Annotated in this window: 41 protein-coding genes and 1 riboswitch (2 of these 42 cut by a window edge); of the genes, 24 read left to right on the top strand and 17 right to left on the bottom strand. The window is 63.7% G+C overall.

The window, feature by feature from the left end:
* The 6 genes from ESZ00_RS17760 to ESZ00_RS20165 all read left to right on the top strand — a co-directional run.
* Positions 1-2060, top strand: the 3' portion of a protein-coding gene (locus ESZ00_RS17760; RefSeq protein WP_129209732.1) for a TonB-dependent receptor. Its footprint begins 1216 nt before the window's first position; only the last 2060 of its 3276 coding nucleotides appear in the window; its start codon lies beyond the left edge, outside the window; it ends in the stop codon at positions 2058-2060.
* Positions 2061-2478: 418 nt separating this feature from the next.
* A complete protein-coding gene (locus ESZ00_RS17755; RefSeq protein WP_129209731.1) occupies positions 2479-3435 on the top strand; it encodes a formylglycine-generating enzyme family protein in 957 nt (318 codons plus the stop codon).
* Between the two features lie 349 nt (positions 3436-3784).
* Positions 3785-4705, top strand: coding sequence for a formate dehydrogenase accessory sulfurtransferase FdhD (gene fdhD, locus ESZ00_RS17750; RefSeq protein WP_129209730.1), 921 nt, complete (start codon positions 3785-3787; stop codon positions 4703-4705).
* Between the two features lie 24 nt (positions 4706-4729).
* Positions 4730-5113, top strand: a complete 384-nt coding sequence (locus tag ESZ00_RS17745; RefSeq protein WP_129209729.1) for a DUF7009 family protein — start codon at positions 4730-4732, stop codon at positions 5111-5113.
* Positions 5114-5430: 317 nt separating this feature from the next.
* Positions 5431-5536, top strand: a riboswitch (SAM-I-IV-variant riboswitch).
* A gap of 56 nt (positions 5537-5592) precedes the next feature.
* Entirely contained in the window at positions 5593-6657 is a 1065-nt protein-coding gene (locus tag ESZ00_RS17740) for a threonine aldolase family protein (RefSeq protein ID WP_129209728.1), read from the top strand.
* A gap of 243 nt (positions 6658-6900) precedes the next feature.
* Positions 6901-7077 (top strand): hypothetical protein, encoded by a 177-nt coding sequence (locus tag ESZ00_RS20165; protein WP_164981604.1) that lies wholly within the window; start codon positions 6901-6903, stop codon positions 7075-7077.
* Here ESZ00_RS20165 and ESZ00_RS20160 read toward each other — a convergent pair.
* The 3 genes from ESZ00_RS20160 to ESZ00_RS17730 all read right to left on the bottom strand — a co-directional run bounded on the left by ESZ00_RS20160 (position 7074) and on the right by ESZ00_RS17730 (position 9711).
* Positions 7074-7250 (bottom strand): hypothetical protein, encoded by a 177-nt coding sequence (locus tag ESZ00_RS20160; protein WP_164981603.1) that lies wholly within the window; start codon positions 7248-7250, stop codon positions 7074-7076. The two genes, ESZ00_RS20165 and ESZ00_RS20160, sit on opposite strands and share 4 nt — an antisense overlap.
* On the bottom strand, positions 7247-8419 hold the full coding sequence (locus ESZ00_RS17735) for a PepSY-associated TM helix domain-containing protein (RefSeq protein WP_129209727.1): 1173 nt from the start codon (positions 8417-8419) through the stop codon (positions 7247-7249). The genes ESZ00_RS20160 and ESZ00_RS17735 overlap by 4 nt, the downstream gene beginning before the upstream one ends.
* A gap of 311 nt (positions 8420-8730) precedes the next feature.
* Positions 8731-9711, bottom strand: a complete 981-nt coding sequence (locus ESZ00_RS17730) for a tetratricopeptide repeat protein (protein ID WP_129209726.1) — start codon at positions 9709-9711, stop codon at positions 8731-8733.
* A gap of 516 nt (positions 9712-10227) precedes the next feature.
* On the opposite strand from ESZ00_RS17730, the gene ESZ00_RS17725 reads away from it, so the two are divergent.
* Positions 10228-14109 (top strand): TonB-dependent receptor, encoded by a 3882-nt coding sequence (locus ESZ00_RS17725; protein ID WP_164981602.1) that lies wholly within the window; start codon positions 10228-10230, stop codon positions 14107-14109.
* A 282-nt stretch (positions 14110-14391) separates the two neighbouring features.
* Here the strand turns inward: ESZ00_RS17725 and ESZ00_RS17720 are convergent, their stop codons facing one another.
* On the bottom strand, positions 14392-15189 hold the full coding sequence (locus tag ESZ00_RS17720; RefSeq protein WP_373283913.1) for a superoxide dismutase: 798 nt from the start codon (positions 15187-15189) through the stop codon (positions 14392-14394).
* Between the two features lie 276 nt (positions 15190-15465).
* Here ESZ00_RS17720 and ESZ00_RS17715 point away from each other — a divergent pair, with 276 nt between their 5' ends.
* Positions 15466-17235, top strand: a complete 1770-nt coding sequence (locus ESZ00_RS17715; protein WP_129209724.1) for a peptide-N4-asparagine amidase — start codon at positions 15466-15468, stop codon at positions 17233-17235.
* An 88-nt stretch (positions 17236-17323) separates the two neighbouring features.
* On the opposite strand, the gene ESZ00_RS17710 is transcribed toward ESZ00_RS17715, so the two are convergent.
* Positions 17324-18895 (bottom strand): DHA2 family efflux MFS transporter permease subunit, encoded by a 1572-nt coding sequence (locus tag ESZ00_RS17710; protein WP_129209723.1) that lies wholly within the window; start codon positions 18893-18895, stop codon positions 17324-17326.
* A 30-nt stretch (positions 18896-18925) separates the two neighbouring features.
* On the opposite strand from ESZ00_RS17710, the gene ESZ00_RS17705 reads away from it, so the two are divergent.
* The 4 genes from ESZ00_RS17705 (at position 18926) to ESZ00_RS17690 (ending at position 21639) form a co-directional block, all read left to right on the top strand.
* A complete protein-coding gene (locus ESZ00_RS17705; protein WP_129209722.1) occupies positions 18926-19750 on the top strand; it encodes an AraC family transcriptional regulator in 825 nt (274 codons plus the stop codon).
* A 105-nt stretch (positions 19751-19855) separates the two neighbouring features.
* On the top strand, positions 19856-20593 hold the full coding sequence (locus tag ESZ00_RS17700) for a type 1 glutamine amidotransferase (protein ID WP_129209721.1): 738 nt from the start codon (positions 19856-19858) through the stop codon (positions 20591-20593).
* Positions 20590-20952, top strand: coding sequence for a DUF488 domain-containing protein (locus ESZ00_RS17695; RefSeq protein WP_129209720.1), 363 nt, complete (start codon positions 20590-20592; stop codon positions 20950-20952). The genes ESZ00_RS17700 and ESZ00_RS17695 overlap by 4 nt, the downstream gene beginning before the upstream one ends.
* Before the next feature lie 243 nt (positions 20953-21195).
* Entirely contained in the window at positions 21196-21639 is a 444-nt protein-coding gene (locus ESZ00_RS17690; protein ID WP_164981601.1) for a rhodanese-like domain-containing protein, read from the top strand.
* 31 nt (positions 21640-21670) lie between these two features.
* On the opposite strand, the gene ESZ00_RS17685 is transcribed toward ESZ00_RS17690, so the two are convergent.
* Positions 21671-22474, bottom strand: coding sequence for a class I SAM-dependent methyltransferase (locus tag ESZ00_RS17685; RefSeq protein ID WP_129209718.1), 804 nt, complete (start codon positions 22472-22474; stop codon positions 21671-21673).
* 315 nt (positions 22475-22789) lie between these two features.
* On the opposite strand from ESZ00_RS17685, the gene ESZ00_RS17680 reads away from it, so the two are divergent.
* Complete coding sequence (locus ESZ00_RS17680; RefSeq protein WP_129209717.1) at positions 22790-26581, top strand: TonB-dependent receptor; 3792 nt, start codon at positions 22790-22792, stop codon at positions 26579-26581.
* Between the two features lie 341 nt (positions 26582-26922).
* On the top strand, positions 26923-28050 hold the full coding sequence (locus ESZ00_RS17675) for an esterase/lipase family protein (RefSeq protein WP_164981600.1): 1128 nt from the start codon (positions 26923-26925) through the stop codon (positions 28048-28050).
* Positions 28051-28365: 315 nt separating this feature from the next.
* Here the strand turns inward: ESZ00_RS17675 and ESZ00_RS17670 are convergent, their stop codons facing one another.
* The 3 genes from ESZ00_RS17670 to ESZ00_RS17660 all read right to left on the bottom strand — a co-directional run bounded on the left by ESZ00_RS17670 (position 28366) and on the right by ESZ00_RS17660 (position 34171).
* Positions 28366-30822: an ABC transporter permease gene (locus tag ESZ00_RS17670; RefSeq protein ID WP_129209715.1), complete on the bottom strand. Its 2457-nt coding sequence runs from the start codon at positions 30820-30822 to the stop codon at positions 28366-28368.
* Positions 30823-31413: 591 nt separating this feature from the next.
* On the bottom strand, positions 31414-33132 hold the full coding sequence (pabB, locus tag ESZ00_RS17665; RefSeq protein WP_164981599.1) for an aminodeoxychorismate synthase component I: 1719 nt from the start codon (positions 33130-33132) through the stop codon (positions 31414-31416).
* 148 nt (positions 33133-33280) lie between these two features.
* On the bottom strand, positions 33281-34171 hold the full coding sequence (locus ESZ00_RS17660; RefSeq protein WP_129209713.1) for an SDR family oxidoreductase: 891 nt from the start codon (positions 34169-34171) through the stop codon (positions 33281-33283).
* Between the two features lie 227 nt (positions 34172-34398).
* Here ESZ00_RS17660 and ESZ00_RS17655 point away from each other — a divergent pair, with 227 nt between their 5' ends.
* Positions 34399-36414, top strand: coding sequence for a glycosyl hydrolase family 18 protein (locus tag ESZ00_RS17655; protein ID WP_229741148.1), 2016 nt, complete (start codon positions 34399-34401; stop codon positions 36412-36414).
* A 27-nt stretch (positions 36415-36441) separates the two neighbouring features.
* Entirely contained in the window at positions 36442-36822 is a 381-nt protein-coding gene (locus ESZ00_RS17650) for a hypothetical protein (RefSeq protein WP_129209711.1), read from the top strand.
* 494 nt (positions 36823-37316) lie between these two features.
* On the opposite strand, the gene ESZ00_RS17645 is transcribed toward ESZ00_RS17650, so the two are convergent.
* Positions 37317-38822, bottom strand: coding sequence for a GGDEF domain-containing protein (locus tag ESZ00_RS17645; protein WP_164981598.1), 1506 nt, complete (start codon positions 38820-38822; stop codon positions 37317-37319).
* A 624-nt stretch (positions 38823-39446) separates the two neighbouring features.
* The gene (locus ESZ00_RS17640) at positions 39447-40826 is read right to left on the bottom strand and encodes a glycoside hydrolase family 28 protein (RefSeq protein WP_129209709.1); all 1380 of its coding nucleotides are present in this window, start codon (positions 40824-40826) and stop codon (positions 39447-39449) included.
* 614 nt (positions 40827-41440) lie between these two features.
* Here ESZ00_RS17640 and ESZ00_RS17635 point away from each other — a divergent pair.
* The 4 genes from ESZ00_RS17635 (at position 41441) to ESZ00_RS17620 (ending at position 45854) form a co-directional block, all read left to right on the top strand.
* Complete coding sequence (locus tag ESZ00_RS17635) at positions 41441-42715, top strand: glycoside hydrolase family 28 protein (protein ID WP_129209708.1); 1275 nt, start codon at positions 41441-41443, stop codon at positions 42713-42715.
* Between the two features lie 356 nt (positions 42716-43071).
* Positions 43072-43866: a FadR/GntR family transcriptional regulator gene (locus tag ESZ00_RS17630; protein WP_129209707.1), complete on the top strand. Its 795-nt coding sequence runs from the start codon at positions 43072-43074 to the stop codon at positions 43864-43866.
* 378 nt (positions 43867-44244) lie between these two features.
* Positions 44245-44673 carry a DoxX family protein gene (locus tag ESZ00_RS17625; protein WP_164981597.1) on the top strand — a complete coding sequence of 143 codons (429 nt, stop codon included), beginning with the start codon at positions 44245-44247 and terminating at the stop codon, positions 44671-44673.
* 263 nt (positions 44674-44936) lie between these two features.
* Positions 44937-45854: a hypothetical protein gene (locus ESZ00_RS17620; protein WP_129209705.1), complete on the top strand. Its 918-nt coding sequence runs from the start codon at positions 44937-44939 to the stop codon at positions 45852-45854.
* Here ESZ00_RS17620 and ESZ00_RS17615 read toward each other — a convergent pair.
* The 3 genes from ESZ00_RS17615 to ESZ00_RS17605 form a co-directional block, all read right to left on the bottom strand.
* Entirely contained in the window at positions 45806-46207 is a 402-nt protein-coding gene (locus ESZ00_RS17615; protein WP_129209704.1) for a response regulator, read from the bottom strand. The two genes, ESZ00_RS17620 and ESZ00_RS17615, sit on opposite strands and share 49 nt — an antisense overlap.
* 3 nt (positions 46208-46210) lie before the next feature.
* Entirely contained in the window at positions 46211-48637 is a 2427-nt protein-coding gene (locus tag ESZ00_RS17610; RefSeq protein WP_164981596.1) for a PAS domain S-box protein, read from the bottom strand.
* 179 nt (positions 48638-48816) lie between these two features.
* Positions 48817-49260: a nucleoside deaminase gene (locus tag ESZ00_RS17605; protein ID WP_129209702.1), complete on the bottom strand. Its 444-nt coding sequence runs from the start codon at positions 49258-49260 to the stop codon at positions 48817-48819.
* Between the two features lie 187 nt (positions 49261-49447).
* Here ESZ00_RS17605 and ESZ00_RS17600 point away from each other — a divergent pair, with 187 nt between their 5' ends.
* From ESZ00_RS17600 to ESZ00_RS17595, 3 genes are all read left to right on the top strand, one after another.
* A complete protein-coding gene (locus tag ESZ00_RS17600; protein WP_129209701.1) occupies positions 49448-50824 on the top strand; it encodes an APC family permease in 1377 nt (458 codons plus the stop codon).
* 133 nt (positions 50825-50957) lie between these two features.
* Positions 50958-51086 carry a hypothetical protein gene (locus ESZ00_RS20420; protein WP_268235290.1) on the top strand — a complete coding sequence of 43 codons (129 nt, stop codon included), beginning with the start codon at positions 50958-50960 and terminating at the stop codon, positions 51084-51086.
* Positions 51087-51092: 6 nt separating this feature from the next.
* Entirely contained in the window at positions 51093-52148 is a 1056-nt protein-coding gene (locus tag ESZ00_RS17595) for a phytoene/squalene synthase family protein (protein WP_129209700.1), read from the top strand.
* Positions 52149-52486: 338 nt separating this feature from the next.
* On the opposite strand, the gene ESZ00_RS17590 is transcribed toward ESZ00_RS17595, so the two are convergent.
* Together ESZ00_RS17590 and ESZ00_RS17585 are read right to left on the bottom strand one after the other, a co-directional pair.
* Positions 52487-54877: a GH92 family glycosyl hydrolase gene (locus ESZ00_RS17590; protein ID WP_229741147.1), complete on the bottom strand. Its 2391-nt coding sequence runs from the start codon at positions 54875-54877 to the stop codon at positions 52487-52489.
* A 208-nt stretch (positions 54878-55085) separates the two neighbouring features.
* The gene (locus ESZ00_RS17585; RefSeq protein ID WP_129209699.1) at positions 55086-55844 is read right to left on the bottom strand and encodes a class I SAM-dependent methyltransferase; all 759 of its coding nucleotides are present in this window, start codon (positions 55842-55844) and stop codon (positions 55086-55088) included.
* Positions 55845-55951: 107 nt separating this feature from the next.
* Between ESZ00_RS17585 and ESZ00_RS17580 the strand changes: the two genes are divergently transcribed.
* Positions 55952-56728: a helix-turn-helix transcriptional regulator gene (locus tag ESZ00_RS17580; RefSeq protein WP_129209698.1), complete on the top strand. Its 777-nt coding sequence runs from the start codon at positions 55952-55954 to the stop codon at positions 56726-56728.
* Positions 56729-57286: 558 nt separating this feature from the next.
* Here the strand turns inward: ESZ00_RS17580 and ESZ00_RS20155 are convergent.
* Positions 57287-57671, bottom strand: partial view of an arabinofuranosidase catalytic domain-containing protein gene (locus ESZ00_RS20155; RefSeq protein WP_164981595.1) — the final stretch only. It continues 1733 nt past the right edge of the window; only the last 385 of its 2118 coding nucleotides appear in the window; its start codon lies off the right edge, out of view; it ends in the stop codon at positions 57287-57289.

Below are 57671 nucleotides of genomic sequence, written 5' to 3'. Positions count from 1 at the left end.
ATGACAGCGCCTTTGCCCGCTACTCGCGCGTCAATGCCGTGACCTCGCAGGATGCGACGCTGCCCGCTCCCGCGCAGGACCCCGGCCAGCAGAACATCGACTCTTCGGGGGTCGGCGTCGGCTACACGCGCATCTTCGGCCCTACGCTCATCAACGACTTCCGTTTCTCATGGACGTCCATCTCCATCGACTCCGACAGCACCGTCGCCCGCGACCCGATCATCACCGGCAGCCTCGACTCCCAGATCGACAGCGGCACGCCCTTCTTCAGCGTCTCCAATTACGCCCAGCTCGGCGCCATGGCCGGCTGCTGCGGCAACGCGCCGCTGCGCAAGTCCTCCGGCGTATGGGACTGGTCGGATAACATCTCGAAGTCCATCGGACGCCACGTGCTCAAGACCGGCGGCGAGTTTATGCTCATCCGCCCGACCACCTTCGCAGCCTCGAACGGCCGCAGCACCTTCGGCTTCGACGGCGTCTTCACCCAGAACCCCGGCGCGCGCAGCAGCACCGGCAACGCCGTCGCCGATCTGCTCCTTGGCGACGCGGATACTCTCACCACCGGCACCGTGGCCGAGGCCATCGAGCGCGGCTGGTTCCTCGGCGGCTACGTCACCGATCAGTGGACCGTCACGCCCTCGCTCACGCTGAATCTCGGCCTGCGTTACGAGTACGCCGCGCCTTACATCGAAACCCAGAATCACATGGGCAACTTCATCCTCGACCAGGACAGCCCGCTCTACGGCCAGCTCATCTTCTCCGGGGACAGCCGCCTGCCGCGCGGCCTGCTCTACGGCGACACGAACAACATCGCTCCGCGCATCGGCCTCGCCTATCGCGTGCCCGGCGTGAAGGACATGACCGTGCGCCCCTCCTACGGCATCTTCTATGCGCAGGACGAGGGCACCGGCGTCACCAATCGTCTCACCGACAACCCGCCCTTTTACGGCTATGGATCGGAGACCATCAGCAGCGATCAGCTCAATCCCTCCACCGGCTTCGTGCTCAGCTCCACGGCCTCCATCCCGCGTCCCACGGCAATTTCAGCCTCTGACTTTACGCTCGTGCCCAGCGCGACTTCCACGCTGGTCAGCTGGCCGCTGCACTTCCAGATGCCCTACGTCGAGGAGTGGAGCCTGAGCGTGCAGAAGCTCCTGCCGGGAGGCCTGCTCTTCGAGGCCAACTACGTCGGCAACCACGGCGTGCAGCTCGTCGGCCTCGGCCAGGGCAACCAGCCCACCGTGCTCAACTCCACCACCGTGGCCTCGCGCCGTCCGCTGGCCAAGTACACGGATGCGCCGGTGAAGACCGTCGGCAACTGGAACGCGAGCAACTACAACGGCCTTTCCGCCAAGCTCGAAAAGCGCTTCGCGCACGGCATCGGATTCCTGAACTCGTTCACTTATGGCCACGCCTTCGACATCATCAACCCGGCCATGGATCTCTGCGATACCTGCGGCGCGGGTGACACCATCCAGAACAACTACGACAAGAACGCCAACTACGCCTCATCGGACAACGACGTGCGCCTGCGCTACGTGCTCAGCGGCGTGTGGGAGCTGCCCTTCGGCCGCGGCCGCGCATATCTGAACAACGCGCGCCTGCTCTCCACCGTGGTTGGCGGATGGGCGCTCTCGCCGATCTACAGCTATCAGACCGGCCTGCCCTTTACGCCCAGCATGAGCTACGACGCAGCCAATGCCGGCACACTCACGCGGCCCACGCAGCTCTGCAACGGCAACAGGAACGCGCCGCACACCACCACCGAGTGGTTCAACACCGCGTGCTATGTCGATACCGCTTCGTACACCTTCGGCAACGCCAGCCGCAACGGCCTGCGCGCGCCCGGCACCGACCAGCTCAACCTCAGCCTGCAGCGCAATTTCCCCATCACGCGCTGGCACCAGTCGAACCTGAACATCCGCCTCGATGCCTTCGACGCGCTGAACCATCCCATCCTCAGCGCGCCGACCGCCGTCGTCGGCAACAGCCTCAACGGCCAGATCACCTCGGCCTCCAACCCGCGCCAGCTGCAGGTCGCGGCCCGATACACGTTTTAGGACTGTCCGGCCAGGCCTTTCGCCTTCGGCCTCCGCTCCCGCTGGTCGCAATCCGGGAGTGTTGCCGGGTGCCCCACGTCTCGATTTTGAGACGTGGGATCGTGCTATCCACCAGATACACTCCGTCATCCCGGCCGAAGTGGAGGGACCGCGGTTGTTTTCACCGCGAACAGGACTGCAGGGAGCTTGTATCAGGACACGGCTTCAGCCGTGCCATAAAAAAGATCTTGGAAATGGGGCTTTAGCCCCTGAGATCTGGCTCGTGCAGGGGCTGAAGCCCCTGCATTCAGGCACCCTGCGGCACGACTGAAGTCGTGCCCTGATACACCCACTGCCTCGGGTGCCCCACCTATGCCAGCTTCGGGCATGGGTGGGGCACCCGGCATATCATCCAAAGAAGACACATGAGCCCCAAAGCATGAGCGAAGACAAACCCAGCTGCTGCACCCCCGGCCGAGCCTCCAACTTCGTCACGCTCATCCCTGCGCTCGCTCCTGCGGCACAGGCGTCGGAAACCGGCGCCATGATTCCCCTCCCCGGCGGACGTTTCCTCATGGGCACCGACTACCCCCACGGCTTTCCTGCTGACGGCGAAGGTCCGATCCGTCCCGTCGAGCTCTCGCCCTTCGCCATCGATATCACGCCGGTGACCAACGCGCAGTTCGCACGCTTTGTGGAGGCCACCGGCTACCTCACCGAGGCCGAGCGCTATCAATGGTCCTTCGTCTTCTGGCTGCATCTGCCCCGCGAGCGCTTTGCGGAGCTGGTCGCCGACACTGCTGCCGCCGCGCCCTGGTGGTGCCAGGTCTTCGGCGCATCCTGGCGCGCGCCCGAAGGTCCGGGTTCGAACATCGACAGCCGCGCCGATCATCCCGTGGTGCACGTCTCCTGGAGCGACGCGCAGGCCTTTGCCGCGTGGGCAGGGAAGCGGCTGCCCACCGAAGCCGAGTGGGAGTTCGCCGCGCGCGGCGGTCTCGAGCAGAAGCTCTATCCCTGGGGAGACGAGCTCACGCCCGACGGCAAACATCTCTGCAACATCTGGCAGGGGCAGTTTCCGAATCACAACACCGAAGAGGACGGCTACAGCGGTACCAGCCCGGTCGATGCCTTCCCGCCTAACGGCTACGGCCTCTCTTCGCCGGTCGGCAACGTGTGGGAGTGGTGCGCGGACTGGTTCAGCCCCGCGACCGCATCGGAGCAGGCTGCGAACCCGCAGCCCAATCCCACCGGCCCTGCGAACGGTGAAGCCAAAGTGATGAAGGGTGGATCGTTCCTCTGCCACGCCTCCTACTGCAACCGCTATCGCGTCGCCGCCCGCACCTCGAATACCCCGGACAGCTCCACGTCGAACATCGGCTTCCGCTGCGCGCGGTGAGCGAGGGTGTAGGGAATAGGGTATAGGGAATAGGGTGTAGAACCCCGGGTGCCCCACGTCTCGATTCTGAGACGTGGGAGAGCACGACCCCTGTCAAACAAAAACAGTGGACGGGTAGCCCATTCAAGCCCGGTTTTGGCTTGAGTGGGGCAGCACGATTCCCTGACAAACAAAAAACTGTCATCCCGAGCGAGCGCAGCGAGTCTAGGGACCTGCGGTTTCTCCTGTCCGTGCGGACACGGAGCGCGACCAGCGCGCAGCAGGCCGAAGGCGTAAGGCCTGGACAGCCAATCCCCGAAGGCGGGTCGCCCTGCGCGCAGCAGTCCACCCTTGCGTCACAATAGAGTGCATGGCTATCGATCCCGCAGTTCCGGCGGATGTACCGTCCGGCGAAGCCGATCGCAATATCCGCATCCTTCGCTATGAAGATGGCCGCTTCACCGCGCAGACCGACGCGGTCGCTCTCGAGGAGCCGCTCGAAATCCGTCTCGAATACGGTTCTGCCGATCAGCGCCGGAGCAAGTCCATCGCCATCACCATGCGCACGCCGGGCGACGACTTCGCGCTCGCCGCCGGCTTCCTCATGACCGAGGGCATCCTCGCCGATTCTCTTGATATCGAGGAAATTCTCTATCTCGCGCAGTCGCGTGCCGCCTTGCAAAGCGCGTCCGCCCCGGCGGACGGTGATTTCGACGAAGCCTCGGCGCGCAATGTCGTGCTCGTGCGCCTCACCGCCGAAGCGCAGCCGCGCCTGCCCTCGGTCGAGCGCAACTTCTACGTCACCTCGAGCTGCGGTGTCTGCGGCAAGGCCTCGCTGCTTGCGTTGCGTTCGGTCTGCCCCGCGCCTGTCCGCAGCAGCGTTCGCGTGCCTGTCTCCATGCTCCTCACCCTGCCGGAGAAGATGCGCGCCGCGCAGACCGGCTTCGCGCACAGCGGCGGCATCCACGCCTCGGGGCTCTTCGATGCCGAAGGGCAGCTGCTCCTCTGTCGTGAAGATGTCGGCCGTCACAATGCGCTCGACAAGCTCATCGGCCGCATGTTCCTCGACGACCTCACGCCGCTGCGCGACAAGGTTCTGCTGCTCTCCGGCCGCGCCAGCTATGAGCTGCTGCAGAAGAGCGTCATGGCCGGCATCCCTATCGTCGTCGCCATCGGCGCGCCGTCATCGCTCGCCGTGCGCGTCGCCCGCATGTTCGACATCACCCTGCTCGCCTTCCTGCGCCACGATCGCTGCAACATCTACCATGGAGCAGAAAGGCTCATCGCCTGATCGAGAGCAGGCGAAAGGACTCGTATGAAACTCCGCATCAAGGGCAACAGCATCCGCCTCCGCATCGCCGTCTCCGAGGCGGCAAAGCTCCGCGCCGGTGAGCCGGTCCGCGAGATCGTCCGCTTCGCGCCGCAGCCCGAGGCCTTCCTCGCCTATGCGCTCATTCCCGACGCGTCGGCGCCGGAGATGGCCGTGCGCTACACCGCGGGACAGGTCACCGTGCATGTGCCGCAGCCGGTCATCGAGCGCTGGACCGGCGGCCGGGAGGTCGGCATCTACGCCACGCTCGACATCGCGCCCCAGGGCACGCTCGACGTGATCCTCGAAAAGGACTTCGCCTGCCTCGACCTCAGCGACGCCGAGAACGTCGATACCTTTCCCAACCCCAACGCCGGAGCCGCCTGCTGAGCCGGGAAACAGGGTGCAGGGAATAGGTGCAGATGTAGAACCCCGGGTGCCCCCACATCTCGTTTTGTTCGAGATGTGGGACCTGCGCGGTGAAAACGAAAATGGGTGCCCCATCCAAGCTCCGCTTGGGTGGGAAGGTACGCGGCTTCGCGCCGAGCGAATCGCCTTCGGCCTCCGCTTCCTCTGGTCGCGATTGAGATTTTGTTCTCTTGAAAGAGGGAAGAACTCCGGGTGCCCCACGTCTCGCCGTTGAGACGTGGGATTTTTATCTGAGCCCTGAGCCCTGATTGCACGCGCCTTCGCAGTCATCTATTCTGGAAGGTCATCAAGAGTTGAGCCGGTGCGCTCAACGCCAACCTGCTCCCGGGCAAGGTGGCGTCCTCGCTGAGGGATGTGGCCGTTCCGGCAACCATCGGGTTCCTCACCGCACCATGCTTGCGCTCCTGATGGAATGACGCTTGAGAGGTGTATTCCCCGGCATGGCCGACCACGTTCAGCAATTCGCCAGCGACAACTACGCAGGAATCTGTCCCGAGGCCTGGCAGGCCATGCAGGAGGCCAATCACGGTCACGAGCCCGCCTACGGCGGCGATATCTGGACCGCCCGCGCCGCCGATGCCTTCCGGGCCCTTTTCGAAACCGAGTGTGAGGTCTTCTTCGCCTTCAACGGTACCGCCGCCAACTCGCTGGCGCTGGCCTCGCTCTGCCAGAGCTATCACTCGGTGATCTGCTCCGACGCCGCCCACGTCGAGACCGACGAATGCGGCGCGCCCGAGTTCTTCTCCAACGGCTCGAAGCTGCTGGCCGTGCCCTCGTCCGACGGCAAGCTGACGCCCGAGGATATCCGCTCGCTGGCCACGCGCCGCAACGACATCCACTTCCCCAAGCCGCGCGTCGTCACCATCACCCAGCCTACCGAGACTGGTCAGGTCTACACCGTCGAAGAGGTCAAAGCCATCTCCGAGGTCTGCCGCGAGCTGAACCTGCGCCTGCACATGGACGGCGCCCGCTTCGCCAACGCCTGCGCCAGCCTGGGCTGCAGCCCTGCCGACATCACCTGGAAGGCCGGCGTCGATGTGCTCTGCTTCGGCGGCACCAAGAACGGCATGGCCGTCGGCGAGGCCATCATCTTCTTCGATCCCAAACTCGCCGAAGACTTCGACTACCGCTGCAAGCAGGCCGGCCAGCTGGCCTCGAAGATGCGCTATCTCTCCGCGCCCTGGGTGCGCCTGCTCTCCGACGGCACCTGGCTGCGCAACGGCGCGCACGCCAACGCCTGCGCCCGCCGCCTCGCCGAGCAGATCACCGGCGTCCCCGGCCTCGAGCTCTACTTCAAGGTCGAAGCCAATGCCGTCTTCATCAAGCTCTCCGCGGCCGCCGAGAAGGCGCTCCGCGAGCGCGGCTGGCGCTTCTACACCTTCATCGGCGGCTCGGCCCGCTTCATGTTCTCGTGGGACTCCTCGCTCGAGCGCGTCGACGAGCTCGCCGCCGATCTCCGCGCCGTCGCCGCCGAATCCGCCGCGCTCACAGCTGTAGCGCGCTAAGCAGCCCGGCTAAGCGGAGACAAGCACTCTTCTGATTTGTCATCCCGACCGGAGCGAGCCAGAGGCGAGCGAAGTGGAGGGACCTGCGGTTTGTTTGCACAGGCACGAACCCGACGGTGGCCCACTCAAGCTTCGCCGGGGCGGGATGGCTCGGTGCTCGCTCGGGATGACCAATCGCGTCACGGCTTAGGTGGACACATCTAGGCCGTATCCCCCTATATCCAGACAGAAAATGAGCGACATATGTATCGCAATGTCATTCCGACCGGAGAGAGCCGTAAGGCGAGCGAAGTGGATGAACCTGCAGTTTTCTCCGGCCCAGGTGAACTGCAGGTTTCTCCGCTGCGCAGGACGATAAAGCTGTCCTGCTCCGGTCGAAATGACAATCCTTTCTTATGGCTCTATGTCGATACGACCTAGCGCGGACGCCCCATGCAGTACGCGATGATCCCCACCGGCACTGCCAGCAGCAGCCACGACAGGGCATCCCACACCCCGTCGCCGAGCAGGGCCGAAAGCAGTCCCACGGCAGTGATGGCGGCCAGTACCGCCGGTATGCGATACACCTCTGTCAGCTTCGCAGCCGGTTTCATGCGACGTGTACCTCCTGCAGTTCTTTGCGGGTTTCCCGCTCCACCAGCCGGTTCAGATCGCGCTCCAGAGGAGTCTTCCGCTTCGAGAGCCACAGGTACACGCCGCTCACCAGCACTACGATCAGCACCGCATCGAAAAGCCCCCACAGGATCTTGAGCGGCAGCCCGCCGTAGTCGCCGAAGTGCAGCGGCCGCGAGAGCTCGAGCCCGCGCAGATACCAGGGCAGGCCGCCGGTGTGGATCAGCGCGCCTGTCTCCACGTCCACCAGCGTCGGCGTCTCCATGCGCGAGGTCAGCGGCGTCTTGCCCTTTGCCCACACCACAAAGTGCCGCGGACTGCCGAAGACCTTGTTCGGAAACAGCACCGCTGCGACTTCCATCTGCGGCAATGAAGCCGCAACCGCGTCGACCGAGGCCTGCACCGGGCGGAAGTGCGACGGCACCGGCCTGCCGTGATACGGCTTCAGAATCTGCGGCAGTGTCTGCGCGCGCCACAGGCCGAACAGCGGCGCCGAGAGTGCGTTCATCACGCCCGTCGCTCCCACCACGAAGGCCCACGTCAGCGTCACGATGCCCAGCAGGTTATGCAGATCGAACCACCGCGTCCGCCGCGCTCCCTCCCGCCGATAGGTGCCGAAGTCCAGCCGCCGCATGAACGGCCCATAGACCAGCGCACCCGACACCAGCGAGATCACGAAGGTCAGCGACATCAGCCCCATCGTCAGCTCGCCCGGCAGCCCCAGAAAGATTTCGCTGTGCAGTTGCAGCAGAAAGCTCGTCAGGTCGAAGCGATCCTGCGGCACCTCGAGCAGACTGCCGGTGTGCGCATCGAAGATCATCGATTTGACCTCGCCGTCCTTCGGCTGGTCCACCGGACTCATGTTCACGAAGACGCGCGGCTCATCGTCGTCCCACGCAATCGAGAACGGATGCAGAGCAGGAAAGCGCGCCTCGGCCGCGGCCAGCATCGGGTCCACGCTCGCCCGCGGTGTTCCCTCGGGCACCGATGCCGCTCTGGCATGCGGCTCCAGCAGCGTATCCAGCTCATCGTGGAAGACCAGCGGCAGCCCCGTCACGCAGGCCACCAGCAGCAGCGCCGTGCAGATCAGGCTCGTCCACTTATGCACCCGGTACCAGAGCCGTACCGTCTTCGCCTGCAGGTGGGCCATCGCTTCTTCGCCTCGTCTCCCGCATCCGCGCCCGCAGCCGGGGCGCAATATGCGACCAATTAAGTCCGATTAGAATAGCGAAGCTGTTCCTGCCATGCGCCGCGTATCGAGACACCCACTACGCCCATCCGGCCAGCGAAGGATGTTGGACGCCGGACTCGAGATGTGGAGACCCTGTTCTTACTTTTGGATCGGTGTGAGACCCACCCATGACCGACTGCCTGTCATGGGTGGGGCACCCGGCCACTATGCCGGATCGCGGCCAGCGGGAGCGCCACGCGAAGCGAAAGGCCTGGACGGCCAGTCCCGGCCTAGTCTGTCTTGCTGTGCGTGCCGTAGAGCGACTGGCTCTGTGCGAACTCCGCCCGTGCCTTTTCTTTTTCGCCTGCGCTCCAGTAGGCCCGGCCCAGTTCGAAGTGGATCTGCGGATTCTTCGGGTCCAGCGTCTGCGCCATTTCCAGCTCTTTCGTCCCCTCGGCCCGTTTCCCCGCGCCGATCCATGCCTCTCCCAGCTTTTCGTGCGGGGCGGCCATCTGCGGCGCGATGGTGATTGCCTTTTGCAGAAACGGCATCGCCTCGCCATAGCGCTGCTGGTCGATGAGAAAGCTGCCCAGATTCAGGTATGGCCATGGATCCGAAGCCGCTCGGTCCGGGGCTGAGCTATCCGCGGGACTGGATGCGGCCGCATCCCCAGCCAGCTTGACTGCTGTGCGCATCGCCGCTTCGGCCTCGGGCAGCCGATGCAGGGCATACCAGGTCAACCCGAGGTTCTCTTCTGCCTTGCGGTGCGCTGGTTCCAGCTTGAGCACGGCAAGGAAGGCGGCCGCTGCTTCTTCGAAATGGTTCTGCGTATAGAGGCATCGTCCCAGGCTGTAGAGCACCGCGACATTGTGCGGCTCGATCCCCAGCGCGATCTTCAACCAGTGCACCGCATCGTCATAATCGCCCAGCTGCACATAGTCGAGCGCCACCGAGCGCAGCTGTTCGGCGGTTGGCTTCTGCCGCTGCGCCGCCTGGGTATAGACGGTGAGCGACTCGCGCGGCTTCTGTTCTTCGCGCAGTACCTGCGCCAGCCGATAGAGCAGCTCCGGCGAGTCCGGCGCTTTGCCCAGTTCGACGCGCAGCCCGGCCTCGGCGGCAGGCAGCTGGGCCGAGGGCGCTGCCTCATCCGGCGAAAGAGCCGGATGGGGCAGCGAGGCCATGGTGGCATTCTGCCGCGCGGCCGCGGCACCGGGAAAGGCGGTGAGCGGAATCAAAAGCAGATACCGGCAGGCCCGCTTCCATGCCATCATCCATTTCCTGTCCCGTTGCATCGATCGGAGGCCATTCCTGGCTCGCGGCACTATGGCCGGGAGCCAGGCGTGCACTGGTAGCAGCCGCGGCATCATCCTCGCAGGCAGGAAGGAGGCAAGTCCAGCCGGAAAGGGATTTCCGGGAAAAATCAAAGCCAGAATGAAAGCGCTGCCATTTGCCTTAAAGAAAACGATTTACCGAGTCCGGGAAATTTGCCCGCGACAGGGCAAGCGAAAGCATGGGAAAGCCGGACAAAAAGCAGCGGAAATCGGGCGTGGAGCACGCTGAAACACCTGCTATTTCTATTGTCTACGATTTTGTATTTTTTGCTGCGGAAGACGAAATAAAAACAGCTATTGACAGCGATCGTTCCCCTCCCTTACCTTGCTTTTCGCTCCCTTGAAGACGATTTTCCCGTGATAGATGGGAAAACGATTACCGATGTCCCCGCCTGAGTGGCAGCCCCCAAGACTACCCAAGGCATGCAACACCTTTTTTTGAGGAGGAAGCTTCGCATGAAGCTCTTTACGCAACGATTCTGCTCTCTGCTGGTCCTGCTGGTGGCCGCCTGTGCTCTGGCCTCTACCGCATGGGCCCAGTCCACGCAGGGTGACCTTTCCGGTCTCATCAAGGACTCCTCTGGCGCCGTGATCCCCGGCGCCAAGGTTGTCGCCACCGGCGCCGATACCGGCGTCTCCAGCAGCACTGTCTCCACCAGCGCGGGTACCTATCACATTCCCGCCCTGCCCATCGGACGGTATAACGTCACGGTTTCCTCGCCCGGCTTTGCCACTGCGAAGGACGAGGGCGTGGTCATCACCATCAACGCCTCGGCCACGCTCAATGTCACGCTGAACCCCGGCGGCGCCAATGAGACGGTGACCGTCGACGCCAGCGCGCCGACCATCGAAACCGAGACCTCGGACATCAGCGGCACCATCTCCCAGCAGCAGATCACCGATCTCCCGCTAGCGGTGGCTGCCGGCGTCGGCGGTCTGCGCTCGCCGGAAGCCTTTGCCTTCCTCGTTCCCGGCGTCACCGGCGTGGGTACCGGCACGGATGGCAATACCGCCAACGGCGTCTGGTACATGCGCGTGGCCGGCGGCCAGGCCTACGGCGCGGAGACGCTGCTCGACGGCGCCTCGATCGAACGCAGCGAAAACGGCTCGTCCTTCGACGAGACCTCGCCCTCCATCGAAGCCCTGCAGGAGTTCAAGGTCACCACCTCGATCCCCAAGGCCGAGTTCGGCCGCAGCACCATCGGTATCGAGAGCTTCGCCACCAAGTCCGGCTCCAATAGCCTTCACGGTACGGCCTTCACCATCATCAAGAACGGCGCTCTCGACGCGAACAACTGGTTCAACAACGGCTACAAGCAGACCCTCTGCGGCGGCGTGGATGCCGGTTGCGCCTATGACCGTCCAGCCGACAGCAAGTTCGACTTCGGCGGCACCATCGGCGGCCCGGTCCGCATTCTGAACCCGTTCCATCCCAAGCGCGATCTTTACAACGGCAAGGACAAGACCTTCTTCTTCTTCGCCTGGGAGCAGTACCGCCTCAAGCAGGGCGGCGTTGCCGTCTCGACCGTGCCGACTCAGGCCGAGCGCACCGGCGACTTCTCTGCGCTTCTGGGTGCAGAGACCAGCGGTGTCAATCCCTGTAATGGCGATACCGTGATTCAGAACCAGATCTTCGATCCTGCTACTGCTACAACCGGTACCTATGGGGTTCCAAGTGCGACACCCTGTCGTCAGGCCTTTGCCGGCAACATCATCCCTTCCAGCCGCTTCAGTTCCGTCGCCCAGAAAATGATGTCCACGTTACCTGAGCCGAACCGTCCCTATGAGTCCACTACTCCGCAGGGCGGCACTGGCAACTACGCGGCCAACTACACCAACCCCATCCAGAACACCACCTACAGCATCCGCATTGACGAAGCGGTGAACGAGAAGAACAAGGTCTTCGGCTCCTACAGCTCGCGCGACAACTGGCGCATCAACGGCGCGCCGAATATGCCGCTGCCCTACCAGAACTCCGGCTACCTGCAGGACTTCGAGACCCACTACATCCGCCTGGGCTGGGATCACGCCTTTACGCCGTCGCTGCTCAACAGCCTGGCCATCGGCTACAACCGCACCAACAGCATCAACTATGCGCCCCAGCTCGGCGCGGGCAACACGCTGACGGATGACGGTGCGCCCAACTTTTACTCGACAGCCTTCCCCTTCGTCTACTTCGACGGCTGGGATGGGTACTCCACCTGGGGCATCACCAACAACGGCGACAATATCGACAACGGCCTCCGCTTCAACGACAGTGTGAGCTGGCAGAAGGGCCGCCACAGCTTCAAGTTCGGCTTCGATTACCGCCATCAGCAGTACTCGACCATCCTCAAGAGCATTCCGCAGCTGAACTTCATGCGCTACGAGACGACCTACACGCAGACCGCCTCCACCAGCCCCAGCGAAGTGAGCGGCAACTCCTTCGCCAGCTTCCTGCTCGGTGACGTGGACTGGTCCTATCAGACGGTCTACAACCACGCTTCGCGCTGGAACTCGCACTACCTCGCCGGCTTCGTGCAGGACGACTTCAAGGTCAGCTCGAACCTGACCCTGAACCTCGGCCTGCGCTATGACATCGACACGCCGCGCAAGGAAGCCGACAACTATACCTCCAACTTCAACTTCACCGCTCCCGACTCCGAGGCCGGCGGGCTGCCGGGCGCGCTCGAGTTTGGCCGCAACTGCAACTGCAATACTGCATGGGCCGACACCTGGTACAAGGACATCGCTCCCCGCGTGGGCTTTGCCTATGTGCTGCCCAACACCGACGGCAAGACCGTGATTCGCGGCGGCGGCGGCATCATCTATGCTCCACTGCTCTACGGTGACTTCGGTTCGGCCATGGCCGAGGGCTACACGGTGACCCGCTATGCCACCTCTATCGCCACTGCCGGCAACCCGGCGACGGCGGCCAACTACACGCCGGCCTTCCAGCTCGATTCGGGCTACAGTGGCTATGCGGCTGCCAACTTCACGCCCAACACCAGCCCCACGCAGCTTGATGGCGGTCCCAACGATCCGCTGGCCGTCGCCGGCGAGGTCATCAAGCCGCAGTTCGGCCGCCCAGGCATGACCAGCACCTGGAGCCTCCAACTGCAACAGGAGCTGGCCACCGACCTCATCTTCACCCTCGGTTACATGGGCCAGACCGGTCAGAATCTCCGCTCCGGCTACCTGAGCAACGCCAACAACATCTCGCCGAAGTACTTTGCCCTCGGTGATCACCTCAACAACCAGAGCAATCAAATCACCACCAGCGGTGGGTCCACCACGGTGAACGGCACTACCTACAACTCGCCGTACTCGACCTTCCTCGGCTACCTTGGCCAGGCGCTGCGCCCCTATCCGCAGTACGACTATATTGCCGACGACTGCTGCCTCGAGAACCTGGGCCACTCCTCGTATCAAGCCATGGTTGCCTCGCTCAACCGCCGCTTCCGCAACGGCATCAACCTGCAGCTCTCCTATACATGGTCGAAGAACGAGAACAATGCAGACTCGGCCATCGCCTGGGATTACGACGGCTATCGCTCGCAGTCGCAGAATTCCGGCGACCTGAAGCTGGAGAAGGCGGTCAGTTTGCAGAACACGCCGCAGCAGCTCTCCATCAGCTATCTCTATCAGCTGCCCTTCGGCAAAGGTCGCCAGTTCCTCAATCACAACAAGCTGCTGGACTACGTGATTGGCGGATGGGAAGTCGGCGGCATCCAGCGTTACCAGACCGGCCAGCCGATCGACTTCGGCTGTGCCACCGGCGTCCCGTACTACCAGAACTGCTTCCGCTTCACCCGCGGACCGGCCGCAGCCAGCAACGATTTCGCCAGCGCGGCCTACAAGAAGAACAAGAACAAGCCCAGCTACTTCAACGGGCAGTCCTGGTTCAAACCTGCCTATCGTCCGGCCCAGCAGAACAGCGCGACGGACCCCGGCGTCTCCATGTCCGATGCGGCCTTTGTCGACATGAATCGTGAGGGCTATTCGGCAAATAATTGCAAAGGCTGCGACAACCAGTGGCTGCGTAAGGTCTCTGCGGACTGCGCCACAGGCTGCTCCTATGATCCCTTCGTCTTCGGTAGCGGCATTCCGCGGGTGACCGAGGCCATCACCGGTCCGATGTTCAAGTCGGAAGACTTCAGCCTGCTGAAGAACTTCAACATCACCGAGAAGGTCATCTTCGTCTTCAAGGCTGAGGCCATCGATGCCTTCAACCGTCACCGAATGGCGTTGCCCGATACCGAGCCCGGCGACTCCACCGGTTCCACCGGCTTCGGTATCCCCACTGCCGTCGACTACGGCCCGCGTAACCTGCAGGTCACCGGCCGTATCAACTTCTAAACCAAGCTCGTCTTTGCTAGACGGCCCGTTTCGCCAACCAGCGAAACGGGCCGCTTCTTTTTTTGAAAAGAAGCGGCCCTGCAGAGCAGAAAAATTGTCATCCCGACCGAAGCGTAGCGCAGTGGAGGGACCTGCGATTTGTCCCCCTCTGCAAAGCTCCAGTTCGCGACCAGCGGGAGCGGAGGCCGAAGGCTAAAGGCCCGCACGGCCAGTGCCGCGACCAGCGGGAGCGCCACGCGAAGCGAAGGGCCTGGACGGCCAGTCCCGCTCTGCGCGCAGCAGTTATAGCGTCACTTTGCACGGCGCATCGGGATTGCACGCGGCTTTCTGTCCCACGTAGATTTCGCTCACCCGCTCCCAGTTCACCGCGTTGAAAAAGGCGGCCACATACTCCGGGCGGCGGTTCTGGTACTTCAGGTAATAGGCGTGCTCCCACACGTCGATGCCCACCACCGGCGTCCGTCCCTGGGTCAGGGGGCAATCCTGGTTCGCTGTGGTCTCCACGTGCAGCTTGGCCGACTTGTCCAGCGTCAGCCATGCCCATCCGCTGCCGAAGACACTCGCGGCGGCCTTCGCAAACTGGTCGTGAAAGCCCTGGAAGCCGCCAAGCTGCGCGGTGATGTCCTGCGCCAGCACGCCGGTCGGCGCCGAGCCGCCTTTGGTCGAAAGAATCTGCCAGAAGAACGAGTGATTCCAGTGCCCGCCGCCCTGGTTGCGCACCGCCGTGCGAATCTCCTCCGGCACCGCGTCGAGATTCTTCATCAGCTCGTCCACCGGCTTCGCCGCCACATCGGGATGACCGGCGACTGCGGCATTCAGCTTCTCCACGTAGCTCGCGTGATGCTTGTCGTGGTGCAGGTGCATGGTTTCGGCGTCGATGTACGGCTCGAGTGCGTCATACGCATACGGCAGCGGAGGCAGTTTGTACGGCCCCGCCGCCGCTGGAGTTGCCGCCGTCTGTGCGGATGCCTGCCCTGAAACCTCCGCCTCGGCCACACCCCACCGGGTGCCCAGCTTGTTTCCCGTCACCGTCACCCCGGCCGTCAGGCCGAGCACCTTCAGCAGCATGCGTCGATTCATCGGTCTTCTCCTCACCCTTGTAGAGCGTACCCCGACGAATGCGGTCGGAGCACCCTTCTACCGCTAGCAGTGTATCTGTCCGATTTGTTTCGTGAGGAGCAAGGGTGAGAGAAGCAGTTGCTGGACGGCTTTGGCGATCTGGCCTCGCCTCATGCCGATCCGTAGTGCGGAGCGCGTCTGCCGGGATCGAGAATCCATCTCATATTGCCATCTCGATCCTGTCGTTGCCATGCTATGGTTGCTCACGCATCGACATCTCAATGAGAGGGCGATCCTATGGCCTCGACCTTTTTCCGTCTGCTTACGCTTGCAGTTCTGACCCTTCCTCCCACCTCTTTCGCCATTGCCCAGGTCGTGCTCGCACCCACCACGCCAGAGGTTGGTTCATCCAGCCCGGCCACAGCGGAGCCGCTAGTGCCGCGGCCCACGACCAAGCCCTGCACCGTGCAGTTGTTCACGAACATGGAGTTCGATAACTACGACAACCACAGCTTTACTTATGCGCCTCCGGCCGATTGCCCCGGTCCCTGGGCCAAGGTAGTGTTTACTGCCGACTTCACCGTCACCGCAGGCACGCAGTTCGACCGCACCGGTGCGTTTTACCTCGGCGGTACGAATATCTATTACGGCACGACCTCCGAGCCCTCGAGCGACTATAGCCCCGACTGGCATGTGGAGCGGGACGTGACCGATCTCTCCTCTATCTTCAAGTCCGAACAGGCAGGCACGGCAGTGCTGGGCAACTATGTCGGCGAATACAATGGCACCGACTACGATGGCCTGATTTATGCCAACGCGGCTCTCGAGTTCTACCCGGCCAATCCTGTCAATCCCGCTCCGGCCGTTCCCGATCTGGTGGTTGCGGTAACCGGCTCCGGCGGTACGGCCGGCACGCTGAACACGACCTCGGACACCATCTCGCAGACGCTTAGCCTGCCCGAGAATGTCGAAAGCGTCTATCTCGACGTGATTGCCCAGCCGCAGAGCGATGACGAGTTTTACTACTTCAATGTGCCGGACGCGGATGAGTCCGCGTTGCTCAGCGATGGCGGTACAGCCTTCCGCGAGGTCGAGGTCTGGATCGACGGCAGCCCGGCCGGTGCTGCCCCCGTGTACCCCTTCCTGAACACCGGCGGCATCGATCCCAACCTGTGGATGCCGATTGCCGGCAACCAGACGCATAACTTCAAGCCCTTCCGCGTGAACCTGACGCCCTTTGCCGGCCTGCTCGGCAACGGCAGCACGCATACCGTTGCGGTGAGCGTCTACAACGCCGACTCCTATTTCCTGGCCACGGCCAACCTGCTGGTGTACGAGGATCATGGAAGCAGGAAAGTGACCGGTGGCGTGCTGGAAAATACCCTGACCGAACCCTCCCCCACGGTAACCCAGAACCTCGCTTATAACGCGTCCACCGGCGCGTACACGGGCACGATCGGCGATGAGTCCTCGCGCTCTTATGTCATCCGGGGCTACGTGAATACCTCGCATGGCCGCGTTGAAACCACCTTGCAGCAGAGCATCGGCTTTACCAACACCCAGACCTTCGACGTGGACCCGGCAACCTACCTGCCCGACATTCAGAACGCCGTGCAGAACGCCACGCTGGACTCGGTGGTGACCACGGCCTCGGGTCGCAACGTGTCCACCAGCGAGCAGCACTTCGCTTATCCGATCACCGTCGACTTTGCCTACGGCGAGCCCTCGGGCGGAGGCCTGTATGAGAACGTAAGCGTGGATCAAGTCTACAAATTTACCGCCAAGACCAACGGTTCCCAGGAGGTCAAGACCTACGAGGAAACCAAATCCGTCGACGACCAGCTCGAAGATGCGGACGGTAACTACACCGACAGCTCGAGCTCCTCGCAAACCTATCGCACGAACGCCTATCCGGGCGGCTGCTACGACGTAACGTTGACGGCGGCATCCAACGTGTTGACCGACGTAACGGACAACTGCAAGAACCAGACTCGACACTCCGGCAATGCTTACGGGAATCCATCGGCCCGGCATTTCCGGGTCCACCCCTTCCAGACTCACTTCTAAAGAAAATCCACTGCGCGCCCTTGAAGGGAGCGGAGAAACCTGCGGTATCGCCGGCTTACAGGCAGAAACCGCAGGTTCCTCCACCGCATTACGCCCTCTTCTTCACCGCGAACAGCAGTGCGAAGGGTGCTGCTGCCAGCGAAATCCCCATCAGCAGATGGAAGCAGTCCACGTAGCACAGCATTTCCGCCTGGCGTCCCAGCTCGTGGTACATCGCGCCCAGTGCGCGCATCCCTGCCTGCGCCGGAGCGTCTCCACCGAGCGTGGTCAGGTGAGCACTCGTGCTCTGGACGGCATCGAGCGCGGGCAGAGACGTTGCCGTCACCTGCGCCGAGAGATAGCTGGCGTGCACCTGCGCGCGCCGCACCAGCATGGTGTTCACCACGGAAATGCCGATGGCCGAGCCGAGATTGCGCGAGAGCCCGTAGAGCGAGGCGGCCGCGTCGTTCTTGCCCGAGGCCAGCCGCGAAAACGCCAGCACGCTCAGCGGGGTGAGAAACAGTCCCACCGCCACGCTCTCCAGAATGCGCAGCCGCACGATCGTCGCGTAGTCGATGCCCAGCTCGATCCCGCTCAGCCGCCAGAAGGCGTAGCCCGTCAGCATCAGGCCGCCGAAGATCAGCGCCCGCGCATCCACGCGCTTCATCAGCCACGTCGTCAGCGGCAGAAAGAGCAGCAGCGAGAGCGATCCCGGCGAGAGCACCAGCCCGCTGTCTGTTGCCGTGTAGCCCAGCATGTCGTGCGTGAACTCCGGCAACAGCGCCGTGCTCGCGTAGCGCGCAAAGTAGGTCGAGAAGACGATCCCGTTGGCCAGCGCGAAGTTGCGATTCCTTAACATGTGCAGTTGCAGTACCGGAGCTTTGGCGCGGAACAGCTCGTGATACACGAGCCACGCCAGCGCCACAGCCGAGACGATGGCCGCTACCGTGATGGCCCGCGAGCCGAACCAGTCGAGCCGCTCGCCGCGATCGAGGACAAACTCCAGGCACCCGAGCCCGAGGGCAATGCCTGCAAGCCCGCTCCAGTCGGTATTTCGAGCTTGAGATTCGCAGTGTTCCGCGTGAGCCTGTGCTGCATGCGGCAGGTTCGCCTCCGGCTGCAAGGCGCGGTTGAGCAGGTACGCCGCAGCGCCGCAGGGCACATTCAGAAAGAAGATCCATCGCCAGCCCCAGTGATCGCTGAGCCAGCCACCTAGCACCGGTCCCAGCGTGGGAGCCAGCACGATCACCACCGAGTACAGCGTGAAGGCCGCGGCCAGCCGCTCCTTCGGAAACGTGTCGGCGAGGATGGCCTGCGTTGACGGCTGCAGTCCGCCGCCACCCAGGCCTTGAATGATGCGGAAGAGAATCAGCAGTCCCAGCGTCGGCGCCATGCCGCACAGCAGCGAGCTGGCCGTGAACATCGCCACCGACAGCAGGTAGAACCGCTTGCGTCCCAGCCGCCCGCTGAGCCATCCGCTCATCGGCAGCACCACGGCATTCGCAACCAGGTACGAGGTCAGCACCCAGATCGCTTCATCTTCGGATGCCGACAGGCTCCCCGCCATGTAGGGCAGCGCCACGTTCGCAATCGAGGTGTCCAGCACTTCCATGAATGGCGCCAGGATCACCGCTCCCGCAATCAGCCATAGCCGGTTTCCGCTCTCGACCGCCGCGCTCATATACTCAGCGTGAAGCGGCGGGATCACGCTATGAAGACAGAAGCTATCGATTTACGGACAGACGCCGATCTTGCCGCATGCCTGCGTGTGCGCCGTCCTGTCGCCGCGCTGGCCTTCGACTACGCTGCCGGCGAGCGCATTCCGGCGCACCAGCACACCAAGGCGCAGCTCATCTACGCCGTCGAAGGCTCCTTGATCGTCACCACCGCGGAAGGCCACTGGGCCCTGCTGCCCACGCGCGCCATCTGGGTTCCCGCGCACACCCGCCACATCACGCGCATGCGCGGCCCCGCCGGCACAAAGGTTCGCATGCGCACGGTCTTCTTCGACGATTCGGTGCGTCCGCCCGCCTCCACCTGCGCGGTCGTGCGCGTCTCGCCGCTGCTGCGCGAGCTCATCGTCGCGCTGTGCGATATCCAGCGGCAGGAGCCGCGCCTCTACCGCCCGCAGAGCCGCGCCGCACTCATCGCGCCGCTGCTCATCGCCGAGCTGCGCCTCTGGCAGGTGCTGCCGCTGCATCTGCCCTGGCCGCGCGAGCCGCGTCTTCGACGCATCTGCCACGCGCTGCAGCAGAGTCCATCGCTCCATGGCTCGATGGATCACTGGGCCGCGGGCGAATCCATCAGCAGCCGCACGCTCGCGCGCCTCTTCCGCGCCGAGCTGGGCATGAGCTTCGACGACTGGCGTTCGCAGCTCCTGCTGCTCGAAGCCCAGATCCGTCTCGCCCAGGGGCAGTCCTCGCAGCGCGTCGCCCGCGCTCTCGGCTACGCCAGCCCCGCGGCCTTCTCCGCCATGTTCCGCCGCGCGACCGGCCACTCGCCGGTCGAACATAAGAAGTCTCTCCATAGGGTGTAGGGGATAGGGTGTAGGGTGTAGGGTGTAGAAAAGCCTGGGTATCGGGTGCCCCACGTCTCGCGTTTGAGACGTGGGAAGAATGTCATTCATGGGGAAAAGGTACGCATGCCGATGCATTGGGGTATCCTGCAGCACGTGGAGTTCGAAGGCCCGGGCCTTCTGCTCGCCGAAATCGAGCGCCGGGGCTTTACCGCGCGCATGGTCCGTCTCGATCTCGAGCAGTCTCTCCCTGTCGTCGAAGACCTCGACGGCCTCATCGTCATGGGTGGCCCCATGGGCGTTTACGAGCAGGATCGCTACACGCACATCGCGCCAGAGATTGCCCTGCTCAAAGCGGTCATCGCCGCAGGCAAGCCTGTCCTCGGTGTCTGTCTCGGATCGCAGCTGCTCGCCGCCGCGCTTGGCGCCCGCGTCTATCCCGGCATCGACTCCGGCCTGCCGCAGGAGATCGGCTTCGGCTCCGTTGCGCTCACCGCCGAGGCTGCGCACGATCCTGTCTTTGCCGCTGCGTCCTCGCCATGGCCCGTCTTCCACTGGCATGGCGATACCTTCGACCTGCCTGCCGGAGCCACGCTGCTTGCCTCGTCGTCCGTCTATCCGCACCAGGCTTTCCGCTATGCGGCGAATGTCTACGGTCTGCAGTTCCACGTCGAGCCTTCGGCTGCAACGTGGGCAGACTGGCAGCCGCATCTCGCCGCGGAGCGCTATCCTTCCGCTGAGCAGCAGCAACTCCTCGAGAACACCGGCAAAGTCCTTATCCGCCGCCTCTTCGATGTCTTCAGCGCGACTTCGGGCAGCGCCCGGCCCGCAGCGCAGCCTGTCACACAGGAGTCTCTCGCATGATCCAGATCAAGCGCGCCTACCTGCCCGCCGAACCAGCTGACGGAGCCCGTTTCCTTGTCGACCGCCTCTGGCCACGCGGCATCAAAAAGGAAGACCTTCCTCTGCAGGAATGGCTCAAGGACGTGGCTCCCAGCAACGAGCTGCGCCACTGGTTCCACCATGATCCCGAGCGCTGGCCCGAGTTCCGCACCCGCTATCGCGCCGAGCTGGCAGAGCATCCCGAAACCTGGCAGCCGCTCCTAGAACTCGCCCGTCATCATACGGTCACGCTCGTCTATGCCGGGAAGGACCCGCTGCACAACAACGCCCTTGTGTTGCAGGAGTTCCTCGAGCACAAAATCTCCCCGCGCAAATCCTGATCCTGCCGATCGGCGGGTGTCCCACCTCTCATGCATCTCGAGATATGGGTTCGCAGGATCGACGGTAGCCCATGTTCTCTTCTCTTTGAGGGAGAGCAGAACCAGCCCTCGTCCCGCAGGATCAAGGATCGCGACCAACGGGAGCGGAGGCCGAAGGCGGGTCGCCCTGCGCGTAGCAGAGATTTGCATCCGGGAGGCTGTTCTGCGAATCTCCACGCTATGCACGGCATTCGAACCACACTCGTGAGCCTGTTTGTCCTGCTTCTGGCGATTGCGCTCCTGCGCCTGCTCCGCACCCAGCGGGAGCGTCGCGATCTCGACGCCCATTGCATTGAGCCGAAAGACCTTCACGCCCTGGTCGCGAGCGGCGCTTCCGTCTATCTCTACGACCTGCGCCAGCCCCTCGATCTTTTCATCGACGCTGAAACTATTCCCGGCTCGCGCCGCATCGCGCCGCACGAGATCCTCGCCGATCCGCAGCTCATCCCTGCCGATCAGGACGCCGTCGTCTACTGCACCTGCCCGGGTGAAGAGACCAGCCGCAAGATTGTTCAGCGCGCTCTTTCGATGGGCTTTACCCGTGTCCGTCTCCTGCGCGGAGGTCTCGCCGCCTGGAAGGCCGCCGGCTACCCCGTCGAGCCCTATCGCGGCCAGATCAGCCTCGAACCCGCAGAGCCCGCCAGCTAGAGCCTGCGGCCTCCGCTCCCGCCAGTCCGCCCTACGCCCGGCAGCGGGCTCGTATGATCAGAGCCAGCGGTACGATGCGCGTGTCGGCCACTACCGGATGCTGCGCGGCGACCTCTTCGCTGGCACTTGGCTCGATCATGGCTTCCAGCACCAATCCGGCTGAGACAACCATCTCCACCCACGCACCCAGCGTGTGATGAAAGACCGGCGTCTGGAAGGCCGCATCTTTCTGCCGCAGCTCCGCGGGCAGCGTCGAGAACCACCAGCGCTCCACCTCGCCGTCCGGATTGCGGAAGTAGTCGGCCACTTGCACGGCAAAGGCCTGCCCCTGTTCGTCGCGCAGCACCCTGCGTGAAGGTGGCACAAAGCACGGGTGCAGGATCGTGCATTGCAGAAAGCCTCCCGGCCGCAGCACGCGCCGCGCCTCCGCAAGCGCCCGCCCCGGTTCCGGCATATCCATCAGAGACATGAAGGCGGTGGCAAAGTCGAAGCTCCGGTCGGCGAAGGGCAGGGCCATGCCGTCGCCCTGGCGGTACTGGATGCCCAGCGGCTCAGCCCGCTCTGCCTCTTCGGCGTAGCGCACGAAGGTCGGAGCAATATCCACGCCCTGCATGCGGGCACCCAGCCGGGCCAGCGCCCGGGTGTTCGCGCCTTCGCCGCAGCCGATGTCCAGCCCCTGCAGCCCCGCCACCGGAGGCAGCGCCGCGAGGAATGCCGGCGTGTGCAGCGCATCGCGATAGACGTCGTATCCCGATCGCGTATGCCGCGACCAGGCATCCGCATTTGTCTCCCACGCCGCGGCTACCTCGTGCGCTGCCGCTTTCCGCTCCTTCATGGGCTGTCCTTTTCCGGGATGTTGCTCCCGTCCCATCCTATCCGGCGCAGTCATGTCGCCCTGCGCGCAGCAGTCCCGGGTGCGGTAACGTTGCCATGGGTTTTTAAACCAGTGCCGTCAGATTTTCCTTGAGTGGTCTGACCAAGAAGGTTTTACTAAAACCAAAAGGGAACTGAATTCTTCCCTGAAACTTCTCTTGGATGGACGATTCCGGCCCCTTTCCCCGCTTGACAACTGTTGTTTCTGCACCTGAGAATTCCGCCCATTCGCAGACAATCGTATCCGCGAAAGCCGAATTCAAAGGATGCCAGTCAAATGTTGCGCAACCGTACCTATAAACAAAAATTGGTAGGACCACTGGAAAAGATCGCCACCTGTGAGGTCGCGCCTTACTCCGTGCCGTCCCACCCGCGCCCCCGTCGCGCTACCGCCCTCCGCATCGCCGCGCTTCTTCTCTGCCTGGCGCTCTCCACCCTGGTTGCCACCGCTCAGGAATTCCGCGGCACCATCTCCGGCGCGGTCTCCGATCCCAAGGGCGCGGTCATAGCCAATGCCCAGGTCACGGCGACAGAAAACAGCACCGGCACCGCCACTCACGCCGTCAGCGGCAATGACGGCCAGTACGTCATTCCTTTCCTGCTGCCCGGCACCTATACCGTCACGGCAGGCGCCACCGGCTTCCAGGAGACGAAGCAGACCAATATCACCCTTGAAACCCAGGGTCATCCGGTCGTGAACCTCACCCTGCAGGTCGGCTCCGCCTCGGATACGGTGGTGGTCACCGCCGCGCCGCCGCAGCTCAACCTGACCAACGGCGCGGTCGGCCAGGTCATCTCCACCGATTCGGTCGCCTCGCTGCCGCTGAACGGCCGCACGCCGACCACCCTGGCCGAGCTCTCCGCCGGCGTCATCACCACCGCCGCGCCGGAGATCATGCATCCCTTCGACAACAACGCCGGCAACTCCTGGTCCATGGGCGGCACGCCCAACCAGGTTTCCGAGGTGCTGCTCGACGGCTCGCCCGATCTGACACTGCTCGGCGCGCTGGCCTATGCGCCTACGCAGGATTCGGTGGCTGAAATCTCCATCCGGCCCTTCGATACCGATGCCAGCTTCGGCCACACCATCGGCGGCGTCATCAACCAGGTCACCAAGAGCGGCACCAACAGCTTCCACGGCACGGCGTACGAGTTCGGCCAGATCTCCGGCATCGACGCCAACACCTACTTCGATGACCGCAACGACATCGCCACGCCGGTCTTCCACTTCAACCAGTACGGCCTCACCTTCGACGGTCCGGTGCGCATTCCCAAGCTCTATGACGGCCGCGACAAGCTCTTCTTCTTCTTCGCCTGGGAAGGCCTGAAGGACAGCACGCCGAGCACCCAGATCACCACCGTGCCCACCACCGCCGAGCGCGGCGGCGACTTCTCCGAGACCCTGGCCGGCGGTTGCAGCAGCAGCGGCTACACCGTGAATGCTAGCACCGGCGTGGCTACCTGCAACAGCACCGGCGCTACCGATGCCAACCAGCTCTACAATCCCTTCACCGCGGCGAGCTCGGGCAGCAACGTCACCCGCTCGGCGATCGCCAACAACCAGCTCACCACCGTCACCTCGACCTTCAACCCCATTGCGCTGAACTACCTCAAGCTCTTCCCCTCGCCGAATGCGGTCTCCGGCATCGGCGCCGACGGCCAGAACAACTACGTCAGCGAAGCGCCCAGCGTCGACGACTACAACAACGAGTTCGGTCGCCTGGACTACAACCTCAGCGCGAAGGACCACGTCTTCTTCGACTTCCGCCACAACTACCGCACGCAGCTCAAGAACGACTACTTCGGCAACGGCTCGACCGGCACCACGCTGCTGCGCGAAAACTTCGGCTCCACGCTCGACAACGTCTTCACGCTGAATCCGACCACCTTCATCGACACCCGCCTCAACTGGACCCGCTTCAACGAAGTGCACGGCACTCCGGCGCAGAAGTACAATCCCGAGGAGATGGGCTTCCCCAGCTCCATGAACAGCGCCAGCAAGCTTCTCCAGCTGCCTTACATCAACTTTGAGACCGGCGGCAGCTGCGGCAGCTTCACCAGCTACCAGTGCTTCGGCGACACCTCGTCGGCCATCGATCCGACCACCAGCTACCAGGTCTTTACCGACGTGGTGAAGGTGATCGGCAACCACACCCTCAAGGTCGGCTTCGACGGCCGCCAGTACCGGATGAGCGTCCAGAGCTACGGCGACTCCTCGGGCAGCTTCACCTTCGGCTCGAACTTCGTCACCTCCGGCACCACCGGCGCGACGCAGACCTTCGGCGGCGACATGGCCTCTTTCCTGTTCGGCCTGCCCAGCGCCGGCGAGTACGATCTCGAAGCCCGCGCCGACTATCACCAGTACTACATCGGCACCTTCGTGCAGGACGACTGGCACGTCAACAATCGCCTGACTCTCAACCTCGGCCTGCGCTTCGATATCGACACGCCCTTTGAAGAGAAGCTGAGCCGCACCGTCAACGGCTTCAACCCTTCGGCCACGGTCAACTACGCCGCCACGCCGAGCTTCAGCGGCGCCACCGAGACGGTCGACGGCGAGACCTACACCGTCTCCTCGATCAACACCGCCGGCGGCCTCACCTATCCCACCGGCAGCACCAACGGAGCCGTCTACAAGAACAACAGCGGTTTCTTCAGCCCGCGCTTCGGCTTCTCCTTCGCGGCCGATCCCAAGACCGTGGTCCGCGGCGGTTTCGGTATCTTCGTGCAGCCGGAGACGCTGGCCTCGCTCGCGGCAACCGGCACGTATTCCTCCACGCCGCTTTCCAACCAGGAAGGCTTCAGCGCCTCGACCTCGTACGTCGCATCGACCAACAACTACCTGACCTACGCGAACACGCTCAGCGCGCCCTTCCCGAGCGGCTTCAGCCAGCCGGTAGGCAGCTCCCAGGGTGCCAGCACCTTCCTTGGCCAGGCCGTCAGCTTCCTCGCGCCCTACCAGCACGATCCCTACTCCGAGCGCTGGAACTTCGATGTGCAGCGTTCGCTCACCAGCTCCACCATGATCGAGGCCATCTACGTCGGCAATCACTCGCTGCACCTGCCGGTCGCCGCGCACAACATCAACGCCATGCTGCCTGACTACCTCTCGTATGCGCCGTACCGCAACCAGGCGCTCTCGAGCGCGTACGGCAAGAGCGTGACCAATCCCTTCTACGAGACACTCGGCTCCACCAACACCACCACGCTCAACGATTCGAAGACCGTCTCCTTTTCCTCGCTGCTCTATCCGTATCCGCAGTTCTATAACTCCACGCTCAACGAAGAGAACATGACCATCGGCGAGTCCAACTTCCAGAGCGCCATCCTGCACATGGAGCAGCGCGCCGCGCACGGACTCACCCTCACCGGCAACTACAGCTTCTCCAAGCTGATCGAAGCCGATACCTTCCTCAACGACGAAGACACGCACCTTACCCGCCGTATCTCGCCCTTCGATCACACGCATCACTTCACCGTCGGCGGCACCTATGAGCTGCCCTTCGGCCGTGACAAGCGCTTCAACTTCGGCGGCAGCCATCTCTGGGATCTGGTGGCCGGCGGCTTCGTCATCAATTCCATCTACCAGTTCCAGACCGGCGCGCCGATCGAGTTCTCGGCCGACATCCCGCTCCAGCCGGGCGAGACGCTGCGCGACATCCACAACAGCACCCGCAACACCTCGCCGGTGGGTTCGGACAAGCCGGCACTCTCGACCAGCGTCTTCGTGACCGGCAACTCCACCAGCTGCCCCACGACCGGCTCCTGCAACGGCTCGGCGTACCTCAACGGCCAGTATGTGGATCACTACCGCACCCTGCCGCAGACCATGTCCTGGGTGCGCCAGGACGGCTTCAACAACCTCGATGCTTCGATCCTGAAGAACTTCAACTTCACCGAACGCACCTACTTCCAGCTGCGTTTCGAAACCTTCAACACGCTCAACCACCCGGTCTTCGCCGCGCCGTATGTTGCCAGCGCGACGTCGAGCAGCTTCGGCTACATCACCTCGGTGGCTTCCAGCAGCCAGCCCCGTCAGATCCAGATCGGAGGCCGCCTGGTCTTCTAGCCGGGTGTCCCACCCATGACCCGATGTTGGTCATGGTTGGGTCTCCGAAGAATCTTGAAGTAAGCCCGGATAAAAGAAAGCCGGGTGCCCCACATCTCGCGCCGTTCGAGATGTGGGATCGCAGGATTCTCGCTTCCGGAGTTCGTGCTTTCCCACATCTCAAAATCGAGATGTGGGGCACCCATATCCGTCTCCACAGCGAAGATCCCAAATCGCGACCAAAGGGAGCGGGTGCCGAAGGCAATTCGCCCTGCGCGAAGCAGCCGAAGGCAAAAGGCCTGGACGGCCAGTCCAGCGGGTAGTCTAAAAGGAAGATCATTTTCACGGAGACACCTTCGCCCGTGCGCCGCGCCGCCGCTCTTTTCTGTTTCCTCTGCTGCCTTTGCTTCTCGCTCGCTCCTGCTGCGCATGCTGATGCGCTCAAGCCGCGGGTCATCGTTTTCGTCCACGGCCTGCATGGCGATCGCGAGACCTGGCGCGCCGCGAACGGCGCTTACTGGCCGCAGCTCATCCAGACCGACCCGCACTTCCGCAATGCGGATGTGGTCGTCGCGCAGTACCCCACGCCCTCGAGCCATGGCCAGTACTCCACCCAGCAGCTCTCCGAGATCCTCTATCGCAGCCTGCAGGCGCAGCACGTCTTCGATCACCGCGAGGTCGTCTTTCTCGCGCACAGCCTCGGCGGCCTGCTCACCGAGGAGATGCTGCTCAACCATCCCGATGTCGCTGCGCGCACGCGCTTCCTCGTCTCCTACGCCACGCCGCACCAGGGCTCCTTCGTCGCCAGCCTGGCCAAGATCTACGACAGCGATCCGCTGCTTACCGACCTGAGCGACAGCAACGACAACAGCTTCCTCATGGATCTCGAGCAGAAGTGGCGCAGCACGCCGTCCGCCGTGCGCATCCATCGCTACTGCGCCTTTGAGACGCGCGACACCGCCGCGGGCGAGGGCATCGGCCGCTATCTCCACGCCCGCACCCGCGTGGTCAGCTTCTACAGCGCCACATATGGCTGCGATGTCGACACGCCGCCGCAGCAGATCGACGCCGACCACATCAACATCGTCAAGCCGGGCAGCCGTTCCGCTGATGCGTACACCTTCTTTGCGCGCGTGTATCACAACAACCCCATCCTCGATACGGTCGACTCCATCCGCGACAACAAGGTCTCCGGTCTCACTGTCGAGTGCAATAAGGTGAACATGGCAATCGATCTCCAGGTGCCCATCGCACTCGACCCCGCGCTGCACGAGCAGCTGCTCTGGGCCAGCGCCGAGTTCGTCGATACCGACAAGGTCCGCGACGACGCGCAGCCCACGGTCACGAAGACCGATCCCATGGGCATCGCGCACATCTCGTACTCGTTCAAGGGACAGGGCAAGAGCCTGCTCATCGTGGGCTGCCCCACCGGCCGCGCCTCGATCCTCGTTCACTTCCACATCCGCGGCCAGGTGCCATTAAACGAATAGCCGTGGGACAAGGGTGTAGGGGATAGGGTGCAGGGGATAGGGTGTAGGGTGTAGAAAACCCGGGTGCCCCACATCTCGTTCTGTTCGAGATGTGGGTTCGCAGGATTCTCGCTTCCGGGGTTCGTGCTTTCCCACATCTCAAAATCGAGATGTGGGGCACCCATATCCGTCTCCACCGCGAATATCCCGGATCGCGACCAAAGGGAGCGAGTGCCGAAGGCAAAAGGCCGCGCGGTTAGCGCCGTGACCAGCGGGAGCGGGTTCCGAAGGCGTGTCGCCCTGCGCGCAGCAGCCGAAGGCGGAAGACCTGGACGGTCAGTCCCGGAGCGATTGCATCGGATCGACGCGCGTGGCGCGCAGCGCCGGAAGGCTCATTGCGCACAGCGACACCGCAGCCAGCACCAGCGCGGAGACAAGGTAGATCGATGGATCGAAGGGATGGATCGGCACCATGGATCGCGCGGTGACGCGGGAAAACTCCCACGCCGCCGGAGCAGCCAGCACCACGCCGCCAACGAGCCCCGCCGCAATCTGGACCATGCCTCTGCCGATCACGCTGCGGAAGATCCGGCCGCGGCTGGCTCCGAGCACCACCTGGATGCCGAACTCGCGCGTGCGCCGCTGCACGACGAAGTTCAGCACCGCGAACAGCCCCGTCATCGCGAGCACGACTGCGACCGCGGCCATGGCCATGATGACCCGTGCCGAGGCGGCGATCTCGACCGCATCTTCTTCGAGAAAGTGTTCGATCGACTGCGGGATATCAGGCTGGGTAGGGTCGAGAGAACGAATCGCCTGGCGGATCGACTCGGCAATGGGAGCCGCATCGCCCACGAAGCGCGCATAAAGATTGCCCTGGATCGCATCCGCATTGCGCAGCGTGTAGACGCGCGGATCGTCAAGCGCGCCGAACCGCTCCGAGCGCACATCCTGCACCACTCCGACGATGGTGAGCGGGCGATTGTCCGCCATCACCACGATCTTTCCGACGGGATCGGCGTCGCCCCACATCGCCTGCGCGAAGGACCGCGTGACCACGGCGACCAGGGTGTTGCCGTGAGCCGGCACATCCTGCGCGGCAAACGCGCGTCCGCGCAACAGCGGAATGCCAAAGGTGGAAAAGAAGTTCGCCGAGACCTCATCGACACCGGTCTCGCGCCCTTGTCCCCTGGCCTGCCGCCCGGTGCGGATCTCCTGCTGCGGCGCGCTTTCAAAAAGAGGGACGCTGGTGTAGGCAATCGACTGCACGCCGGGAATGCGTGCGATGTGCTCATTCAGGGTGCGATAGAAGTTCAGCGCCGAGCTCTGCGTATACGGCGGAAGCTCGACGTCCAGCGGTACCGTCATGAGGCTTCGCATGGCAAAGCCCGGGTCGATGTTCGTGATCGTCGAAGGCAGCCGCAGGAAGAGCACGGCCGCTGCCAGCAGCACAAAGCTCATCGCAATCTGCGCGAAGATCAGGATGCTTGTGCTGCGGGAGCGCGCTGTCACGGAGCCTTCGCGGCCTTTGAGCGCCGTCACCAGGTCGAGGCGGAAAGACTCGGCCAGCGGCGCGATGGCCGATGCGACCGTCGCGACGAACACCAGCACGCCGAGATAAACAAAGACCCTCCAGTCCGGATGGATCGCCGGCAAAGCATTTCTCTCGAGCGGATCAATGGCGCCCATGATGATGTTGGGTAAGCGCGCCGCGAGAAAGATGCTGACCAGACCCGCCGCCGTGGCCACGAGGAAGCTCTCCACGGCCAGCATGCGCATCAGCCGCGCGCGGCCTGCGCCCAGCGCAAGGCGCACGGCCAGCTCGCCGCGCCGCATCAGAACGCGCGAGAGGAAGAGCATCGTGATATTCGTGCAGGCCAGCAGCAGAACCAGCGAGAGCGGGCCGAGGATCAGCACCATCATGCCGAACAGGATCGTCTTCACGGCCGGGGTGTCGATAAACGATCCGTTGGTCGCCGTGATCGAAGTTCTGCGCGTGTGCAGATGGCTCTGGTTGCCGTTGTAAAGACGATCCCTGCTCTGCAGGATGGTCTGCAGCTCCGCGGCTGCCGCGTTGCGCGTGTATCCGTTGTGCAGCCGCCCGACCACGGTGAGCCACGGCCATGGCTCGGTGAAGGAGCTGTTGCCGTGGTTAAACAGCGGCTGCAGCGTATAGGGAGCCCAGATGGTCGCCGGCAGATGATTCGTGTGATCCGCCGATGCGATGCCGATGACCGTCAGCGCCTGTCCGTTGATATGGATGACTCTGCCCACGATGTGAGGATCCGCATCGAAGTGTGCTCGCCACTGCGGTTCGCCCAGCACCACAACGCGCGCGCTCGTGCCGGGAGCGCATTCGGAAGCATCGAAGAACCGCCCCATCACCGGCTGCCCCACACCCATCACGCGCAGGTAGTTGCAGGTCACCAGCTGCATCGTGCTCTTCTGGTGTTCTTCCTCCAGGATGGCGGCGAGCGTCTCATACGCGGCCACATCGCTGAGCGAGTGCGTCTGTGCGCGGATCGCATCGAAGTCGTCGCTGTTGACCGCTGTCGAAAGCGACGCGCCTGTGAACCAGCCCTCGTAGCGCGGATACACCTGCACAAACGTCGACGGATGCTCCCGCGTCGGCGGTGCCAGCAGCATCAGGTTCAGAATGGTGAACACTGCCGTGTTCAGCCCGATGCCGATCGACAGCGCCAGCACGGCAATCAATGTCAGCAGAGGTGTGCGGCGTGCGGATCGGAGAGCGTAAAGCAGGTCTTGCCGGTCGATAACACGGGAGAGGAGCATCGGTGAACACCTCGCGGCCTATGAGGCACAAGCATCGCAGAATTTCGCGCCGATCAGCAACGGTCTTTTCTCGCGCAGTCTCGCAGTGGTGTTCGATTCCGGTCCATCGCGAAGGAAAGCTTGTTGATTACGGAAGAGATGCCATGGCTCGTGTGGAAGACTAACCTCGATCACGACCAGCGGGAGCGGGTGCCGAAGGCGAAGGGCCGGGTGCTCCACCCATGACGTGTGGTTGGTCATGGGGGGTCTCCGAAGACCTTCAAGGAAAGCCCGGATAAAAGAAAGACGGGTGCCCCACATCTCGTTCTATTCGAGATGTGGGTTCGCAGGATTCTCGCTTCCGGGGTTCGTGCTTTCCCACATCTCAAAATCGAGATGTGGGGCACCCATTCTCGTCTCCACCGCAAAGATCCCGGATCGCGACCAACGGGAGCGGAGGCCGAAGGCGAAGGGCCGCGCGGTTAGCGCCGCGACCAGCGGGAGCGAGTGCCGAAGGCAAAAGGCCGCGCGGTTAGCGCCGCGACCAGCGGGAGCGAGTGCCGAAGGCGATCCGCGCTGCGCGCAGCAGCCGAAGGCGAAAGGCCTGGACGGTCAGTCCCGTAGGCCGCGTACCGAGTTGCACAGGTATATCGCCTCGGCCCGCTCCAGATCCTCGCGCCGCAATACGCCTTCCTTAATACGGCCTTCTGCGAGCAGCTTGCGCCGGTACACGCCCGGCAGCAGACCGCATGCGAGCGGTGGCGTGATCCACTGGCCGTCGATCACTGCGATCACGTTGTGGATCGCGCCTTCGGTGATTTCGCCGCGTTCGTTGGTAAAGATCGCATCCGCACAGCCCGCCGCCAGCGCAGCCTGCAGCGCCTTGTCGTAGAGCGCGCGCCGCGTTGTTTTGTGGCGCAGAAAGCGATCCTGCGAGTCGGTCGTCTCGGGCCAGAAGAGCACGCTCACCGGGCCCGCATCGCCTACTGGCATCACGCTGGAGCTCCAGGTGGCGTGGCCTTCGCGGTCGAGCAGCAGCCGCACGCGCATGCGTTTGCCGCCTGCATCCCGTCGCGCCTCTTCAAGCACCGCCTTCACGTGCGACTCATCGAAACGCAGGAAGAAATACTCTGCCGACTCCGCCATGCGCTCCAGGTGTTCCGCGAGCAGCGTGTAGGTGCCGTCCTCGAGCAGCAGCGTCTCGATCAGCGAGAAATCCGTCTCCGCATCGCGCGTCAGGAAGGCCAGCTTGGTCCGGCATTCGGCATATTCCAGATTTGCAACCGAGTCGGTGACAATTCCCGATCCCACGCCCATGCGTGCCTCGCGGTTGTGCAGGCTGAGGGTGCGGATGGCCACGTTGAACTCCGCCTCGCCGTGCGGTGCGATATATCCGATCGCGCCCGTATAGACGCCGCGCGGCCGCCCTTCGATCTCGCTGAGCCGCCGCATGGTCTGCACCTTTGGCGCGCCCACGATGGAGCCTGAAGGAAAGAGCGCCGCAAAGATCTCCGCATAACCCACGCCCTCGCGCAGCTGTCCTTCGATGGTCGAGGTCATCTGCAGCACGGTCGGATAGCGCTCGACCGCGAACAGCTCGGTTACCTGCACCGATCCCATGCGGCATACGCGCCCCAGATCGTTGCGCAGCAGGTCTACGATCATCACGTTCTCGGCGCGATTCTTTTCATCCGCCACGAGCCACGCTGCCTGCGCCCGCGCCTCTGCCATGTCGAAGCCGGGATCGGCCGTGCCCTTCATCGGCTTCGTCACCATGCGCCCGCCCTCGCGCCGGAAGAAGAGCTCCGGCGAGAAGGACAGCACGTGCCAGTCCTCGCGGGGACGCAGCATCGCCGCATAGGCCACGGGCTGCGCCTGCAGCAGCCGCGCATACATCGCAGCCGCGGACTCCTCGCTGCGCCAGCGCGCGTCCAGGGTGAGATTGGCCTGGTAGGTTTCGCCTGCTGCGATCAGCGCCTGCACTGCATCCACGCGCCGCGCATACTCCGCTTCCTCGAGCGACAACAGCGGGTGCCCCATGTCTCGCACCTGAGACATGGGAGCTGCACACTCTACCGTGTCTTGCTCCACGCCCGCATAGCAGCCAAGCCACAGCAGAGGCTCGCCCGCAGGAGGCATCATGGGTAGATCACGCAGCTTCGGCTCGAGCGCAAGCCCGGCCTCATAGCCGAGGAAGCCGGCCACATGCAGGCCTTCGTTCAAAGCTGTATCGATGGCCGCGAGCGCCGCGTGCACCTCATCCGGCTGCCATGCCTCGATCACCCGCACCGGCCTGCGGAAGATCAGCCGTCGTCCTCGATTGCCACGCACTGGAGCCCGCTCCAGCACGACCGTTCCCACATCCACACCGCACCACCAGGCTCTGAGATTGCAGCCGCATCTACAAGGCTAAGTCATGGATGCAGCACAAAGAAAACCGGCAGCGCGGATTGCGCTGCCGGTGGGTGTGCTCTCGTTTTTATTCCGCTGAATAGTCCATCGCGTCCAGGTCCGCGATCAGCCCTGGCCCTGTCGGCGTCCATCCCAGCTCCCGCCGCGTGATCGCGCTCGACGACGGCATATCGTGCCCGGCGAAGCGCGCCAGCCAGCCGAAGTGCGCCTCTGCCTCTTCCGGCTTGATGCTGACCACCGGCACCTTCAGCCCGCGGGCATGCGCCTCGACGATGGCCTTCATCGTGACGCCTTCTTCGTCCACGGCGTGATAGATCGCGCCCGGCTTCGACTTCTCCAACGCCAGCCGGTAGAGCCGCGCCGTGTCCGAGACATGCGCCGCCGGCCAGCGGTTACTGCCGTCGCCAATGTATGCCGAGACGCCCTTCTGCCGCGCTGTCATCAGCAGGTACGGCACCAGCCCCTGCTTGCGCGGATCGTGGATCTGCGCAAGCCGCACGATCGATGCATGCAGGCCACGTTCGGCCAGCGCCAGCGTCGCAGCCTCGGAGGCTCCGCGCATATTCCAGGAAGCGGTCGGGCTGTCCTCGGCCGAGGGCTTGCCGTCTACGTTGGCCGCAATCGCTGTGCCCGAGGTCATCACCAGTGGTTTGTTCGTGCCCAGCATCGCCTCGCCCATCGCTTCAATCGCCTTGAGGTCGTCTTCGCAGTTCTTCTGGAACTGAGAGAAGTCGTGATTGAACGCGAGATGAATCACGCCGTCCGCATCGGTCACGCCCTTGCGCAGGCTGTCGTGGTCTTCGGTATTGCCGTAGAGCACATCCACGCCTGCTTTCTTCAGCGCTTCCGCGCCTGCATCCGAGCGCGTCAGCCCCAGTACCGTGTGCCCTGCGCCGATGAGCTCGGGAATCAGCGCCGAACCGATGAAGCCTGTCGCACCTGTCAGAAAAACACGCATCGTCCACTCCTCTGTATTCCGTTGACTGTGTGGCATTGCCTTGCCACGGCGAAGGCCACTCAAGCCAAACATAGCCGCTTCAGGGCGGGCAATCTATGCGCCAAAGTCTCGAAAACCTTCGCGATCGTCCGGAATCTCCATGCCCCGCTGTTGCATACTGACTGCAACGAAACATTCACAATGGTTGAGGCCGTTCCCCTATGCGAGTGAAGTTGTTTTGCCTGTCGATGCTGAGTGTCCTGTCCTTTCTTGCCGCGCGCGCCCAGGGCACGGTCCCTGTCTTTCAAGCCTCGCTGAACGGCCACACTTTTACGCTCGCCGGCGGAGATATTCCCGGAGGGATGAAGACGCGCATCCCGGTCACGCTGGTGCCGGTGACGCTGACCTTCTCCGGCGCGCATCCCGACACGCTCGATGCGCGTGCCGATGTGCGGCCCATCCTCGCGTCGCCTGTCTTCCGGCGCTTCTCTTTTCCCGCGGGCGGCGACACGCAATACACCGACGCGCTGCTGCGGAGCAACTTCGGAGCCGCGGCCAAAGGGCATACCCTGCTCGAGAAGCTATCGGTAAAGCCCGTCACCATCGCCATCCCCGCCGGATATGGCTATCTCCTCACCTCGAAAAAGAACGGCGGCCAGGTCGCCGTGGTCGATATGCAGTACGTGCAGCGGGAGCTCTTCAAGCAATTGCCAAAGCAGGATGGCAGCCTGGTGCTTGCTGTCACGCACAACGCGACCTTCTATGCCGAAGGCGATGACACCATCTGCTGCGCGACCGGCACGCACGGCATCGACAAGGCGTCAGGCACATCGTTCGTGCTCGGCTCCTACTTCGCGAACACGCCGGAGATCGTGCGCGAGCGCGACATTCAGCCGCTCACGCAGCAGCTCGCCGAGTTCTTCCACGACCCGCTGCACGATCCGCTCGCGCCGGGCAACACGCCTACCGGCAACCTCGTCTCCCCGTGGGTGATGCCGCACGGCGGCTGCGGCGGAGGCGGCATCGGCTCCGCATACTTCCTGCTGCAGCCGACCAATACGAATCACAAAAACAATTTCCCCGTCTCCGCGCCGTATCTCGCCTCCGCCGGCTCGAAGAGCTATCACCTCAGCAACATCGCGTTGCTTTCCTGGTACACTGGCGCGGCTTCGGCCACCTATAGCTTTCCCGACAAGGATGCGTTGACCGCGCCGGCCGAGCCCTGTGTCCCTCGCCGCATGGATGCGGCAGGCATCACCGCTCCCACCGTTGCCGCCATCCCGAACGACGAGCCCGGTACGCATCGCCTGATCGGCTACTGGACCGGCTCCCAGGATTTCCGTCTGCGCGACATCTCGCCGCAGTGGGACATCATCATCGAGGCCTTTGCCACGCCGGATCACACGGCTCCGGAGGGCTCGCTTCGCTTTGCGCCGCCCAGGGGTTACACCGCGGAGGAGCTGAAGGCCGATATCGCCTTTATGCAGTCGAAGGGCAAGAAGGTGATGATCTCGCTCGGCGGCGGAGGCCAGTTCTTTTCCGCGTCCACGCCCGAGAGTCAGGCGGTGTTTGTCGCGTCTGTCACAGACATTGTTACGAAATATGGTTTTGACGGCGTCGATATCGATTTCGAAAGTCCGTCGCTGAACCTCGATGCGAATGACCGCGACTTCCGGCATCCCACTACGCCCTCGGTCGTGCACCTGATCGATGGTCTGCGGCAGCTCCGTGAGCACTTTGGCCCCCACTTCATGATCAGCCTGGTTCCGGAAGGCACGCAGATCCCCGGCGGGGCTCCGGCCTACGGCGGGCAGTTCGGCAGCTATCTGCCGCTCGCCTATGGCTTGCGGGACATCCTCTCCTTCGTGGACGTGCAGGACTACAACACGCCGCCGCTGCAGGGTCTCGACGGCGAGGTGTACCAGGCCGCCACCACGGACTATCACGCGGCGATGACCGAGCTTCTGCTGCACGGCTTCGCAGTCGGCGGCGACCCGAACGAACTCTTCCCCGGCATGCCTGCGGAGAAGGTTGCCGTGGGATTCCTCACCGGCTATGAAGGGCCGGAGACGATGCACCACGGCATCGACTACCTGGTGACCGGCAAAAAGCCGGCGGACGCGACCTATCCGCTGGTGAATCCGGCCGGCTATCCCGGGCTGCTGGGCGCGATGTACTGGACGCTCGATGACGATCGCCGCGAGAACTACAGGTACTCGAACAACCTTGGCCCGCTGCTGCATGCTTATCCGGCAAAGCCGTAACGCCGGAGGCAGAAGGATCGGAAGAGCATGTCGCTCCTGTGGTCTTGGCTCGAAATCATTTCGCGTTGTATCGAGATCGCGCTGCTCATCCTGGTGGGCGTGGTGGCGGTGGCCGTAGGGTTCGCAGTCAGGGCGGAGAAGCGAACCCGGCAGCAGATGCGGGAGGCTGCGCGGCAATCCCGCTGCGTCCGGTGCGGCGCGCTGCTGGGAGAAGAGGCTCTCGCACTTGCCGACGCCGAGTGGGCGAAGATGCGCGATGAGTTGGACCGAAGCCATTTCTATCGCCGGTATCGCATGGTCCGCACCTGGCGCGCCATCTGCCCCGGCTGCGGAGCCCGCTACAGCTACCAGGAAGCCACTCGCGCCTTTGTCCTCCTGCCGGACGAGCCTCCGCGGGAAAGTTCATAACAGGCCATGGTTCGATGACAAACTCTCAGTCGTATCCCCCTATCGCATAAGCAGGAGGTTGTCATCCCGAGCGCAGCACCCTTCTGATTTGTCATCGCGACTTGAACACTCTTCTTCCGTTGTCATCCCGACCGGAGCGCAGCGAAGTGGAGGGCCCTGCGGTTTCAGATCCAGATACAAAAACGGGTGCCCCATCCAAGCTTTGCTTGGGTGGGACGGTACGAACTTTGGCGGTACGGACCCTGGTGGTGCTTTCATCCTGCGAACCCACATCTCAAACAGCACGAGATGTGGGGCACCCGACTTATAGCGATCGTAAAAGGCTGTCATTTCGACCGGAGCAGGACAGTTTCATCGTCCTGCGGACTGGAGAAACCTGCGGTTCTCCCTGTACCGGCAAAAACGCAGGTCCCTCCACTTCGCTGCGCTCCGGTCGGGATGACAACGATAAGGGTAGGTTCTCTATTTTCAGAACATCTATAAGTGGATGCGCCCTAACGCGTCTCCACGCGCTGATAGGGGATGTGTTCCACCCGGTTGCGCCCTCGCGCTTTGGCCAGGTAGAGCGCGCGGTCTGCGGTCTCGACCAGCCACTCGAAGGCCTCCGCCTCCGCCTCTTCGCAGGTCGAGATGCCGATGCTCACCGAGACGAACTCGCCGATCGCCGTCGCGTGCGCGACCTTCAGCTCCCGTACCGCCGCCTGCATCCGGGCCGCGACCTCTTCGGCGCCGTCGCGGTGCGTATCGGCCAGGATCGCCGCAAACTCTTCGCCGCCGTAGCGCGCCAGCAGGTCGCCGTTGCGCAGCATCGTGCTCTGGAGCGCCGCGGCCACGCGCACCAGGCACTGGTCGCCCGCCTGGTGCCCCAGCCTGTCATTCAGCGGCTTGAAGAAGTCGATATCGATCAGTAACAGCGACAGTGGCGCATGCGACCGCCGCGACCGGCTCCACTCCTCCTGCAGCTTCCTGTCGAAGCTTCTGCGGTTAGCCACGCACGTCAGCGCATCGGTCAGCGCAATCTCTTCCAGCCGGTCATGCGCCTCGCGCAGCGCCAGCTCCGACCGCAGCAGGCGGCTATGCAGAACTGTCGAGCGGATCACGAAGACGGCCAGCGCCACCACCAGCGCCGTCGCTCCCCAGTAGAAGTGCGTGCGGATGACGAAGACCCCGAGCGTCAGCAGCGCGAAGGTATACAGCACTGGAACGATGCCGTCGATCAGCTCCGAGAGAGTTCTTTTCTCGACCGTGTAGTCTCCATCGGATGTTGCCAGAGGAACGCATAGCGCGCCCACGGCCAGCACGGTCACCGGCAGGGCCACCAGCAGGTCGTACAGTCCCACCTGCTCCTGCAGGGCAATCGTCGTTTGGTTGTACCAGCCTGCGCAGATCGCATAGCACCACAGGAACCCGGTCAGCAGGCCATAAAGGCGCCGTCTCTCGCCCGACGTCTGCTCGGCCAGCAGCCGCAGCGTGGCCGCGCTGGCCAGCAGCAGGTTTTCCCCGTTATATGCCTGCGCCAGCAGGGATGCGGAAATCGGCTTGTTCGAGCCGTGGACAAAGGGCAGGGACGAGAACATTGCCACGTAGATGGCGCAGGCGGTGATTGCGGCCTGCAGCCCGTCCAGCCAGGCGAACAGCTTTTCCTCGCGCCCGCTCGCCGGCAGCGAAAGCGCCACCAGCAGCGGCACGCCGAAGAGGAAATAGATCAGGTCCGAGAGCTTGGCGAAATCGACCGTCGCATGCTGTCCCAGGTCCTCCCATGCCGAGACGGAAAGCCCCGCCGCCCACAGCAGCAGGCTCAGGCTCACCAGCCACCAGCCCAGCTGTACCGGAGACCGCGCCTTCATCGCGCGCCACGCGCATGCCGCTACCGCCGCGTAGGCAGCCGCCAGCTGGAATGGATAGGAGACCGCCATGCTGTAGGGCTTCACCATCGCCAGGCAAAGTCCGTACAGGAGGAGAAAGCCGGCACCGAGAAACAGTCCGTGCGTCCGTCTCAACGTATTCTCCCGCGTTGCAATCGGGCTCACAGGCCAATCTGCGCACAGCATGCGCCTATAGGGAGAGATCGGCCAACGTGTCGAGCATAGCAGCCCGGCTTGTCGTCATGCTGTCTGTTTTCCGTTCACCGCCCCGCCGCGCGGGCAAGTCCATCACGCATCCAGAACGCATCCACCTGCCGGGTGGCCCATGCAAGCCCGCTGTTGGCTTGAGTGGGGGCGAATGATCTCCAAAGCCCTGTCATCCCGACCGAAGGGACTGGCCGTCCAGGCCTTTTGCGTTTCGCGCCTCCGCTCCCGTTGGTCGCAAGCTGGCGTGTGTAGGTCACCGTCTGGGTGCCCCACCCATGACAGTTTTTCGTCATGGGTGGGTCTCCGAAAAATCTCAACGTCAGCCCTGACCGAAGAAAGAAGGGTGCCCCACATCTCGTGCTGTTCGAGATGTGGGTTCGCAGGATGAAAGCACTACGAAGGTTCGTACCATCAAGGTTCGTACCGTCCCACCCAAGCAAAGCTTGGATGGGGCACCCTCGTCCTCACTTGTTAAAAAAACGCAGGTCCCTCCACTGCGCTGCGCTCCGGTCGAAAGGACAACCCTTTCTCGTGGCTCTATGCCGATATTCTCTAGGGCGCGTCTGTCTCCGGAAAATCCGCATAGCGAGCCGCGCAGGCCGGCGGCGTTCCTGCCTTGCTGCCCGCGTCGTCGGTGGTGATGACGTCCTGCCCGGTCACCGCAAAATTTCCGAGTCTCGGTCCACGCACGATCCTCGCCGCCTGCGCCTCGAACTTCGATTGCGCCAGCCCCTCGGCCCACACATTGTCGAAGCGCAGCTCCAGCCGATGTCCGGCATCGAGGCCGTCCAGCGTGTAGCTGCCCGGCGACTCGATATGCACATCGCGCAGCGTGATCCCGCGATAGACCGGCAGCAGGTCGCCGCTCTTCTTCATGTATGCCGGGGTAAAGACCAGAGGGTCCTTCGTATTCCGGATGCAGACGTTCTCATACGTCACGTCTTCCACCAGGCCGCCGCGGCTCGGGTCGCTCTTGATGCGGATGCCGTTGTCCGCGCCGTCGATGGTGAGGCCGCGCACCAGCACGTGGCTCACCCCGCCATTCGTCTCGCTGCCGATCGACATCCCGTGCCCGGTAAAGAAGTGGTTGTCGAGAATCGAGACGTTCGTCGTCGGCCCGGTTTTTCCGGCCTTGATGGCCACATTGTCATCGCCCGCGTGAATCCAGCAGTGCGCAATGGTCACGTTGCGCGACGAGCCGGGGTCGATCCCGTCCGTATTCCGCGCCGTCTTCGGCGTCAGAATCTTCACCCCCCACGCCGTGAAGCCGTCCGTCTGCCCCACCGCCACGTGAAAGCCCGGCGAGTTGCGCAGCGTGATGCCGTACAGCGTGAAGTTCCGCGCCCCGCTCACCACGATCAGCCAGGGCACGCTCTGGTTCAGGTCGCGAACCTTCGCCTCCTGCGCCAGGTCCCACCAGCTCACCTTCGCACCCAGCAGCGTTGCGCCGCCGCGTCCTTCGATCGCGCCATCGCCCGCCACACCTGCATCGGTCACGTTCGCACCATGGATCAGCGGCCGGCATCCGTGGCCTTTTTCCGTCACCACGCCGCAGCTGCCCGGCTGAAGGTCATACACCCGCGGATCGCGCGAGGCCACCAGCGCTACATCCTTATCGACCACCAGCCACACGCCCGAGCGCAGCTCCAGCGGCCCGGTCAGGAAGACATTCCGCGCGCCGTCAGCCCGGAGCACCACCGCCCCGCCCTTGCAGCCGTCGATGGCCGCCTGGATGCGCGCCGTATCGAGTTTGGCTTCATCGCTGGCTGTGATAGCCCCGCCCGGAGCCGCCAGCGCTGCCCTGATTTCAGCGCAGGCCTGCGGGATTTTCGGCTCGGTGACCGTGCGAGCATCCTGCCCAAAAGCGCAGGAGAAGGCAGTGGCAAGCAAAGCGAGGCAGAGGGCAGCGGGGAAGAGGATTCTCAGTCTCATAGAAAGAAGTGGACAGACCACGCCGCCATCCTAAACGCACCCGGTCGCAACTGGCCACTGCGTAAAGCGAGGGGATGGGGGGATAAGGTGCAAGGTGTAGCGTCCATGTGTCTCCGGCTGGCCTGGGTGCGTTACGAAAATTCTGTTATCTCGACCGGAGCGGGACGGTTTCATCGTCTCGCGCAGTGGAGAGACCTGCGGTGTGCGCTCTAGGTCGTATCCCCATAGAGCAACCAGAAAAAGTTGTCATTTCGACCGGAGCGGGACAGCTTCATCGTCCTGCGAAGCGGAGAAAACTGCAGGTTCCTCCGCTTCGTTCGCTTTACGGCTCACTCCGGTCGGAATGACAATTCGTGATAGAAGTCTTTCATTTGCAATCACGCTATATCTCTATGTGGCTACGACGTAGATAAAGCAAATTTCTTTCTCGTAAACAAACCGCAGGTCCCTCCACTGCGCTCCGCTCCGGTCGGGATGACAACCATGGAATGAAGACGTTCCGGGTGCGCCACATCTCGCTTCTGAGGCGGGGAAGGCGCAAATCCAGAAATATCTCCCCATCCCCTTGGTGGTCGGACCTCTAACGGCGTACAATCCCGCCCAGGTCGATATCCATGCTTTCTCTGTCGCATTCTTCGCTCGTCCTCGCTGCCGCCCTTGCGCTTATGCCCGCCGCCTTTGCCGCGCCCACCGTCTGCGACGCCCGCAGCTTCGGAGCGAAGGCCGACGGCGCCACCCTCGACACCGCCGCCATCCAGGGCGCCATCGATCACTGTGCCCGGCAGGGCGGAGGCACCGTCCGCCTCACCGCCGGGACGTACCTCTCCGCGCCCATCGTCCTGCGCAGCAACATCACCCTCCAGCTCGACAAGGGCGCCACGCTCCTCGGCACGCCCGACCACGCCGCCTATCCGGCCAAGACCGAGTTCCGCGCTCCCGGCCTGCAGTCGCTGGTCTCCGCCACCAACGCCGACCATCTCGCCATCACCGGCGAAGGCACCATCGACGGCAACGGCGAAAGCTGGTGGGAGGAGGCGCACAAGTACAAGGACAGCGGCATCCTCGGCAATGACCACCCCCGCCCGCGCCTGGTCGTCTTCGACCACTGCCATCACATTCGTATCGAGGGCGTCACCGTCCAGAATTCGCCCATGTGGCAGATCGTCCCCTACTATTCGGACGACATCGTCATCCGCAATGTCCGCGTCCTCGCGCCGCAGCACTCACCCAACACCGACGCCATCGACCCCTTCTCTTCCACGCACATCACCATCGATCACGTCCTCGCCGACGTCGGCGACGACGACATTGCCATCAAGTCCGGGGAGATCAACTCGCCCGGTCCCGACTCGCCCAGCCAGGACATCACCATCACCGACTGCAATTTTCTCCACGGTCACGGCCTCTCCATCGGCAGTGAGATCGCCGGCGGAGCGCAGCGCATCCGTGCCGAGCGCATCCACTTCGACGGCACCGACAACGGCATCCGCGTCAAGGCCAACCGCGACCGCGGCAACGACGTCAGCGATCTTGTCTTCCGCGACATCGACATGAAGAACGTCAAGAACGCCATCATCGTCAGCGAGTACTACCCCAAGGTTCTGCCCGCCGAAGGTGTCGAGGCGCCGCAGCCCATCACCCGTCTCACCCCGCACTTCCACAACATCACCATCGAGAATGTAACCGCCACGGATACGAAATCCGCGGGCGCCATCGTCGGCCTGCCCGAGTCGCCGGTCCTCAACCTCACGCTGAAGAACGTTCACCTCTCCGCCGAAACCCCGCTCACCATCGGCTACGCCACCGTTACCGGCTCGAACGTAACGGTCGTCACGCCGAAAGGGCAGGGCATCGTCACAGGACCCGAGGCCCATGTCTCGCTCCAATAGCTGCCCGTCGAGGATGTCCCGCCCAGGCTTGGCCTGGGTGGGAATGTATCCTCTTCACATGCGGTTCACCCCTGTCATCCCGATCGAAGCGCAACCTGTGCGGGCGAAACGGCAAGACCGCTTGATGCACCACAGAGAGCACAGAGGACACAGAGGGAGCGTGCTCGCATGAGATGCCCTTTTTCTGCGCGAAGACACAATAGCCGCAAAGGTTGCGAGAATGCCTCTGTGCTCTCTGTGTCCTCTGTGGTGAAATGCCTTTCTCTTTCTATCGATGCCAGCAGCGGGAGCCTATGGGGCATCAAGCATGCGCTCAGCCCTGAGCGCAGCAGCAGACAACTTACGGATCTATACCTATGACTCAGCCCATGCAGCATAGCGCGGAGAACGATCGCACCCGGCAGGTGGTCAACCACATCCGTGCCCTCATTGAGAACGGCACGCTCAAGCCCGGCGACAAGATTCCGCCCGAGCGCGATTTTGCGCGCCAGCTGCACATCTCGCGCGCCAGCCTCCGCGCCGGTATCGGCTATCTCGCCGCGCTCGGCGTCATGAAGATCAAGCATGGCGTCGGCACCTTCGTCGCCGACGGCCCGCCCGAGTTCGGCCAGGGCCAGCTCTCGCTCATCGGAGCCCTGCACGGCTTTCAGAACTGGCATCTCTTCGAGGCTCGCAACCTGCTCGAAAGCGGTCTCGCCGCTCTCGCCGCGGAGCGCGGCAAAGAGGAGCACCACGCCGCCCTCGCCGAAGAGGTAGCCGAGATGTTCGCCTCCGTCGAGAAGCCCTCCGAATACCTCATCCACGACGTGCTCTTCCACCGCATCATCGCGCAGGCTGCCGGCAATCCCATCCTCGCCGCCATCATGGAGACGGTCAGCTCGTCCATGTACGACGCCCGCCGCAATACCGTCGAGCACTCCATCGATCTCCGCGAGTCCGCCGAGATGCACCGCGAGATTTACCGCGCCATCCGCGGCCGCAAGCCCGAAGAGGCGCGCCGCCTGATGGAAAAGCACCTCGAAAGCGCCAAGACCAACCAGGGACTCGAACGGATACAGGCCAAGCCTCGCGCCACAGCCAAAACGGCCAACAGCAAGCCCCGCACCGAGTCCGCCGACGCGGCCCTCGAATCCATCCCGGCCCCCAGCTGACACACCGCTTCGCACTGCTGCGCGCAGGGCGATACGCCGGGTGCCCCACATCTCGTGCTGTTCGAGATGTGGGTTCGCAGGATGAAAGCACTACGAAGGTTCGTACCATCAAGGTCCGTACCGTCCCACCCAAGCCGAGCTTGGATGGGGCACCCGTTTCCGATCCACCGCACAGATTCCGGAGTGCGACCAACGGGAGCGGGGGCCGAAGGCGAAAGGCCGGGACGGCCAGTCCCTGCTCTCTCGAAAATACTTGCGATGTGCAGTAATTTTCCCAGGTACCGTTACGCCGGATTATTTTTATGTGGCTCCGCGGAGCTGGACGCGGCATACTGAGGATACCCACGTACAACGGAATCGGAAGGAGTGGCGCGCCCCTTGAAGAATCTGGCCCGCATCCCTTTGTTCCCTGCCGGACAGGACGCCGGTCTGCTCCTGCTGCGCCTGCTCGGTGTTACGCCGCTGCTGCTCAAGCATGGCCTCGAAAAGCTCTTCACCTTTTCGCAGATGGCCGCGCACTTTCCCGATCCGCTGCACATCGGCGCCGTGCCCAGCCTCATCTGCGCGATGCTCGGAGACGCCATCGCCAGCATCCTGCTGCTCCTCGGCCTGTTCACCCGCTGGGCGGCGCTGGTTTCGCTCGTGAACCTGCTGGTGGCCTGGGCCTTCGTGCACCACTTCCTCTTCTTCGGACATGATTCGGATCATGGCGAACTGATCGTGCTCTACCTCGCCATCATGGCCACGCTGGTTGTTGCCGGACCGGGCCGCTACAGCCTCGACGCAGCGCTCTTCGGTGAGAAGTAAAACCGGCGCGCGGCGAAATCCTGTCAAGCCCCCCTTGGGCAAGATTTTTTGCAAGTAAAAGAAAACAAAGGCGATAAAAGTTGCCCAAATTGGCATGATTTTCTGCCGAATTTCCTATACTGAAATTAAGAGCAGATCAAATCACAGAGGCGCGGGGTTCACCCTCCGCGCCTCTTCTTTTTGTCCCTGCCCGGCGTTCTCCGCTTCGCCCTGCTCTCCGCCCGCACTTCCATTTCCGCTGTCTTGCATCTTCAGGAGGCATCATGTCGCAGCCCATTACATTTTCCGTCGCATCCCAGCCCCAGCGCTGCCAGTACCTCCGGGCTGCGGGCCATCCCTGCCCTCGTCGCGCGCTTCGTGGCGAGCTCTACTGCTACGCGCACGGATACGATCTCCGCCGCCAGCTCCGTTCGCCCGGCCGTCTCCATATTCCGCTGCTCGAAGACCGTTCGGACCTGGTGCATCTCTACACGGACATCGCGCGCGCCATCGCCGACGGCACCCTCGACGACAAGCGTGCGCGCCTGCTGCTCACCGTCATCCGCTCGGCTGCGCAGCTGCTCGGGCCAAAGAATGCTGCTGAGGGAAAAGCTCCGCGCCGCAGCGCTGCCCGCGTCCGTTCCGATGCAGAGACGGGTGCGCATAAGGATACAGCTCCCGTTGTGCCCGCGGCCTCGGCGCCGCCCGCGCAGCCCCGACTCACACAGCCCGGACTCACGCAGCCAGGACTCACGCAGCCCGGGCCCGCGCAGGTAGACGAGTACATCCTCGGCCCCAACGGCGAAGAGCTGGCTCCGCCCGCGCCGTGGGTCGAGGAGACGATGGACGAGAAGGATGAGGAGAAGTCCGCCGCTCGCGAGTGGAGCTTCGACCGCTTCCTGCGCGACAGCCTCTTTCCCGATCAGGCCGGCCGGCCACTGCCCGAGTCGGGATACGCGCCGCCTGCTCCAGAGAAACCTGCTGCACCAGCGGAATCGCAGGAGGCTGAGTCGCCCGAGGTCTCCGCAAGCACGGCGCAACCGGATGCAGCGGAGACTCCGCACCCCGGCATCGTGCCCAGCCTCTGGGCCCGGCATCGGAGTCAGGGGAGGAGCGGATGCCGAAGGCGAGTCGCGCCACGCGCAGTGGGCATTCAGGTGGTCAGAAAGACATTCAGTGCCGTGGTCTCTCCCAGCGCGTGATGCACGGCGGCCATGAATGCATGATTCTCCGGAGGCTTCTGAAAGAAGGCCACGGCGCCGGCATCCATGGAGCGCTGCTTGTTGGGCACCGGGTCGCGCGCGCTGAGTACGATCACCGGAATCACGGACAGATCGGGGATCTCCTTCAGCCGCTCCAGCACCAGGAAGCCGTCCCCTGCGGGCAGGCCCAGGTCGAGAATGATCAGGTCCGGGGAAACCCGTTTGGCCACGGCGATCGCCGAGACCGCATCCATGGACGTCACCACGTGGTAGCCGTGGTATTTCAGGCGCGCCGTCAGGCCGATCAGCAGGTGCTGGTCGTCGTCCACAATCAGGATTTTTTTCGTATTCAAGGTTCAGTTCTCCTTCCGTACTACCAGGTGCGCGTCGATCAGCTTCTCAATCTGCGCGGTCACCTCTGCTGTCTGTTGCTCCCGGGCTGCTTCCTGGGTCACGTGCACCGGCGTCGCGGTAATCGAGACCGTGATGCCGGCCAGGTTTGCCGCTCCGGTGAACTCCCTCCGGATGCGGCTCTCGATGATCGCAATGCCCTGCGCCCCCGCGCAGGCGGCGATGAAGATGGTCGGCCTGGTCTCCCGTTCCCGCCCGGTAATCGGCAGCAGCACATCCTGTCCGGGATGGATGCAGCGCTCGGCCATGCGCTTGCAGTCATGCAGCAGCTCTCCGGTGATGGCCTCGCCGTGCGTGCACAGATCCAGGGCCAGCAGCGTGATCTGGATGGTTTCGCCGTCGCGCTGCTCGAGCGCCCGCTCGCACCACTGCTGCAGGCTGAAGGCCGGCAGCGTGAAGAAGAAGGTGCTGCCCGCGCCCGGCTCGCTCTCCACCCAGATCCGCCCGCCGTGCCGCGTCACCAGCTCGCGGCAGAGGAACAGTCCCAGCCCCAGTCCGCGACGGCTGTTTTCGTTCGCGTTCTCGGCCTGCGCCAGCCGGTCGAAGATGCGCTCCTGGTCTTCGCGGCGGATGCCGCAGCCGGTATCGGCCACCTTCAGGCACAGCAGCTCATCGCCTTCGTGGAAAGGCTGATTGCCCACCGTCACCCGTCCGCCGGGCGGGGTGAACTTGATGGCGTTCTCGATCAGGTTGGTCAGGATCTGCCGCACCCGGGAGGGATCGGCCCACACAAACGGCAGCCGTCCTTCGAGCTGGCTGACCAGCTCCACCTGCGCCTCGCCCGCGTTCTTGCGGCAGGTGCTCAGCACCTCCAGCACCAGCCGCGCCGGGTTCGAGGGCTGCGAGGAGATGGCCAGCTTATGCGTGTCGATCCGCGTGATGTCCAGCAGGTCGCTGACCATGTCCTTGAGCTGGCGGGTGTTTTCGAGCGTCAGCCGCAGCTGCTCCTGCTGGTCCGGCGTCAGGTCGCCGAAGAGCCCGTCCACCACATTGCTGACGAAGAAGTAAATCGCCGTCAGCGGCGTGCGCAGCTCGTGAGAGACATGGGAGAGAAAGCGCTCCTGCATCTTCAGCCGGTGCGTCCGGTTCTCCTCGAGCGCCTCTTCTACCCGCTTCAGCTCGGTGATGTCGCGGATGATCCCCGAGTAGTGCTGCCCGTCTTCGAGCCGGAACTCGCTGATCGAGATGTCCATCGGGAAGGTGCTGCCGTTTTTTCTCCGTCCGCTGACCTCGCGGCCCGCCGTGCCGATGATCTGCCGCACCCCGGTCTTCGCATAGCGATCCAGGTAATCGTCATGCTCGCTGTAATAGGGCTCCGGCATCAGCATCTTGATGTTCTTTCCCATCGCCTCGGCCGCGCTGTAGCCGAAGATCCGCTCGCAGGCCGGGTTATAGCTGTCGATGATGCCCCGCGCGTCGATGGTGATCACCCCGTCGTTCGCGCTCTCGACGAAGGCCTTGATGCGCAGCGCCTGCTCCCGTACCGCGCGCTCGGCGCGGCGGTGCTGCGTCAGGTCGTGCACGATGACCACGAAGCCCCGGATCTGGTCCTGTTCATCGAGCAGGGCGCTCTTGCTCACCCGCGCCCAGAAGCGCTCGCCGCTGGCCCGCAGCCGCCATCCCTCGTCCTCCGACTGGCGCAGTTCGGTGGCGCGGGCGTGGATGACCTCCGCCTCGCCGGTCATCACCAGCTCCGGCGTCATCATGCGGGTAAAGTGCTGGCCGACGATCTCCTGCTCCGTGTAGCCCATCAGCCGCTGCGCCCCGCGGTTCCAGCTGGTGACCATCCCCTGCGGATCGACGGTATAGATGGCGTGATCCTTGATCCCTTCCACCATCAGCCGGAAGCGGGCATCGGACTCGGCCAGCGCGGCGTTGGCTGCCTCGGCCGCCTCGCGGGCCTCGAGCGTCCGGGTCGCCGCCTCTTTCTGCCGCTTGGCCAGCACGGCCAGGAACTCCTCCAGCGTCTCCACCAGGTGCGGCACGGCGCTCCACAAATAGAGCGCCAGCCCTACGCCGACCAGCACGCTGCCCACGCGCAGCGCCAGCTCCACCTGCCGCAGCGGAAGCCAGATGGCCGCGATCCGCGCCAGACGCGTCGCGCCGTCCGAGATCACGAAGGCGATCATCCAGTCCAGCAGCCAGCGCAGGCGCGGCAGCTTCGGTCCCCGGCGCAGCCGCAGCAGCGTCCAGACCAGCGTGGTGTAGATGCCGAGATAACAGAAGGCGGTGACCCCGTTCCAGGCCGCCTCACCCCAGCGCGGCCAGGACTGCTGCATCGCCTCCATGCAGCCGGGCGAGTGCAGGGCTGCGGCCAGGCCGGTGCCCGCGATCATTGCGATGTAGGTTCTTTCCACCCGGAGTCGAGCCATCCTTCTTCCGGAACAGCGCCTGGTCCGCGGCGGGTCCGGTGGCGCTGCCTCGCTCCGGCATTGCCCGGCCTCCGCTGGTGCGGCTGCAGCTGATCCCATCCCGGATTCGGTCTACAGATCGGCACCCCGCTCTGCGCGCCTGTGTGATCGTGGGGCCGGATGCTGACCCCCTTATCGGCTCAATCCACGCCAATATCTTCGTTCCATACCTCGGGATGATTACGAATGTACCGATCCAGCATCTCCACGCATTCCGGCGAGTCTAAATTGAGAATCCGCACGCCCTGCTCCTGCAACCACGCCACGCCGCCCTCGAAGTTGCGGCTCTCGCCGACCACCACTGTCCCGAATCCGAACTGCTTGATGAGCCCGGAGCAATACCAGCACGGAGCCAGCGTCGTCACCAGGATCAGCTCCCGGTACGAGCGTTGCCGCCCCGCGCGCCGGAAGGCATCCGTCTCCCCATGCGCCGAGGGATCGCCCTCCTGCACCCGCCGGTTGTGTCCCGAGCTCACCAGCGTCCCGTCGGCGCGGAAGATCGCCGCTCCGATCGGAATCCCACCCTCGGCCAGCCCCGTCCGCGCCTCGGTCATCGCTACATCCAGCATCGCTTCGTAGTTCATGTCTCAGCTCCTGGCTTTTAGTTTTTAGCCTCTAGCTCAAACCTAACCCACGTGTCATCCCGCCGGTACGGCCAGTCCCCGAAGGCGTCCCGCCCTGCGCGCAGCAGGCAGTCCAGAAGAGAAAGCTTGCCACAGCACTGCTTCAGCTGGAAGCTAAGAGCTAAAGGCTAGGAGCGAAACGTCCCACTTGCCCCAATTACAGGAAGAAACCCGTCCCGGCTACGGCCTGCGCCGTCATATCCTCGGTCCCTGGGAGACGCTTGCCCAGTCCGTCTCCGCCATCGCACCCACCGCGACCCCGGCCATGACCATCCCGCTGGTCTTTGCCCTGGCCGGCAACGCGACGTGGCTCGTCTATCTCGCCGCCACGCTGGCGCTGGTGCTGGTCGGCCTGGTCATCGGATGCTTCGGCCGCCGCTCCGCCTCGCCCGGCTCGCTCTTTACCTATGTTTCGCAGTCGCTTCCGCCCTGGGTCGCGGGCATCGCCGGATGGGCGCTCTTGCTGGCCTACGTGGCCACGGCGTCGTCGGTCGCTGCCGGATTCTTTAACTTCGCAAATGTTCTGCTCCATGCCGCGCTCGGTATCGCGACGCCGCCCGTGGTGCTGATGTCCGTGGCCGTGGTGCTCGCCGGAGCCATGGCCTGGCGCGACATCAAGCTCTCGGCCGAGATGATGCTCTGGATGGAGGGCGCATCCGTCACCTGCATCGCCGTCATCCTCGCCGTTGTGGCCGCGCGCCACGGACTGCATCTCGACTGGCCGCAGCTTCGTCTCCACGACGCCACGGGCAGCGGCTTCCGTCTCGGACTGGTACTTGCCTTGTTCAGCTTTGTCGGCTTCGAGTCCGCGACCGCGCTCGGCGAAGAGGCCCGCGAGCCGCTCAGGACCATCCCCCGCGCCGTGCTGCAGTGCGCCATCGGCTGCGGCGCGTTCTTCATCCTCTGTATCTATGCTGAAGTGCTTGGCTATCGCGACATGCACCTGCCGCTCGATCAGGCTGCCGCGCCGCTGCATGTCCTCGCCGTGCATGCAAAGGTCGGTCTGCTCGGCACCCTGGTCGATATCGGCGCCATGATCAGCATGTTCGCCTGCGTGCTGGCCTGCATCACCGCCGCCTCGCGCGTGCTCATGCTCATGAGCCACCATGGCTTCGCGCATAAGAGCCTGGCACGCACGCACGCCAGGAACGAGACGCCGCACAGCGCTGTCCTGGTGACTGCGCTTGCCACGCTGCTGCCTGCCGCAGGGCTCGCGCTGCGCGGCGTCTCGGCGGATAACATCTACGGCTGGATGGGCTCGCTTGCCACCTACGGCTTCATCACCGTCTACGCGCTGGTGTGTGTGGCCCTGCCGCTGCACCTGCGCCGTACGGAGAAGTTGAGCCCCGGCGTTCTCGCCCTCTCCGCTGCCGGAGTCGTCGCCATGCTGCTCGCCCTCGCCGGAACGCTCTATCCCATCCCCGCCGCGCCCTATAACTGGCTGCCGTATCTCTACCTCGGATACCTGGCGCTGGGGCTTGGCTGGCAGATGATCGCAGGCAAGGGGATAGGGTATAGGGGATAGGGCGTAGGGTGTAGGGGATAGCGAGGATATGGGTGGGTCTCACCAGAATCTCAATCGCGACCAGAGGGAGCGGGAGCCGAAGGCAGAAGGCCTGGACGGCCAGTCCCCTGCACGAAGCAGATAAAATAGAGACATGAGCGACGGACGCGAAGAACGCGAACAGAAAGAACGCGAGCGCGAGCAGCGTGAGCGCGAAGACCGCAGCGACTGGGTCAACCGCCATTCCGAAGATCAGTGGCAGCCCGAGCGCCGCGAGTCCTAAGAGTCCATGGCCACGACCGACCGCAGGCAGCTCCTGGGCCCTCTGTTAAAGGGCGTTTCCCGTTCCTTCTACCTGACGCTCAGCATCCTGCCCGCAGGCATGCGCGATCCGGTCGGCCTGGCGTATCTGCTGGCCCGCGCGGCCGATACCATCGCCGATACTGCGCTGATCGCGCCGGGCAAGCGCCTCGAGCTGCTCCTGTCACTGCGCCGGCAGGTCAATGGCGAGCCGGATGCGGCATCGCTGCGCGAAATCGTGGACGAGATTGCAACGCAGCAGAAGGACTCCGACGAACGCACCCTGCTCGAATCGCTCGGTCCTGCGCTGGAGATGATCGCGCAGTTCTCCGATGCCGATATCGTCGCCATCCGCGGCATCGTCTCCACGCTCACCGAAGGCATGGAGTTCGATCTCAGAACCTTTCCCGAAGAATTCTCCGGCCGCGTCGTCGCGCTCGAGGCATACAGCCAGCTCGACCGCTACACGTACATGGTGGCGGGCTGTGTCGGTGAGTTCTGGACGAGGATGACCTATGCGCACGTCACCGCCCGGCTTGGCGAGGATGAGGCCACGATGATCGAGCGCGGCATCCGCCTGGGCAAAGCGCTGCAGTTGACGAATATTCTGCGCGATTGTCCGAAGGATCTGCGCATCAGCCGCTGCTATCTGCCGCAGACCATGCTCGCCGAGGCGGGCCTTTCACCGGAAGACCTGCTGCGTCCGGAGAACTCGCATCGCGCGCGGCCCGTGCTGCTGCAGTTGACCCGCATCGCGCTCGATCACTTCCGCGCCGGACTCGAGTACACGACGGCATTGCCGCGAACGGCTGTGCGTCTCCGGCTGGCCTGTGTGTGGCCCATCGTCATCGGCCTCGAGACCTTCCGGCTTCTGGTCGCCAGCGAGTGCTGGCTCGATCCGCAACACCCCGCGAAGATCCGCCGCAACGACGTCTACCGGATCATCGCAGGCTCGCTGCCGCGCATACCCTCCAACCGGATGCTGCGCAGCTGGATCGAAGGGCTGATTCGCGATACCGAGGAACAGATCCGCTCCGGCCGCTAAGGCGTATCCACAGACAGGCGCATGGAAGAGGAAAGCCTTGCCAAAGCCCTGCCATTCTGAGCGAAGCACACTTCTAACCTGTCATCCCGACCGAAGCGTAGCGCAGTGGAGGGACCTGCGTTTTTAAATAAGTGAGGATGCGGGTGCCCCATCCAAGCTCCGCTTGGGTGGGAGGGTACGAACCCTGATGGTGCTTTCATCCTGCGAGCCCACATCTCGAACTGCACGAAATGTGGGGCCTGACGTTGAGAATCTTCGAAGACCCACCCATGACGAAAAACCGTCATGGGTGGGGCATCCGGCCGGAGCGGCCGTCCCGGCCAGTCCCTTCGGCGGCATCAGCGCTCTGGTTCCGCGGAGGTGGTTGTGGGGCAGAGCTGGAAGCCCGGATCACTCCCTCGATCGCTCCCGTGATCGCTCATGGAAGGCGGCGGTACCGATCTGCCCCATGTCGGCGATGGTGCCGAGCCCAGCGTGAGCACGAGCGTGGCGCCGTCCTGAATCTGCGCGTGGCGGAACCAGGCATTCGGCAGGTCCACTCCGTTCAGCGTGGCGGACTGCACGAAGCGGTTCAGGCCCTGCGGATCAAGGTTCCTGGCGATGATGCGCAGCTTCTTGCCGTTGCCGAGCGAGAGCGTCGCGTCGGGAATGCTTGGCGTGCTGATGAGATAGACATCCTGCCCGGCGATGGGAAAGATGCCGAGCGTGGAGAAGATGAGCCAGCTCGACATGGCGCCGGAATCGTCGTTGCCGGGGATGCCGGCACGCGTGTCGGTGAAGGCCTTCTCCAGCAGCATGTGCACGACTTCCGCGCTGTGATCGGGGCGGAGCGCATAGTTGTAGAGCACGGGCAGCAGAAATCCAGGTTCGTTCGTGACGTCGAAGTGGCCGCGCAGGAAGGTCCAGTCGAGGCGCTGGACAAAGGCCGCATCGCCTCCGGCCATTGCGATGAGACGGCGCATATCCTGCGGCGCATAGATGGAGTACGTCCAGATATCGCCCTCGTAGAAGAAGTCGGGCCAGGTGCCGCGCACGACCAGGTAGGGCGCGGCCCAGCTGCCATCGGGATTGCGCGGGCGCAGGAAGCCGTGAAAGCCTTCGACGGTCATGTCCTTGTCCCACAGGTGCTCGAAGTTATGCGTGCGCCCGGCGTAGAGCGCTGCTTCGCGCGTGTGGCCGAGGCCGCAGGCTACCTCGGCGAGGGCGAAGTCGTCATAGCTGTACTCCACGGTGCGTGAGCCGGAGCGCTCGTCGGCGAGGGTGACGTAGCCCTTCTCGTTGTAGTCCTTCAGGCCGCCGCGGCCTTCCTTCTGCGCATCGGCCGGCGGCACTTCGGCGTTATGCACCATGGCGGCGAAGGCGGTCTTATAGTCGATGCCCTTCAGGCCTTTCACGAAGGCATCGGCAATGACGACATCGGAGTTCGAGCCGCCCTGCGTGCGCCCGTTGTCATTGCCGCTGCGCGCGTCGGGCATGTAACCGGTGTGGCGATAGATATCGATCAGCGAGCGGATCATGTCGCGCTGCCGGTCGGGCGAGATCAGCGTGAGCAGCGGGCTCGAGGTGCGGAAGGTGTCCCAGATGCAGTAGTAGTCGTCGTAATAGGGCTCCGAGGATTGCCAGTCCGGGTTCTCGCCGGTGCGGTCGGTCGGCATCAGCATGATGTGATACATCGCGGTGTAGAGCTGGCGCCGCTGCGATGCGGTCTCCCCGCTCAGGCTCAGCTTGGCGAGCTCCTTGTTCCAGAGCGCCGTGGCTGCGGCGTGCACGGCGTCGAAGTTCCACGCGGGGATCTCCTGCTGCACATTCTGTCTTGCCTGCTCCGCGCTGAGAAAGGAGATGCCGACCTTGGCCTGGATCACCTGGTGAGCATGCGTGATGAAGTTAAAAGAGGCTCCGATGGGAGTGTTCGCGCCTGCGGTTGCATCCTTCGCATCGGAGAGCGTGGCGCCGCTCCAGGTCTGCACGTCGCGGGCCGGCGTGTCCAGCACCATGGAGTAATAGACCTTGTACTCACCGCCGCGATTCCAGCCGCCGGTAAAGCGCGCGACGCCCTGCACCTCGCGATCGGAGACGACATGGACCTCGGCGCCGAGAAAGCGCTGCGCCTCCCAGCCGGTGCCGAGGTTCAGCGCCGAGGCCACGTTGAGAACGATGTGCGACTGCTGCGACGCAGGGAAGGTATAGCGATGGAAGCCGACGCGGCGGCTGCTGGTGATCTCTGCCTTCACGTGGTAGCGCGCCAGCTCGACAGCGTAATAGCCCACCTTCGCCACCTCGCTCGAGCGCGGCGTCTTGATGTCGGTGATCTCGAGCGGGCCGGTCGTCGGTGTCACGAGGATGTTGCCGTACTTGCCCTGCGCGCCGCTGAGATGCAGATGTGAGAAGCCGAGAAGATAGCCGCTGCTGGCGTAGCCGAAGCCGGAGCGGCGTCCGTCGAAGCTCTCCATGTCCGGGCCCACCTTGACCATGCCATAAGGAATGGCCGCGCCGACGAAGGTGTTGCCGCCCCAGTCGACACCGATGAAGGGGTCCACATTGGCGGTCAGGTCGCGGGTGGGGGACGCGGTCTTCTGCGGCCAGGCGTTTGTGCATGCAAAAGAGGCCGCCAGCAGGAATACGGCGGATAAAAGCTGCGGCTTGCGCAGGAAAAGGCGTGGCATCATCGGTCCCTTGATCTGGCTGTATCGCGGAAGCTCTCGCGTGGGGTGCTCTTCCGTATGCGCCATTTGGAAATCTGCGGAGAGATTTTTCTCCAGCTACAGGTATAAGGGTCCGCTGTTAAAAGAGAAAGACTGCTTCGCGCAGGGCGGATCGCCTTCGGCTCCCGCTCCCTTTGGTCGCGCTCCGGCGCAGCGCCGGGTGGGGACGAATGATCCCCAAAGACCTGTCATCCCGACCGAAGCGTAGCGCAGTGGAGGGATGACAGGTCTTTTCCTAGCGCCTGGCTTCGATGAGCAGTGAGTCCGACTGGAAGGAGCCGTCTTCGGCGACGTGGAAATAGTCGCGTACCTCCTGCGGGGCATTCTTCAGTAGTGAGCGCAGGGCTTCGACATGGAGTGCGGGCGTCTGCATCCGCTCTACCCAGGACTGGAAGGCCAGGTCGATCTTCCAGGATTGGTGCGCACGGATCTGAAAGCCCTGTGCCTCCAGCATGCCGCGCCACTCGGCGAGGGTGTAGTTGCGGATGTGCGAACCGTCGCGGAGCAGCTCCAGGGTTTGCATGTGCGTGTCGAGCAGCGGATTGGCGGGGGCGCAGGTGTCGACGACGAGGAAGCCGCCGCCCGGCTTGAGAACGCGGCGGACTTCCCCAATGGCCTGGCTTACGTCCTGCCAGTGATGCGCGCTGTAGCGGGTGCAGACCCAGTCGAAGCTCGCGTCGGCGAAGGGCAGCTGCTCGGCTTTGCCGGGCCGTGTGGTGATGTTTTCGAGGCCGCGTCTCTCGGCTTCTTCGCGAACCACCTGAAGCATGCGCGCGGAGAGATCGCAGGCGACGACGGATGCCGCATGGGGCGCGATGGTGAAGCTGACGTGGCCTGCTCCGCAGCCCAGGTCGAGAACCGACGCTTTGGCCGCGCCGGTGAACTTCTCCGCGATGGCGATGAGGTCCGGGCCCTGGCTGTGCACGGTGCTGGAGAGATAAGCGTTTGCGGTCCTGCCGAATTGATCGTCGGTCTTTTCAGAGTGGCTGGGCATGGGGTACTTCCTCCTGCGATGACTCGCTGCCATGACTTTAGGAGCGGAGAAATCCTGGTACAAGATATCTCGTTATACTGGTATAAAAACTACCTGCCTGAACCGTCATGAAGGCTAAAACCACATCGTCGCTGGGCGCGTTTATTCGAACGCGGCGAGATCGCCTGAGCCCCGAACAGGTGGGGCTCGCGCCCGGTTTCCGCAGGCGCGCAAAGGGTCTGCGGCGAGAGGAGCTGGCCGCGTTGTGCGGCATCAGCCCGACCTGGCTGACGTGGATCGAGCAGGGGCGGACGGAAGCCGTGTCGGCGGAGACGCTGGAGCGGATTGCGGCGGCGCTGCGCCTGTCGCGAGCCGAGCGCAGCTACCTGTTCGAGTTGGCCGGGATGCGCGATCCGGAGCGGCCTCGCGTCTCCTGCGATCCGCAGCTGGACGCCATCCTGAAGGAGGCGGTGGCGAAGATCCGGACGCCGGCCTACGTGCTCGACCAGGAGTGGAATGCGGTTGCGTGGAATCCGCAGGCGGCGCAGCTCTTTGCCGAGTGGCTGGGCAAGCCGAAGGCGGATCGCAATCTCCTGCGGTATGCGTTTCTCAACCCGCAGGCGCGCAGCTTTATCGTCGATTGGCCGTCGCGGGCGCAGCGGCTGGTGGCGGAGTTTCGCGGAGAGTGCCGGGCGGTGCTGGATACTCCGGAGATCAAGCGAGAGGTCGAGGAGCTGCGCAGCAGGAGCAAGGAGTTCGACCTCTTCTGGAGCACGCAGAATGTTCTGGAGCGCGAGGGTGGTGAGCGCAACTTTCATCATCCGAAGCAGGGACGTCTCTCGCTGCGCCAGCTGACGCTGAGCCTCGCGATGGCGCCGGGGATGAAGCTGGTGATTCTGCTCTAGGTGTATCCCCCTTATCGCCATTCCACAAATTGTCATTTCGACCGGAGCAGGACGGTTTTTGGTCCTGCGGAGTGGAGAAACCTGCAGTTCTGCCTGTGCCGGAGAAAACTGCAGGTTCCTCCACTGCGTTCGCCTTACGGCTCACTCCGGTCGGAATGACAATCCGCAAGATAAGGCGCTTATTTCCTGCCTGGATATAGGGGGATACGCCCTAGGTGTATCCCCCTTATCGCACAAGCATGGAGATTGTCATCCCGACCGAAGGGACTGGCCGTCCAGGCCTTTTGCGCTTCGCGCCTCCGCTCCCGTTGGTCGCACTCCGGAATCTGTGCGGTGGATCGGATGCGGGTGCCCCATCCAAGCTCGGCTTGGATGGGACGGTACGAACCTTGGTGGTACGAACCCTGGTGTGCTTTCATCCTGCGGACCCACATCTCGAACAGCACGAGATGTGGGGCACCCTTCTTTCTTCGGCCAGGGCCTGACGTTGAGATTTTTCGGTGCCCCACCCATGACGAAAAACTGTCATGGGTGGGGCACCCGGGCAACGGACACAGCTTAGTTCGGTACGACGCTGAGATACCTCCATTGCGCCGACGTATCGTACGATCGCACTCCAGCCTGGCCCGTGGAGAAGCTGCAATCGTTCACCGTGACGTCGTTGCTCGGTGTGGAGGAGTTGGCGGCCTGCGCGGTGAGCCGGATCTGGCAGCCGATGACCTGGGCCGTGAGGTGGTACCAGGTATTGGCCGGCGCAGCGCTGAGCGGCGCAGATGCGAGCTCTGTCCATCCGTAGTTTTCCTTGCCGATGACGATGAAGCCGCCTGTATCGACGCCTAAGTAATACGCGTCGACCGAGTCGGTGCCCACCGCCGGGTCGGAGGAGCGGAGGAGGAAGCCGGCGTTGCCTCCGGTGGTGGTGATGTCCACATCGCCGGAGAGC

Origin of the sequence: Silvibacterium dinghuense (assembly GCF_004123295.1) — a bacterium.
Lineage (GTDB): Bacteria > Acidobacteriota > Terriglobia > Terriglobales > Acidobacteriaceae > Silvibacterium > Silvibacterium dinghuense.
The sequence above is the reverse complement of the archived record's forward strand: the minus strand, read 5'-3'. Positions and strand labels throughout refer to the sequence as shown.

Bases quoted from the DNA above. Each gene is read 5' to 3' on its own strand.
- ESZ00_RS17710 (WP_129209723.1), bottom strand. From the start codon at position 18,895: ATGAGCGCGGCGGTCGAGAGCGGAAACCGGCTATGGCTGATTGCGGGA.
- ESZ00_RS17685 (WP_129209718.1), bottom strand. From the start codon at position 22,474: ATGAAGGAGCGGAAAGCGGCAGCGCACGAGGTAGCCGCGGCGTGGGAG.
- ESZ00_RS17720 (WP_373283913.1), bottom strand. From the start codon at position 15,189: ATGAATCGACGCATGCTGCTGAAGGTGCTCGGCCTGACGGCCGGGGTG.
- ESZ00_RS17730 (WP_129209726.1), bottom strand. From the start codon at position 9,711: ATGATGGCATGGAAGCGGGCCTGCCGGTATCTGCTTTTGATTCCGCTC.
- ESZ00_RS17635 (WP_129209708.1), top strand. From the start codon at position 41,441: ATGCTTTCTCTGTCGCATTCTTCGCTCGTCCTCGCTGCCGCCCTTGCG.
- ESZ00_RS17580 (WP_129209698.1), top strand. From the start codon at position 55,952: ATGAAGGCTAAAACCACATCGTCGCTGGGCGCGTTTATTCGAACGCGG.
- ESZ00_RS20160 (WP_164981603.1), bottom strand. From the start codon at position 7,250: ATGAAACCGGCTGCGAAGCTGACAGAGGTGTATCGCATACCGGCGGTA.
- ESZ00_RS17650 (WP_129209711.1), top strand. From the start codon at position 36,442: ATGTCGCTCCTGTGGTCTTGGCTCGAAATCATTTCGCGTTGTATCGAG.
- ESZ00_RS17610 (WP_164981596.1), bottom strand. From the start codon at position 48,637: ATGGCTCGACTCCGGGTGGAAAGAACCTACATCGCAATGATCGCGGGC.
- ESZ00_RS17595 (WP_129209700.1), top strand. From the start codon at position 51,093: ATGGCCACGACCGACCGCAGGCAGCTCCTGGGCCCTCTGTTAAAGGGC.
- ESZ00_RS17630 (WP_129209707.1), top strand. From the start codon at position 43,072: ATGACTCAGCCCATGCAGCATAGCGCGGAGAACGATCGCACCCGGCAG.
- ESZ00_RS17670 (WP_129209715.1), bottom strand. From the start codon at position 30,822: ATGCTCCTCTCCCGTGTTATCGACCGGCAAGACCTGCTTTACGCTCTC.
- ESZ00_RS17715 (WP_129209724.1), top strand. From the start codon at position 15,466: ATGGCCTCGACCTTTTTCCGTCTGCTTACGCTTGCAGTTCTGACCCTT.
- fdhD (WP_129209730.1), top strand. From the start codon at position 3,785: ATGGCTATCGATCCCGCAGTTCCGGCGGATGTACCGTCCGGCGAAGCC.
- ESZ00_RS17725 (WP_164981602.1), top strand. From the start codon at position 10,228: ATGAAGCTCTTTACGCAACGATTCTGCTCTCTGCTGGTCCTGCTGGTG.
- ESZ00_RS17695 (WP_129209720.1), top strand. From the start codon at position 20,590: ATGATCCAGATCAAGCGCGCCTACCTGCCCGCCGAACCAGCTGACGGA.
- ESZ00_RS17705 (WP_129209722.1), top strand. From the start codon at position 18,926: ATGAAGACAGAAGCTATCGATTTACGGACAGACGCCGATCTTGCCGCA.
- ESZ00_RS17590 (WP_229741147.1), bottom strand. From the start codon at position 54,877: ATGGCGCATACGGAAGAGCACCCCACGCGAGAGCTTCCGCGATACAGC.
- ESZ00_RS17735 (WP_129209727.1), bottom strand. From the start codon at position 8,419: ATGGCCCACCTGCAGGCGAAGACGGTACGGCTCTGGTACCGGGTGCAT.
- ESZ00_RS17655 (WP_229741148.1), top strand. From the start codon at position 34,399: ATGCTGAGTGTCCTGTCCTTTCTTGCCGCGCGCGCCCAGGGCACGGTC.
- ESZ00_RS20165 (WP_164981604.1), top strand. From the start codon at position 6,901: ATGTATCGCAATGTCATTCCGACCGGAGAGAGCCGTAAGGCGAGCGAA.
- ESZ00_RS17660 (WP_129209713.1), bottom strand. From the start codon at position 34,171: ATGCGTGTTTTTCTGACAGGTGCGACAGGCTTCATCGGTTCGGCGCTG.
- ESZ00_RS17605 (WP_129209702.1), bottom strand. From the start codon at position 49,260: ATGAACTACGAAGCGATGCTGGATGTAGCGATGACCGAGGCGCGGACG.
- ESZ00_RS17620 (WP_129209705.1), top strand. From the start codon at position 44,937: ATGTCGCAGCCCATTACATTTTCCGTCGCATCCCAGCCCCAGCGCTGC.
- ESZ00_RS17700 (WP_129209721.1), top strand. From the start codon at position 19,856: ATGCCGATGCATTGGGGTATCCTGCAGCACGTGGAGTTCGAAGGCCCG.
- ESZ00_RS20420 (WP_268235290.1), top strand. From the start codon at position 50,958: ATGAGCGACGGACGCGAAGAACGCGAACAGAAAGAACGCGAGCGCGAG.
- ESZ00_RS17755 (WP_129209731.1), top strand. From the start codon at position 2,479: ATGAGCGAAGACAAACCCAGCTGCTGCACCCCCGGCCGAGCCTCCAAC.
- ESZ00_RS17740 (WP_129209728.1), top strand. From the start codon at position 5,593: ATGGCCGACCACGTTCAGCAATTCGCCAGCGACAACTACGCAGGAATC.
- ESZ00_RS17745 (WP_129209729.1), top strand. From the start codon at position 4,730: ATGAAACTCCGCATCAAGGGCAACAGCATCCGCCTCCGCATCGCCGTC.
- ESZ00_RS17640 (WP_129209709.1), bottom strand. From the start codon at position 40,826: ATGAGACTGAGAATCCTCTTCCCCGCTGCCCTCTGCCTCGCTTTGCTT.
- ESZ00_RS17680 (WP_129209717.1), top strand. From the start codon at position 22,790: ATGTTGCGCAACCGTACCTATAAACAAAAATTGGTAGGACCACTGGAA.
- ESZ00_RS17585 (WP_129209699.1), bottom strand. From the start codon at position 55,844: ATGCCCAGCCACTCTGAAAAGACCGACGATCAATTCGGCAGGACCGCA.